Origin of the sequence: Nocardioides sp. LHG3406-4 (genome assembly GCF_049897745.1) — a bacterium.
Classification (GTDB): domain Bacteria; phylum Actinomycetota; class Actinomycetes; order Propionibacteriales; family Nocardioidaceae; genus Nocardioides.
Map to the genome: position 1 here is coordinate 223,981 of NZ_JAFCWV010000005.1, position 56,142 is coordinate 280,122.

52 protein-coding genes (2 of these 52 cut by a window edge) are annotated in these 56,142 nt (G+C 70.0%); 20 read left to right on the forward strand and 32 right to left on the reverse strand.

Features of this window, described 5'->3' with window-relative positions; genetic code table 11:
- The 4 genes from ACP7BP_RS17915 to ACP7BP_RS17930 all read left to right on the forward strand — a co-directional run.
- Window positions 1–3,452 carry the 3' portion of a protein NO VEIN domain-containing protein gene (locus tag ACP7BP_RS17915; protein ID WP_426246550.1) on the forward strand. 988 nt of this gene lie to the left of the window's left edge, so the window shows 3,452 of its 4,440 coding nt (coding positions 989–4,440); its start codon lies off the left edge, out of view; the stop codon is at window positions 3,450–3,452.
- A gap of 344 nt (window positions 3,453–3,796) precedes the next feature.
- Complete coding sequence (gene mobF / locus ACP7BP_RS17920; protein ID WP_426246551.1) at window positions 3,797–6,484, forward strand: MobF family relaxase; 2,688 nt, start codon at window positions 3,797–3,799, stop codon at window positions 6,482–6,484.
- Between the two features lie 431 nt (window positions 6,485–6,915).
- Window positions 6,916–7,113 carry a helix-turn-helix domain-containing protein gene (locus tag ACP7BP_RS17925; RefSeq protein ID WP_426246553.1) on the forward strand — a complete coding sequence of 66 codons (198 nt, stop codon included), beginning with the start codon at window positions 6,916–6,918 and terminating at the stop codon, window positions 7,111–7,113.
- Window positions 7,114–7,370: 257 nt separating this feature from the next.
- On the forward strand, window positions 7,371–8,366 hold the full coding sequence (locus ACP7BP_RS17930; RefSeq protein ID WP_426246555.1) for a nucleotide kinase domain-containing protein: 996 nt from the start codon (window positions 7,371–7,373) through the stop codon (window positions 8,364–8,366).
- Here ACP7BP_RS17930 and ACP7BP_RS17935 read toward each other — a convergent pair.
- The 8 genes from ACP7BP_RS17935 to ACP7BP_RS17970 all read right to left on the reverse strand — a co-directional run bounded on the left by ACP7BP_RS17935 (window position 8,363) and on the right by ACP7BP_RS17970 (window position 15,443).
- Window positions 8,363–8,992, reverse strand: a complete 630-nt coding sequence (locus ACP7BP_RS17935) for a dTMP kinase (RefSeq protein WP_426246557.1) — start codon at window positions 8,990–8,992, stop codon at window positions 8,363–8,365. The two genes, ACP7BP_RS17930 and ACP7BP_RS17935, sit on opposite strands and share 4 nt — an antisense overlap.
- A gap of 19 nt (window positions 8,993–9,011) precedes the next feature.
- Window positions 9,012–9,899 (reverse strand): MazG nucleotide pyrophosphohydrolase domain-containing protein, encoded by an 888-nt coding sequence (locus ACP7BP_RS17940; protein WP_426246559.1) that lies wholly within the window; start codon window positions 9,897–9,899, stop codon window positions 9,012–9,014.
- A 26-nt stretch (window positions 9,900–9,925) separates the two neighbouring features.
- Window positions 9,926–10,471: a C1 family peptidase gene (locus tag ACP7BP_RS17945; RefSeq protein ID WP_426246560.1), complete on the reverse strand. Its 546-nt coding sequence runs from the start codon at window positions 10,469–10,471 to the stop codon at window positions 9,926–9,928.
- Window positions 10,472–10,636: 165 nt separating this feature from the next.
- Complete coding sequence (locus ACP7BP_RS17950; protein ID WP_426246562.1) at window positions 10,637–12,043, reverse strand: ImmA/IrrE family metallo-endopeptidase; 1,407 nt, start codon at window positions 12,041–12,043, stop codon at window positions 10,637–10,639.
- 2 nt (window positions 12,044–12,045) lie between these two features.
- Complete coding sequence (locus ACP7BP_RS17955; protein ID WP_426246564.1) at window positions 12,046–12,438, reverse strand: helix-turn-helix domain-containing protein; 393 nt, start codon at window positions 12,436–12,438, stop codon at window positions 12,046–12,048.
- 7 nt (window positions 12,439–12,445) lie between these two features.
- Window positions 12,446–12,877: a holo-ACP synthase gene (locus ACP7BP_RS17960; protein ID WP_426246565.1), complete on the reverse strand. Its 432-nt coding sequence runs from the start codon at window positions 12,875–12,877 to the stop codon at window positions 12,446–12,448.
- A gap of 2 nt (window positions 12,878–12,879) precedes the next feature.
- Entirely contained in the window at window positions 12,880–13,728 is an 849-nt protein-coding gene (locus tag ACP7BP_RS17965) for a hypothetical protein (protein ID WP_426246567.1), read from the reverse strand.
- A 563-nt stretch (window positions 13,729–14,291) separates the two neighbouring features.
- Complete coding sequence (locus ACP7BP_RS17970; RefSeq protein ID WP_426246568.1) at window positions 14,292–15,443, reverse strand: tyrosine-type recombinase/integrase; 1,152 nt, start codon at window positions 15,441–15,443, stop codon at window positions 14,292–14,294.
- A 356-nt stretch (window positions 15,444–15,799) separates the two neighbouring features.
- Here ACP7BP_RS17970 and ACP7BP_RS17975 point away from each other — a divergent pair, with 356 nt between their 5' ends.
- Window positions 15,800–17,410: a PucR family transcriptional regulator gene (locus tag ACP7BP_RS17975; RefSeq protein ID WP_426246569.1), complete on the forward strand. Its 1,611-nt coding sequence runs from the start codon at window positions 15,800–15,802 to the stop codon at window positions 17,408–17,410.
- A 3-nt stretch (window positions 17,411–17,413) separates the two neighbouring features.
- Here the strand turns inward: ACP7BP_RS17975 and menC are convergent, their stop codons facing one another.
- From menC to ACP7BP_RS17990, 3 genes are read right to left on the reverse strand one after another with little or no spacing between them, the layout of a single operon-like run.
- A complete protein-coding gene (gene menC / locus ACP7BP_RS17980; protein ID WP_426246571.1) occupies window positions 17,414–18,523 on the reverse strand; it encodes an o-succinylbenzoate synthase in 1,110 nt (369 codons plus the stop codon).
- Entirely contained in the window at window positions 18,523–19,677 is a 1,155-nt protein-coding gene (locus ACP7BP_RS17985; protein ID WP_426246573.1) for a M20/M25/M40 family metallo-hydrolase, read from the reverse strand. The genes menC and ACP7BP_RS17985 overlap by 1 nt, the downstream gene beginning before the upstream one ends.
- Window positions 19,677–20,576 carry a GNAT family N-acetyltransferase gene (locus tag ACP7BP_RS17990; protein ID WP_426246575.1) on the reverse strand — a complete coding sequence of 300 codons (900 nt, stop codon included), beginning with the start codon at window positions 20,574–20,576 and terminating at the stop codon, window positions 19,677–19,679. The genes ACP7BP_RS17985 and ACP7BP_RS17990 overlap by 1 nt, the downstream gene beginning before the upstream one ends.
- Window positions 20,577–20,770: 194 nt before the next feature.
- On the opposite strand from ACP7BP_RS17990, the gene ACP7BP_RS17995 reads away from it, so the two are divergent.
- The 4 genes from ACP7BP_RS17995 (at window position 20,771) to ACP7BP_RS18010 (ending at window position 25,609) form a co-directional block, all read left to right on the forward strand.
- Entirely contained in the window at window positions 20,771–22,210 is a 1,440-nt protein-coding gene (locus ACP7BP_RS17995; RefSeq protein WP_426246576.1) for an APC family permease, read from the forward strand.
- Window positions 22,211–22,222: 12 nt separating this feature from the next.
- Window positions 22,223–22,405 carry a hypothetical protein gene (locus ACP7BP_RS18000; RefSeq protein WP_426246578.1) on the forward strand — a complete coding sequence of 61 codons (183 nt, stop codon included), beginning with the start codon at window positions 22,223–22,225 and terminating at the stop codon, window positions 22,403–22,405.
- Entirely contained in the window at window positions 22,402–23,820 is a 1,419-nt protein-coding gene (locus tag ACP7BP_RS18005) for an amidase (RefSeq protein WP_426246579.1), read from the forward strand. Before ACP7BP_RS18000 ends, ACP7BP_RS18005 begins: the two co-directional genes overlap by 4 nt.
- 217 nt (window positions 23,821–24,037) lie before the next feature.
- Complete coding sequence (locus ACP7BP_RS18010) at window positions 24,038–25,609, forward strand: hypothetical protein (RefSeq protein ID WP_426246581.1); 1,572 nt, start codon at window positions 24,038–24,040, stop codon at window positions 25,607–25,609.
- An 18-nt stretch (window positions 25,610–25,627) separates the two neighbouring features.
- Here ACP7BP_RS18010 and ACP7BP_RS18015 read toward each other — a convergent pair whose 3' ends face one another.
- Together ACP7BP_RS18015 and ACP7BP_RS18020 are read right to left on the reverse strand one after the other, a co-directional pair.
- The gene (locus ACP7BP_RS18015) at window positions 25,628–26,734 is read right to left on the reverse strand and encodes a potassium channel family protein (RefSeq protein WP_426246582.1); all 1,107 of its coding nucleotides are present in this window, start codon (window positions 26,732–26,734) and stop codon (window positions 25,628–25,630) included.
- Window positions 26,735–26,738: 4 nt separating this feature from the next.
- On the reverse strand, window positions 26,739–27,674 hold the full coding sequence (locus tag ACP7BP_RS18020) for a YihY/virulence factor BrkB family protein (RefSeq protein WP_426246583.1): 936 nt from the start codon (window positions 27,672–27,674) through the stop codon (window positions 26,739–26,741).
- Window positions 27,675–27,718: 44 nt separating this feature from the next.
- Between ACP7BP_RS18020 and ACP7BP_RS18025 the strand changes: the two genes are divergently transcribed.
- From ACP7BP_RS18025 to ACP7BP_RS18035, 3 genes are all read left to right on the forward strand, one after another.
- On the forward strand, window positions 27,719–29,371 hold the full coding sequence (locus ACP7BP_RS18025; protein ID WP_426246584.1) for an acyl-CoA dehydrogenase family protein: 1,653 nt from the start codon (window positions 27,719–27,721) through the stop codon (window positions 29,369–29,371).
- 89 nt (window positions 29,372–29,460) lie between these two features.
- Window positions 29,461–30,174, forward strand: coding sequence for a hypothetical protein (locus ACP7BP_RS18030; RefSeq protein WP_426246586.1), 714 nt, complete (start codon window positions 29,461–29,463; stop codon window positions 30,172–30,174).
- A gap of 50 nt (window positions 30,175–30,224) precedes the next feature.
- On the forward strand, window positions 30,225–30,371 hold the full coding sequence (locus ACP7BP_RS18035) for a hypothetical protein (protein WP_426246587.1): 147 nt from the start codon (window positions 30,225–30,227) through the stop codon (window positions 30,369–30,371).
- Between the two features lie 109 nt (window positions 30,372–30,480).
- Here ACP7BP_RS18035 and ACP7BP_RS18040 read toward each other — a convergent pair whose 3' ends face one another.
- Both ACP7BP_RS18040 and ACP7BP_RS18045 read right to left on the reverse strand, forming a co-directional pair.
- A complete protein-coding gene (locus ACP7BP_RS18040; protein WP_426246588.1) occupies window positions 30,481–30,810 on the reverse strand; it encodes a TfoX/Sxy family protein in 330 nt (109 codons plus the stop codon).
- 13 nt (window positions 30,811–30,823) lie between these two features.
- Window positions 30,824–32,260: a glycine hydroxymethyltransferase gene (locus ACP7BP_RS18045; protein ID WP_426246590.1), complete on the reverse strand. Its 1,437-nt coding sequence runs from the start codon at window positions 32,258–32,260 to the stop codon at window positions 30,824–30,826.
- A gap of 330 nt (window positions 32,261–32,590) precedes the next feature.
- On the opposite strand from ACP7BP_RS18045, the gene ACP7BP_RS18050 reads away from it, so the two are divergent.
- From ACP7BP_RS18050 to ACP7BP_RS18065, 4 genes are all read left to right on the forward strand, one after another.
- On the forward strand, window positions 32,591–34,315 hold the full coding sequence (locus ACP7BP_RS18050) for a nitrite/sulfite reductase (protein ID WP_426246592.1): 1,725 nt from the start codon (window positions 32,591–32,593) through the stop codon (window positions 34,313–34,315).
- Window positions 34,312–34,461, forward strand: a complete 150-nt coding sequence (locus tag ACP7BP_RS18055) for a hypothetical protein (protein WP_426246594.1) — start codon at window positions 34,312–34,314, stop codon at window positions 34,459–34,461. Before ACP7BP_RS18050 ends, ACP7BP_RS18055 begins: the two co-directional genes overlap by 4 nt.
- A complete protein-coding gene (locus ACP7BP_RS18060) occupies window positions 34,458–35,204 on the forward strand; it encodes a phosphoadenylyl-sulfate reductase (protein WP_426246596.1) in 747 nt (248 codons plus the stop codon). Before ACP7BP_RS18055 ends, ACP7BP_RS18060 begins: the two co-directional genes overlap by 4 nt.
- A 70-nt stretch (window positions 35,205–35,274) precedes the next feature.
- Window positions 35,275–36,018 carry a sirohydrochlorin chelatase gene (locus tag ACP7BP_RS18065; protein ID WP_426246597.1) on the forward strand — a complete coding sequence of 248 codons (744 nt, stop codon included), beginning with the start codon at window positions 35,275–35,277 and terminating at the stop codon, window positions 36,016–36,018.
- Window positions 36,019–36,022: 4 nt separating this feature from the next.
- Here the strand turns inward: ACP7BP_RS18065 and ACP7BP_RS18070 are convergent, their stop codons facing one another.
- From ACP7BP_RS18070 to ACP7BP_RS18115, 10 genes are all read right to left on the reverse strand, one after another.
- Window positions 36,023–36,763, reverse strand: a complete 741-nt coding sequence (locus ACP7BP_RS18070; RefSeq protein WP_426246598.1) for a DNA alkylation repair protein — start codon at window positions 36,761–36,763, stop codon at window positions 36,023–36,025.
- Window positions 36,760–37,140: a DUF3037 domain-containing protein gene (locus ACP7BP_RS18075; protein WP_426246599.1), complete on the reverse strand. Its 381-nt coding sequence runs from the start codon at window positions 37,138–37,140 to the stop codon at window positions 36,760–36,762. Before ACP7BP_RS18075 ends, ACP7BP_RS18070 begins: the two co-directional genes overlap by 4 nt.
- Window positions 37,137–37,931 carry a HipA family kinase gene (locus ACP7BP_RS18080; protein ID WP_426246601.1) on the reverse strand — a complete coding sequence of 265 codons (795 nt, stop codon included), beginning with the start codon at window positions 37,929–37,931 and terminating at the stop codon, window positions 37,137–37,139. Before ACP7BP_RS18080 ends, ACP7BP_RS18075 begins: the two co-directional genes overlap by 4 nt.
- Window positions 37,928–38,779, reverse strand: a complete 852-nt coding sequence (locus ACP7BP_RS18085; RefSeq protein ID WP_426246602.1) for a polyphosphate kinase 2 family protein — start codon at window positions 38,777–38,779, stop codon at window positions 37,928–37,930. The genes ACP7BP_RS18080 and ACP7BP_RS18085 overlap by 4 nt, the downstream gene beginning before the upstream one ends.
- A gap of 32 nt (window positions 38,780–38,811) precedes the next feature.
- A complete protein-coding gene (locus ACP7BP_RS18090; RefSeq protein WP_426246604.1) occupies window positions 38,812–39,510 on the reverse strand; it encodes a GNAT family N-acetyltransferase in 699 nt (232 codons plus the stop codon).
- Window positions 39,511–39,520: 10 nt separating this feature from the next.
- Complete coding sequence (locus tag ACP7BP_RS18095) at window positions 39,521–40,114, reverse strand: regulatory protein RecX (protein ID WP_426246606.1); 594 nt, start codon at window positions 40,112–40,114, stop codon at window positions 39,521–39,523.
- Complete coding sequence (gene recA, locus ACP7BP_RS18100) at window positions 40,086–41,138, reverse strand: recombinase RecA (RefSeq protein WP_426246607.1); 1,053 nt, start codon at window positions 41,136–41,138, stop codon at window positions 40,086–40,088. Before recA ends, ACP7BP_RS18095 begins: the two co-directional genes overlap by 29 nt.
- Before the next feature lie 193 nt (window positions 41,139–41,331).
- Complete coding sequence (locus tag ACP7BP_RS18105) at window positions 41,332–42,582, reverse strand: MFS transporter (RefSeq protein WP_426246609.1); 1,251 nt, start codon at window positions 42,580–42,582, stop codon at window positions 41,332–41,334.
- Window positions 42,579–42,773, reverse strand: coding sequence for a DUF3046 domain-containing protein (locus ACP7BP_RS18110; RefSeq protein ID WP_426246611.1), 195 nt, complete (start codon window positions 42,771–42,773; stop codon window positions 42,579–42,581). Before ACP7BP_RS18110 ends, ACP7BP_RS18105 begins: the two co-directional genes overlap by 4 nt.
- Window positions 42,770–43,894, reverse strand: a complete 1,125-nt coding sequence (locus ACP7BP_RS18115; RefSeq protein WP_426246612.1) for a methyltransferase domain-containing protein — start codon at window positions 43,892–43,894, stop codon at window positions 42,770–42,772. The genes ACP7BP_RS18110 and ACP7BP_RS18115 overlap by 4 nt, the downstream gene beginning before the upstream one ends.
- A 44-nt stretch (window positions 43,895–43,938) precedes the next feature.
- Between ACP7BP_RS18115 and ACP7BP_RS18120 the strand changes: the two genes are divergently transcribed.
- Entirely contained in the window at window positions 43,939–44,436 is a 498-nt protein-coding gene (locus ACP7BP_RS18120) for a GNAT family N-acetyltransferase (protein WP_426246614.1), read from the forward strand.
- Here the strand turns inward: ACP7BP_RS18120 and ACP7BP_RS18125 are convergent.
- From ACP7BP_RS18125 to ACP7BP_RS18140, 4 genes are read right to left on the reverse strand one after another with little or no spacing between them, the layout of a single operon-like run.
- Window positions 44,433–45,209 (reverse strand): ABC transporter permease, encoded by a 777-nt coding sequence (locus ACP7BP_RS18125; protein ID WP_426246615.1) that lies wholly within the window; start codon window positions 45,207–45,209, stop codon window positions 44,433–44,435. The two genes, ACP7BP_RS18120 and ACP7BP_RS18125, sit on opposite strands and share 4 nt — an antisense overlap.
- The gene (locus ACP7BP_RS18130; protein ID WP_426246616.1) at window positions 45,209–46,018 is read right to left on the reverse strand and encodes an ABC transporter permease; all 810 of its coding nucleotides are present in this window, start codon (window positions 46,016–46,018) and stop codon (window positions 45,209–45,211) included. Before ACP7BP_RS18130 ends, ACP7BP_RS18125 begins: the two co-directional genes overlap by 1 nt.
- Window positions 46,018–46,941 carry an ABC transporter ATP-binding protein gene (locus ACP7BP_RS18135; RefSeq protein ID WP_426246618.1) on the reverse strand — a complete coding sequence of 308 codons (924 nt, stop codon included), beginning with the start codon at window positions 46,939–46,941 and terminating at the stop codon, window positions 46,018–46,020. The genes ACP7BP_RS18130 and ACP7BP_RS18135 overlap by 1 nt, the downstream gene beginning before the upstream one ends.
- 45 nt (window positions 46,942–46,986) lie before the next feature.
- On the reverse strand, window positions 46,987–47,739 hold the full coding sequence (locus ACP7BP_RS18140; protein WP_426246619.1) for a ZIP family metal transporter: 753 nt from the start codon (window positions 47,737–47,739) through the stop codon (window positions 46,987–46,989).
- Window positions 47,740–47,780: 41 nt separating this feature from the next.
- Here ACP7BP_RS18140 and ACP7BP_RS18145 point away from each other — a divergent pair, with 41 nt between their 5' ends.
- A complete protein-coding gene (locus ACP7BP_RS18145) occupies window positions 47,781–52,307 on the forward strand; it encodes an ATP-dependent helicase (protein ID WP_426246620.1) in 4,527 nt (1,508 codons plus the stop codon).
- A gap of 45 nt (window positions 52,308–52,352) precedes the next feature.
- The gene (locus tag ACP7BP_RS18150) at window positions 52,353–53,156 is read left to right on the forward strand and encodes an Fpg/Nei family DNA glycosylase (RefSeq protein ID WP_426246621.1); all 804 of its coding nucleotides are present in this window, start codon (window positions 52,353–52,355) and stop codon (window positions 53,154–53,156) included.
- Between the two features lie 2 nt (window positions 53,157–53,158).
- Here ACP7BP_RS18150 and ACP7BP_RS18155 read toward each other — a convergent pair whose 3' ends face one another.
- Together ACP7BP_RS18155 and ACP7BP_RS18160 are read right to left on the reverse strand one after the other, a co-directional pair.
- Complete coding sequence (locus tag ACP7BP_RS18155; RefSeq protein ID WP_426246623.1) at window positions 53,159–53,464, reverse strand: helix-turn-helix domain-containing protein; 306 nt, start codon at window positions 53,462–53,464, stop codon at window positions 53,159–53,161.
- Window positions 53,465–53,533: 69 nt separating this feature from the next.
- A complete protein-coding gene (locus ACP7BP_RS18160) occupies window positions 53,534–54,010 on the reverse strand; it encodes a CinA family protein (RefSeq protein WP_426246625.1) in 477 nt (158 codons plus the stop codon).
- Window positions 54,011–54,051: 41 nt separating this feature from the next.
- On the opposite strand from ACP7BP_RS18160, the gene ACP7BP_RS18165 reads away from it, so the two are divergent.
- Complete coding sequence (locus ACP7BP_RS18165; RefSeq protein ID WP_426246626.1) at window positions 54,052–55,839, forward strand: glycoside hydrolase family 15 protein; 1,788 nt, start codon at window positions 54,052–54,054, stop codon at window positions 55,837–55,839.
- An 80-nt stretch (window positions 55,840–55,919) separates the two neighbouring features.
- On the opposite strand, the gene ACP7BP_RS18170 is transcribed toward ACP7BP_RS18165, so the two are convergent.
- Window positions 55,920–56,142 carry the final stretch of a bifunctional metallophosphatase/5'-nucleotidase gene (locus tag ACP7BP_RS18170; RefSeq protein ID WP_426246627.1) on the reverse strand. Its footprint extends 1,931 nt past the window's final position, so 223 of the gene's 2,154 nt are visible here — the last part of the coding sequence; the start codon falls outside the window, past its right edge; its stop codon occupies window positions 55,920–55,922.

Here is a 56,142-nt window from a genome sequence, read left to right on the forward strand (position 1 = left end):
TGATCGCTACCGCTGCCCGCATCACGGCCGAGCAGTTGGAGACGATCGCAAGTGCGCTCGGGCACCGAGTGGCGTGGGCGTACGTCGTCGACGCGGAGCTTGTCAATCGAGCGATCCAGAAGACTGGCCAGTTCCCCGAGGCGTTCAACGCCTTCTTCGAGCAGGCGAAGGCGTCGGTCCCGCGGGCAAAGATCGCCCTACTCGCCGACGGTACGTCGGTTGTTCCCGGGGGCACCGTCGTGCCGCTCAAGGAGGTTGAGTACGACGCCGCAGACGCACTAACGAAGCTCGGCCTTTGGGTCATCGATCGCGGACTCCGACCGCTGATTCAGCGGATCACGTACACGGAGTACGGGATCCGTCTGCTCAGCGCCGCCCACGTCGTTGATGCCCTCCAGGATGCGGATCTTGTCGAAGCCTGGACACCCACCGACACAACCGACTTCACCGCGAACGACGTCGAGGTCGTCCTCCGCTTGCTGGACAACCTCCAAGATCGAGGAAAGTCGATCCTGGTTGACGCAGGAGCTGGCGAGGTGGCCATCGTGCCCTGTATCGATGGCTCGTTCGCGGTCGCAGACTCGGTCTCAAGGCTCCATGGCGACGACCGTGCACTGTTCGAGCTGCTAGATCCCGAACTCAAGATCCTCGACGAGCCCCGGCTCGCGGCACTCTGCCCCGCCCTGGTCGAACTATGCGACGACATCACCCCGAGCCGCGCGATCGAAATCTTTGAGGCCGACTCAGAGGCACTCTCGGTTGGTCCCGACCTCGTTTTGGAGTGGCTGGCAAACCACCGTGCTGCCCTCGTCAGCGAGGACTTGCGAGCACGTGTTTGTGCCCTGTCGATCTTCCCGAGTGCGTCAGGCGAGCTTCGACCGCTCAACGACCTGTCGCTCCCGTCCGACTTTGATGATGTTCTCGGGGTCGCCGATCTGGTGGATCAAGACAGGATCGCCGGACACACCGACTTGCTACGTCTTCTCGGTGCCAAGGAACTCGACGCGTCGGAGTACATGACCAGGCACGTCGCGCCGTTCGCAGCCGATGGCGATCTGACCACGGCGTTGGCTGCGGGCGTCCTAGAGATCGTCCACAGGCACCGCCCGGAACTTGAGGCGCAAGGCGCACGGGATCTTCTCCGTCGAACCCCGCTCGTGCCCTGCACTGACGGCGTCATGCGGGTCGGACCGGACGTGCACCTTCCCAACCGAGCGCTGAGCCTGATCGCCCCGGACACACCCATCGCCGACACAGCGCTCCTAGGGGACCACCTGCGGAGCGCTCTTACCTGGCTTGGCGTCGCTGACCAACCCAGTCACGCCGTACTGAACGAGGCTGCTCGACGCCTCGGCGAGGAGGCCGCACAGCCCAACGTCGATGTTGCGCTCGCTGTCCTCAATGCCTTGCCAAATCCACCAGAGTCCGAAAACCCGCCAACCACCCTGAACCAACTTCGCGCTTCAGCCTGGCTTCCGTGCGAAGGCGGCGTTCGCGGTCGCCCTGATGAGGTCTTCGCCATCTTCCAGCGGTACCTGTTCGAGTCCCAGGGCAAGAAGCTGGCTGTTGCCAGAGAGGACCAGCAGCGCCTCACGAAGGTCCTCGACTGGCTGGGCGTCCAAAGCACACCGACAACGGCCATGGTCGTCGCTCACCTTCGTCATTGCGCCGAGCTTGGGCTCACCATGAACCCCGAGGTATACAGAGCGCTTGGGCAGGCGAAGGAGGAGTACCTCGTCGCTGCCCTGCGTAACGTCCCGTGCATTCAGGTTGCCCAAGGCGAGTTCGTCGAACCGACCAAAGTGTTCTGGTCAGATCCGGGGTTCGGCTCATGGGCGCAGGTGCTGTCTCCGACGAGCCGTGAGTATCAAGCGTTTTATGACCGCGTACGGGTGAACGAAGCGCCATCGCCAGATCAGATCGAGCAGACGCTGCGAGGCATCAGCCGAGGTGCCAGCAACGACCGCCTGGGTGACGAGGTCAAGCGCGTCGTCCACCGTTGCTGGGAACTTCTAGATGAGGTCGTCGGTTCCGCGGGCGCAGAATTGGCGCGTCTCGGTGCCATCAAGTGCGCAGTCGGCCCGCGGGACATTCTCGAGATGCCCACGATGCTCCTGTTCGCTGACGGCCGGCGCCTCGCAGAGGGAATCCGGCTCATCAGAGACAACCTTGTCCGTCGAGACAAGACGACCCACCGCGCGCTCGCGGCTGCGGGTGTCCGTGCAGCCGAGGAGGTCATCACATCTCATGTGGACTCCGCACTCAGCTACGGCGAAGCAGTGGACCTGCCGTCGAGGATCCGAGATCGGGTGTCCGCGTTGGAGCGCCTCGTCGAAGCTCAACGGACCGACGGAAGCGACATAGACCTCGACCGGCTTGCGGGCCTACGCATCGACCTCATGCCTGAGCTTGCGGTTGAGTACGTCACCAGGTTTGCCCATCAGCATCACGTTGATCCCCCGCGACCCACCGAAGCCATCTACTTCGCCGAGGATCACCGCCTGATCGTGCGTGAAGACAAGCCGAGTCGACACGTGGCCCGGGAAATCGCTCTCTGTATTGCTCCAGATCTCGACGCCAGCTCCTTGGCTCCGTCAATCACTGAGGTCTTGGCCGCGCCGAGTCTCGCGGATGCCATGAGTGCGCTGGACGACTATGGTGTGCGCGACCTCGATGCGACGACGTGGCAGCCCGTCGAGAGCCAGTCTGCTGTCGAGATGGACGTTGATGACTCGGAGCGCTGGACCGACGAATCAGAAGCGAATCCGGCTGACACGCAAACCCGCGAAAGTGATGCTGAGTTCGACGAGATCCCGGACCCGGCGGACGAAAGTGACCGAACGCTAGAGCACGACACCGCATCAGGGAAACCGGACGGCACCAAGTCCAAAGCGCGAACACGATCCGGCACCGGGCAACGGCGAGCGCACATGGCGTCGTTCGTCTCATTCGACGAGGACGAACGTGAGCTCAACCAAGCCGGCGACGAGGCACCCGAACGGTCCGCCGTCGATGAGGCTGGGGTCGCCCGGGTCCTTATCTACGAACTGTCCTGTGGTCGCGTTCCGGAAGAGCAGGCTCACAACAACCCAGGCTTCGACGTGCTCTCAAGGGATGACGAGGGCGAGGTGGTTCGGCGCATCGAAGTCAAGTCGATCGGCGGCGCATGGACTGGATTCGGCGTGTGGATGTCCGCGACCCAGCTTGAAGACAACAGAGTATCTGGAGACGACTACTGGCTGTACGTCGTGGAGCACGCCGAGGACGATGACGCCGCGGTCATCCACCGGATTCAGAATCCCGCGGCCAACGCCACAAAGTTCGGTTTCGACCCGGGGTGGCAAGCGCTGCGCGAACCCGACCTTGAACGCGACGCCTCGGGGAAGCCTCTGACCAGCAACACCAGGCGCCTGCTCGGATGGAGCGGGCCAGGCAACACTCCGGCGGATTGAGAAGCACCGGCGTCGCACTTAGCCGGGCTCTGCGCAGACAAGGTCGTGACGGACGGCGCGGTGCAATGCGAGACATCCACGGGGTCCTCCGCGCGATTCGACAGCCCGGCTATTGAATACCCCGGCGCTGTTCAACCTCCATTAGTGCCCCACTCCTCGTGCGCTTGCCGGTTCAGGCTGACGACGAGTGACGGCTCCGGATATCGCGCGTCCCCCGCGCCTTAGAAGCCTTCCAAACTGAGCGGCACGCATGCTACGAAGGTCTGTAGATCGGCTCGCCCACCTGGGCGGGCCGAGCGTCATTTCAAGGCTAGTTGACGACGGCTGACGGGCGGTGACGAGGCGTGCACGGAGGGGTCAAGTTCTACCGCGGCTCCGCCTCCGCGGCGCGCTCATACGTTGAGGCCGACGGCTCCCGCGTCGACGACTACTACCTCGCCGAAGGCACCGGCGTTGCGACCAGGTACGTCGCCACCACTCCCACAGTGGAAGGGGGACGCGGCGTCTCCGCAGTTCAGGACGGGGGGACGCTGGACGGAGACGCCTACGAACGTTGGGTCGCCGGCTACCACATCGAAACCGGCGCTGCGAAGGGGCGGCTCCGAACCGACGACCGCGGGGTGCGGTTCGTCGAGGTCGTGGTGAACGGTCCGAAGACTTGGTCGCTCGCCGCGACCTTGCACCCGGAGATAGCCGTGGCGTACGACGCCGCGCAGGACCGAGCGGCGGTCGAGACTATCGATTGGCTCGCCCAGCACGGCACCACCCGGATCGGGCCGCGCGGGCGGCAGGTGCAGGTGCCCGTCGAGCAGCTCGAGGCAGCGGTCGTGCGGCACTACACCTCCCGCGCCGGGGACCCGCACCGGCACCTCCATCTGCAGATCAACGCCAGGGTCTTAGCCGCCGGCTCGTGGCGAGGCCTGCACTCGGCGGGCGTCGTCGACAGCATCGGGGCCATCAATGGGATCGGGCACGCTGCCGTGGCTTGCGACCCCGAATTCCGAGAGGCGCTCGCGGCACACGGGTACACCCTCGACCCCGACACCGGCGAGGTCACCCAGCTCGCGCCCTACGCCGCCAGCTTCAGCGCACGCGCGGCCCAGATCACCCGCAACATCGACCGGTACGACGCCGAGTGGCGCACCGAGCACCCCGGGCAGGAGCCTGGGCCAGCACTACGGCGTGCGTGGGACCGCCGGGCCTGGTCTGCAGCCCGTCCCGACAAGGTCGTGCCTGAAGACGGCACCGAGCTTCGGCGACGGTGGGTCGAGGAGCTTCAGGAGCTGGGCTTCACTCCCCCGGCCCGGCCGCCAAGTCTCGAGCAACTCGGGACCGCCACCGGCAGAGTGAACCGAGACGCGGTAGCTGCCTTGGCGCTGTCCCGCTTGGGTGCACGGAGGTCGAGTTGGAACGCCGCCGACATCCGCGGCGAGGTCGAACGGATCGTCGTCTCCCTCGACATCGTCGACCCGACCGTGGTGCGGTGCCAGCTCGCCGAAGACCTGACGGCTCGGACCGTCGCCGAGTGCCAGCACTTGCTCGACCGCAACGACGTTCCCGAACACGTCCGAGCGCTCACCTCCAGGCGCGTGCTGGACGTGGAAGCCGACCTCACCACCCGCCTCGTCGCGCGGTCAGACCACCGCGGCGCTTCCGACCAACTTGGCCACGTGGTCGCCGGACGCGACCTCGACCCAGCCCAACGCGAGGTGGTCGCGGCGTTAGCCGGAACCCACCGCCTGTTGGTCATCGAAGGCGCCGCCGGCGCGGGAAAGACGACCACACTCGCAACGGCACGTGACGTGTTGGAAATGCAGAGCCGGAGGCTGGTCGTCGTCACCCCTACCTTGAAGGCGGCCCGGGTCGCCGGACAACAGATCGGCACCGATGCCTACTCGGCAGCCTGGCTGATCCACCAGCACGGCTTCCGATGGAACGACGACGGCGACTGGTCCCGCGTCCAGACACAGCCGGGCGCTCGGGCCAGGCTCTTGCCCGGCGACGTCCTGCTCGTGGACGAGGCCGGCATGCTCGACCAAGACGTCGCTCGCGCCCTGCTCACCATCGCCGACCATGCCGGAGCACGCGTCGCGTTCGTAGGTGACCGACACCAGCTGCCCCCGGTCGGCCGCGGCGGCGTACTCGATCACGCCGCCCGATGGGCACACCCCGAAGCCCGTCTCACGCTGGAAACCGTCCACCGCTTCACCGATCGTGAGTACGCCGACCTGAGCCTGCTCATGCGCACCGGTGAGCGCAGCGGTGAAGTGTTCGACGTACTCCTCCGACGAGGGGAGATCGCCATCCACCACTCGGAGGTCGAGCGCGTCGCGGCGCTCACCACCGCGCTTACCACCACCGACGGACTGATCGTCGCCGACACCCGCGACCAGGTCCGAGGCATCAACGCCGCACACCGGGATCACCGGCTCACCATGGCCCAAACAACAGAGGTCAACTTGCTCACCACCACTGCCGGCGAGCAGCTCGGGATCGGCGATCGAATCGCCACCCGCCGCAACGACCGGGACCTCGGCGTAGCCAACCGCGACTGCTGGACCGTCACCGGGATCGATGACGACGGAACTCTGCACGTGCGCGGCCGCCCAGGAAGCCGCGTCCTGCCTGCGCCGTACGCGCGCAAGCACGTGGAACTCGCCTATGCCACCACCGTCCACGGCGCCCAAGGAGAGACCGTCTCCACCTGTCACCTGCTCGTCGGCGAGACCACCGGCGCCGCCGCGGCCTACGTCGGCATGACCCGTGGCCGGAGCAGCAACACCGCCCACTTGGTCGCCGAAACCGTCGAGGCCGCCCGCACGCAGTGGATCGACGTATTCAGTCGCGACGGCGCCGACCTCGGCCCCAAACAGGCCGCGGTGATCGCCGAGGAAGCCATCGACCGCTACGGACCTCAAAGCCCCAGGCACTCCCCTGCACTACAAGCCGCCGCGCTCCACCGGGCCCAGCAGCGCACGCGCGACCACCCAGTCCCAATCACGAGGTCGCCGTCGCAGGGCATCGGCCGCTGACCAACGACCACTTCGTCAGCCACCTCTGACCGCTCCCATGCCGTCAGAGGACATAGGTGTTCAACGGGCCACTGGCGACGTCACCGACGAACAAGAGAACCCAACGGTGTCCGATCCGCAGCCTGGGCTGCTGCTTCTCCGACCAGACCGTCGACCCGACACGACAGGAAGCGATCGCATGGAACCGATCGAGATCCCCACCGATTGGCAGGACCACGGACTCCTCACCTTCGAAGAGTTCTGCACCCTCATCCGTATCCCACAACGCACCGTTCGAGACTGGCGCCGACGCGGCGTTGGGCCGCGCTGGACCCGACTCGACGGATGCGGCCGGCTCTACATCAGCGTCGCAGAAGCACGACGCTTCCTCCGGTCAGCCCCGGGTGCTCCTGTCAGCCAGACGCCGAAGGTCCAAGCACCGGAGCGCACCCATGGCTAGGAAGCAACAACTCCCCGTCTACGTCAGCCTCGAAGAGGCGGCCGACATGATGTCGTTATCCACCCGCACAATCCGGCGACGGATCAGCGACGGCACCATCCCGGCCTACCAGTGCGGACGCCGCGCCATTCGCATCCGCGTTGACGAACTCGAGGCCGCACTGCGCCGCATCCCGTCGGCACGGTGGTGAAGAGCGCGGCGAGGCTGCTGCAAACTGATCTTTCAGCGCACGCAGATGTGTCCAACGAGTGCGCGCTCCTCGGTGCGTCCGGCGCGATCCTGGTCGAACGTAGCGCCCCTGAACTGTCGATAAGAGACTGAAGCCTGCTCAGAGGAGTTCGATCGGAGGCGGCAGGTGTTGGTCCACCTCTAGGTTGCCCAGCGATGCCGCGACGAGTCCGGCCTGTCGAAGCGTTCGCAGGAGTAGGTCTGAGAGAAGATGACATCGTGTGGACAGGAATCCTTGGTGGACGGCGAGTCGCGGGCAGCGAGGTTCTGCACAGTTACTGGACCCTCGCGGCCGAACGCCAGCGGGTCTATCACGCGCGACTAGACGGTGAACCCGCCCCGTGGACTGAGGATCCGGTCGTCTCTAAGTACCGGTTCACGAATGCCTACCGTGCGGCCGATCGGGTTTCACAGGACCTGATTCGGGTAATCTATAGCGGACCACAGGAGCCACGCGATGTGTTGTTCCGCATGCTGTTGTTCAGGTTCTTCAACAAACCCGAGACGTGGGCTGCGCTGGAGAATGCACGCGGGGAAATCTCGGCTGACGACTTCGACGTCGAGGGGTACTCGCGCATCCTCGACGATCGGCTCGCTCGCTGCGAACGGGTGTACTCAGCTGCCTACATCGTGCCACCCCCGCCGTTCGGCGAAGTACGCAAGCACCGCAATCATCTCCGGCTGATCGAGCACATGATGAGCAGCAGTTTGGAGAATGACCTCGCAACGGCTCCTTCTCTGCGGGCGGTGTTCTCCCGACTGATCTCTTTCCCGTCTCTGGGGCCGTTCCTTGGCTTCCAGTTGACGATTGACTTGAACTACTCCCCCCTGATCGACTTCGACGAGAACGACTTCGTCGTAGCGGGGCCGGGCGCGCTCAGCGGGCTAGCCAAGTGCTTCCCAAACGCGCGAGACATGGATCCAGCTGGTCTGATTCGCATGATGGTCGAGACTCAAGAGGATCAGCTGGACTTCTACGGGGTCAATTTCAAAGATCTGTTCGGTCGTCCGTTGAAACTCATCGATTGCCAAAACCTGTTTTGCGAGACTGACAAGTACGCCCGTGTGATGCATCCGGATCGTCGTGGGATCGGCAACCGGACGCGGATCAAGCAGCAGTTCGCGCCTTTCGGGCGGCCGGCCGTTCCTTTCTTTCCACCGAAATGGGGACTCGATCCGTCAGAAACAGAAGCATCCGTTGCAGCGGTTGGTTAGCCGTGGGCGAGGCCGAGCCGCTTGAGTTCGGCCGTCAGGAACTCGTGGGTGTCGTCTTCCGCCATCGCAGGGACGCGAACCACGGTCGTGAGGCTTTCGTCGGCAATCGCCTGGTACCCCCGGGCGACACCGTCGACGTTATTTGGGTCGGACTCGTAGGCGTGAAGAAAGAGAAAGATGGCGTCCGCCCGAAGCGGTGCCCAAATCTCCTCGATGAGGGCGCGAAAGGTGAGCTCTTGTATGCCGAAGGCGCTTTCATCTCTGCCATACCAGCCGTAGGACAGCGTTGACCACCACCAGCGGTCGAGTACCAGCGCCCCACTCCTGGCCTTCTCAACGAGGGTAGGAATGGATTCAACGTGACAGGCGAGGTGGGCCAGCTGTCGTGCCAGCGAATGCGACGGTGTCGTGTCCTTGTTCTCCAGTACCGCGTATACCGCGGCGGTGAACCCGCTGAAGCCGGATGGCATGTGTGCGAACGTTGCGCCGGCGGGGTCGATGGCCTGCCTCATCCGCTCCAGTTGGGTGGACTTACCGGCCTTGTCGAGGCCCTCGAACACAATCACGCTGCCGGCAGTGAGGGTCAGGGCGCTCGTCGACGGGCTCGAGGGCGTGTTTGGGGACATGGCCGTGGGCTCCTCACGGTTAGCTGCTTGGGGGCGTGAAGGTGAGGGTGCGAGCTTCGAGGTCGGCATGAAGGATGCCGCCGCGGTGGTCGCGCAGCGCGCGGAATGCTCGGTAGCCGGCGAGGATTGCGTACTCCCAGTCCGCCCCGCTTCGTTCGGACACTTCCAGGTGACTGGTCATGCGTTGGCAGGCTTTGATGAGGTCGGCGGGGACGCGGTCGCTGGTGGCGAACAGACTGTGGTCGGTGGCGACGGAGAAGACGTAGGCGGTTAGGCCCTCCTCCAGGGCGGCTGAACGGCCTCCGTCCTGGATGCGGTCGGTGTCGCGGTCGCCCTTGCGCTTCACACCGAGCAGGCCACGAAGGGTTGGGGACCAGCCGAGGACGGCCATATGTCCCAAGTGGAGTGCATCGTGGTAGCGGTAGTCGTCGTTGTCGTCACGGTTGTCATCTAGTGGGTCGCCGACCGAGTCGGTGCCCCTGTATATGCGCACCACGGGGACCGGGCGCGGACCGCGGTCGGTATCGGCCGTCTCGGTGAAGGTGATGTCGAGTTGGCGGGCGAACTGCTCGTCGATAGGGCGCTGTTCGTCGAAGAGGCGATGCGGCGGCGCGTGGGCGGGGCGGTTGAATCGCAGCTCAGTCTTGTGAAGATTGTCCGAGAGGACCTCACTTAAGTCGAGGTTGCAACGTCGTGCGAGGGCTGCGGCGTACCAGAAAAGGTCGCCGAGTTCTTCGCGGACTTCGTCACGGAAGGCGCGGTAGCCAACGGCGTCTCGTTGCTGCTTCTTGTACTCGGCTGAGAGGTGGCCGACCTCGCCGGCGAGCCCGAGCAGGGTCAGGGTGAGGTCATCGTTGGGCAATACGTCGCTGGCAGCAGACCGGCGCTGGTATTCACCGATGTCCATAAATGTTCCTGTCTCTTGTGTCGGAGTCAGCGGTTAATGACTACGGCGGCCTGGACGGCGTTGGCGACGAGATAGCCCAAGGGGAGCCAGCCGTAGCCTGCCGCGCCCCAGGCTTCGGACCAGCTGTTGCGGATCAGCAAACGTCTCCCCTTGATGGGGTCGGTGGTGGCGCCGATGACCAGAACGGCGTGATAGTCGCCGGGGGGGCTCCGGATGTCGGGCACGTCGATAGAGCCGTCAGGAGCCGGGTTCTGGAGCTCCTGGGTGATCTCGACTACCAAGACGAGTGGGTATCCCGCGGCGAGGGTGTCCTCTATCCGATCTTCGACTCCGTCGTGGGCCGGTTCGAAAATGAGTCCTCGCGCCCGCTGCCAGGGAGGCGCCCCGGCCGCGGTGGGCGGGTCTTCGGTCCCATACCCCAGATTCGGGTTCCACGGCCACTGGCCCAGCGGCGGCTGGCCCGACTCAGCGAGTGCCTGGCAGGCGTCGTGGAGGTCCATGCCATCGGGGTGGGTTTGGCCGCGCTGGGCGCAGTGCCACCAGATCGCCTCCGGCGCCTTCGCCGTGTCCACGGTCGGGTCTGAGCCGACAAGTGCATCGTGTGCCAGGCTGAGCGAAAGCGGCACACAAAGCGGTCTCGGCCCTTGGCTCATCAGTGGGCTGGAGATGCGGGCGCGGAGATCGACGTCCGGGCGAGGTACGCCGGCGGGCGTAGGCGAAGTGGAGTTACTCACCGACTACTCCCTCGGGCCGTCGTGGTCGATGTGCTCGGCGTCGCCTGGTTCGTCACCGTCGGAGCCCGCCTGATTCGCGACGCTGAGGTGGTGTTTGCGTTGGGCAGCGGAAGGCGACGGTGCGATGGTGACGTCGATTTGGTAGGTCTCCGCCGCCGTTGCGGCGGGGTCGTATGCGGAGCTGTACACGAGGCGGTAGGTGTCGAGTCCTTCTCCGGCCGAGCGCAGTGCGATGACGCGGGTTCCTGTTCCGCCGACCAGCAGATCGACTGCTGACGGTGCTGCGGGCTGCACGACACCGCGTGCCCGCTCAACAGGGGTGTCCATCGCCACCGAGAGCGACTCGCCGCGCGCGATGGATCTGCGCAGCGCCCGGCGTTCCGACGGTCGCACCGAGGTCCACGAAGCGCGGTAGGTGTCCTCCACAGTGCGCAGCTCGGGAACATGCAGAAGGGCTTCGACTTCCTCCTGCCCCATGGTGATGTTGTCAGCGGCTTCGCGTCTGGGCTCGCGGATTCCCAGGATGCGGGTCGCGCCGGTGTTGCCGGGGAGGGCGAGCAGTGCCCGGTCGACATCCCGGCGAGACTTGGCGCTGTGGCCGGTTGCAGGTACCCAGTCGGTTTCCCGGTCCCCGATCTGGGCGGTCGGATCGATCGGCGGCTCGGGTTGGATGCGTCGAGCGGCTCGTGCCTGAAGATCATCCTCGGTGAGCCACTGGTAGCCGGTGGTGCGGTTCTCGGGAAGCATGATGACGACCTCGTCGCCTTCGGTGACGGTGATTGCGCCCCCGGAGGAGCGCACGTCAACTGGCCAGACGTCGACGTTGCCGGCGGGTCTGTGTCCCAGGGCGAGCTGGCTCTTGATTGCGGCTGGCTGGATTGAGAGCAGCTCGTCGCGCTTGTTGCGGTTGATCATGTCGAGGTTGTCCAGTTGGCGCACGACGGCCTCGTAGCTGGCACCCATGTCGCGGGCCATTAAATAGACCAGTGGGCCGGTGGCGGTGGCCGAGGCCGTGACGCCGTATCGGCCGGCTGTGGCATAGACCAGGGGCGGGGGCATCAGCAGCTGGCCGGCAAAGACCTGGGCGAGCTGCTCGCGATCGTGCGTGGGGTAATAGAGATCCGCTTCGGTGTCGAACGCTGCTTCGTGATCCAGGATCCAGTGTCCAATCTCGTGGGCGGCGGTGTAGCGCTGGACGGCGGCACCGCGCTGCGTGCTTAGCATGATGCCGCCATCGCCGTGGGGAACCAGAGCGCCGAGAATCGTCTTCAGGTTGTTGAAGACGAGTTCGAGGCCGAGTTGCTCGATGAGGGCGAGCACATCGATGGGCGCGTCCTGGGGGACGTCGTACTCGCGCAGTAACGCATCTGCTTCTTGGAGCGCGTGACGGCGCGCTTGGATAGAGACCATCGTCAGCCTCCGTCAGTCGCAGGTAGGTTTCGGGCCGCGCGGATTCGAGGCTTTGAGGTTCCTTGAGTCTTCGCGGCGGCCAGGAACTCGGCGAACCGAAGCACTTGCTCCTTGTCCTCCGGTGAAAGTTCTGCGGTCGCCCGGTAGAGGGCACCGTTGTCGCCGATGAGCTCCGCGTCGGGCTCCTCGCCAAGCACCCACGCCACACTGCGTCGATACAGCCGCGCGAGACGGCGAAGTTCCACGGCGCTGACGTTTCGTTTCCCTGCCTCCAGTGCAATGACGCTGGTGCGCTGGATGCCGAGAGCGCCCGCTACATCTTCTTGTGTCAGACCGAGGGTTTCCCGCGCACTCCTAAGTCGCTGCCCCACCGCCTGCTGTTCGGTCAGGTCCATGTCCATCTCATTTCGCTTGGCTCGTCGAAGTTGTTGCCGTGGCGCACCGATCAGGCGGGGCGTAGGTCGCACAGCACCTTGTCGCGACAACCAACGCGGTGGCGAGGTCGGCCTCGTGGCTCATCGACAATGTCAATGAGACACCCGCCTGCTCCGCGAACGCGCTCGCAGTGCCTGACAACCTCAGCTCAGGCCGCCGGCCTTCTAAGGAGACGACTTCGATATCGAGTGGATCCACCTCGCCGATGCCGTGGCCCAGCGCCTTCATCACTGCCTCCTTGGCTGCCCACCGAGCGGCATATCGAGCGACTGACGCACCGCAGTAGGCCTGCTCTGCGCGGCTCCAGCACATGTCACGGTAGGGCTGCCCTGACGCCTCGAGCATGGCGTCCATCTGGTTGATGCTCACCATGTCGATGCCCGCCGCGGTGGCACACATCGCTACGCCGCCCCTCTGGCGGCCGTGATCAGTTCAGCCACGCCGGCCTTGGTGTAGTTGCTGTGCTCTGCGTCCGCGAAGGTGGCGTTAACCATCAGCTCTCCGACCTCGTAGCCGGTCTGTTGGGCTAGAAAACTGAGAAGGCGGCTGAGGCCAAGCAGGTTGCCGTATGCCTTGGTCACCAGATACTGATGCCGGTAGGTGGCGGCCATGCTGATGTGGTTCTGATACAGGGTGAGGTCCACATGGACCAGGCAAGGGAATCCGTACTCACGCAGATCGCTCGCTGCATAAATTTGGAGTCCGTCGAGAGGGTCTCCGGTCTCAGCTTCACCCGCTATCGCAATGTCCTCCAAATTTCTCTGGCTGACATTCCGTGTCCGCGCACTACGGAAGTGCCTGATTCGATCAGCCAGTTGATTGGCGCCGCCCCCGGTCTTGCCCGGCCAACTCACCATGCGCCCGAAGTAGGTCCCGCGCCGGTTCGCCGAATCGGTCGTCAGGATTGGCAGCATCTCCCCGTAGCACTCGTAGAGGTCCGCGGCGCTTGCATCCAGCTTGGCCAGCGACTCCTCGTCCATGCCAGGAACGAACATAATTCCGGTGTCAGCGTAGATGTCGCGGGGGAAGATCGTGCCGGCGACGGTCTCGACGGGCTGAACGCGAACTTTCTTTCGCGGAACCGCCAGGACCGCGTCGAGCGCTGCGCGAATCCCTTCGGTCTCGGGCGCCAGTGGGTCATTGATCGTCGTGATCACGTTGACTGCGTGCCCGCCTTCATTGGCCACGTGTTCCACGGTGCGCAGCCATGCCTCACTGAGGTTGGCTGCAGGCTCGATGTAGCTGCTCATACGAGGGTGCCTTCCGAATCTGCGCTGATGACTGATCCCAGGAGCCCAGTGAGGCCGCCCAGGCTGCGAAGCGACTCCAGGTCTTTCACGCGCGCCAGGTTGACAAGCTTCCGACGTCCGTATGCTTCGGAAACCCGACCGATCAACCAGACCGCGACCTGACTGCTGATGCGCGTGGTTCCGTCTGAGTGAATCTCACCCGCCGCAAGCTCCTGGGCTGGCCTGTTGGCCATCGCGGCCCAGAGCTCCAGCAGGGTGGCTGACATAGCCGCCGCGTCAGCGGCCCGCAGCTCGGACCGCCCGAGTCCTGGCACGGCGGCAACACGCTGCGCCAACGTCAAGACGGGGTGCGCGGAGGTGGCTGGCGGCGGGATCGTGTGTACGGCTGAGATGGACGAAGGGAAGAAGCTCCCGCCGCCGCTCTCTGCGCCAGCACTCACGTTCGATGTCATGACCCCAATGTCACATTTTCTGACATTGAAAGTCAAGGGCAAACAGACGCCGAGGATCCCTTGCCCGTGACCCGGTGCTCGTACAAGCGTTCAGAGTCTGCCCGGAACCTCTTACTCCCCCGCCAGCTCGGACAACCGTCGGGCGATCTCGGCGTCGCGATCGGCAGCAGCGTGCTGGTAGCGCATCGCAGCACTCGGCGTCGTGTGGCCGAGTCGACCCATCAGCTCCGCAAGTGTGGCGCCTGTCTGGGCGGCGAGGACGGCGCCGGTGTGGCGCAGGTCGTGCCAACGTAGGTCCTTGCGGCCGGCAGCCTCGCGGGCTGGATAGTAGACGCGGTACAGCGTCGACGGCGCCATGTGGGTGTTCTCATCGGCAGACGCGGGAAATAACAGCGAGTCTTTGCCGGGAGCGGTGTGATTCGCCAGGTGGTCCTTCACCAGCGGCACCAAGTGAGGCGGGATGGCCACGTCGCGAATCCCGGCGTCCGACTTGGGCTGACCGACGATGAACTTCCCATCGACGCGGACCACGCCGCGCCGGATCTTGACGCGGTTGGTCCGCAGGTCGATGTCACCGCGACGGAGCTCGGCGAGCTCCCCGAAGCGCATGGCGCACCAAGCAGCAAGGAGCCCCATCAGCTTGTAGCGCTCTGGGAGCTCCTCGACGATCACCCGCAATTCCTCCAGGGTCGCCGGCTCGACCTGATGGACACGCTTCGTGTTGCCGGCGCCCCGGATGTGTGCCGGGTTGTAGGGAATGAATGGCTGAGGACGCTCCGTGGCAGCGCTGTTGAAGATCGTGCGCAGGAGGCTGTAGGACTGCGCCCGAATCGTCTCGCGACCGGGCGCCAACGCGTCGTACCAGTCGTTGACGTCCTCGTTCGAGATCTTGTCGATGCGCTCGTCGCCGAACGTCGGGTAGATGAACTTGTCGAGCAACATGCGGTACTGCCCGCGCGTGGTGGGTCGCAGCTCACGGCCCTTGGTCCTCCGGGTCTCCAGCCAGTGATCGGCATAAGCGCTGAACGTTGGAGTCGTGCGCCGGAAGCTTGCTTGCGTGGTCGCGGCGGGGGCCCATACCTGCATCTCGATCTCGGCCCGTCGCGCAGACAGCCAGGCGGTCGCGTCGTCCCGGGCGCTGAACGTGACGGGCGCGCGGTAGAGATTGCCATCAGGACCGGTGTACGCCGCCCGGTAGCGACCCGACGAGAGCCGCTCGATGCGCCCGAAACTGCGCCTCGGTCTAGGCTGCTTGCGAGACATCTTTTGCCACCCCAGTATCGCCTTTTGAGGAACATACGAGGAATAGCGAGGTCATTTCGTGTCCGAAGCTGTCCTGACCTGTCACTGACTCATACGCCGTCTAACCTGCGAGTTTACCTCGAAAGTGGACGTCCGACGAGGTCTCGTGGTAGGCCTGTTCTCAAAGGTTCAATCCCAGTATCGCCCCGAGCAATTTCACATCCATCGGTGTTCTCCCGAGCTTTAGTCGCGCCGCAATAGGCATGAGGGTTTGCCGCCTTCGCTCGAGGCGCAATCACAGCGCCCACAACCCCGCCCGCCCATGGGAGGCTGCACACGCACATCGAGACCCGTACGAGCCGAGTGGAGCCCAGCAGATGGTGAGTGTCGACGCGGACGGCGTGCCACTCAGCCGGCTCGTGGAGACGCTGGGGTCGGCCGTCGTACGCGTCATCTCGACGCCCGGGCTCGAGACGGCGCTCGCCCGCGAGGTGATCGTGCACGACCCCGTCAATCCCCCGGTCATCCGGCAGGGCGACCTCGTGCTGGCGGTGGGTGTGCGGGCGCCGTCGCAGCAGGCCGTCGCGCTCGTCGAGGCGGCGGGCATAGCGCAGGCGGCCGCGGTGGTGGTCAAGGCGCCCGATGAAGGGCTGGCCAAGCTGCGGAGCGCCGCCGACGGGGCGGGCGTCACGCTGATGGTGCTGCCCACGGCGATGCGGTGGGAGCAGATCAGCGTCCTGATGCGGCACGCGATCACCGCCGCGCACTCGTCGTCGGGGAGCCTGCAGGCGGTCGGGGACCTGTTCGGGTTCGCCAACGTGCTCGCCAAGGCGGTCGGGGGCGCCGTCACGGTCGAGGATGCGACCAGCCACGTGCTGGCCTACTCGACGCTGCACGACGACGTGCTCGACGCTCCGCGGCGCGAGGCGATCCTCGGGCGGCGGGTGCCCGAGATCTATCTCCACTACCTCCGCGAGCGGGGCGTCTTCAACGCGTTGCGGCGCTCCGACACCGTCGTCGAGCTCGAGGCCGACGCCGAGCTGGGGCTGAGCCGCCGGCTAGCCATCTCAGTGCGCGCCGACACCGAGATGCTCGGCACCCTGTGGGCGCTCGAGGGGAAGGTGCCCCTCGGGCGCGAGGCGGAGAAGGTGATGCTCGACGCCTCGCGGGCGGCGTCGGGGCACCTGCTCCGCGCGCAGAGCGTGGGCTTCACGCTGCAGCAGCACCGCGAGGACATGCTCCGCCAGCTCCTCGAGGATCGCGTCGACGTCGGCACCGCAGCCGCCGCCCTGGGCTTCGACGCCGACCTCCCGGCCGCGGTCATGGGCATCGCGCTGGACTCCCGCGGCACGCTACCGGCCGACCACCACGCCTACCGCCGGCTCGACGAGCTCATCAACGCCCGCGCGATGGCCTTCCGGTGGCACGTGTCCAGCGCCCTGGCCGGCGTGCGCATGCTGGCGCTTCTCCCGGAGGTCACCGGCGACCCGGCGCAGGTCGAGACCGGCATCCGCCGGCTGGCCGTCGGGCTCGCGGGCGACGCCGAGCAGGCGGGCTTCCGTGTGCGCGTGGCCTGCGGGCCGGTCGTGCCGACCCTGCATGACGCCGCGGCCAGCACGGCGTCGGTCGACGAGATCCTGCAGTGCCTGGCGCGCGAGCCGGCTCGCGGGCCGGTCGCGTCGCACGCCGACGTACGCGCGTCGGTGTCGCTCTACGGCGCCCTCGCGGCCCTGACGCCGATGTCGGCGCTGTGGGAGGGGCCGGTGGCCCGGATCGTGGAGTACGACGCGGAGCACGGCACCGACTACGGCGTGACCCTGCGGGCGTGGCTCGACGGGTTCGGCGACACCGGCGCGGTCGCGAGGGCGCTGAACGTGCACCGCAACACGCTGCGCTACCGGCTGCAACGCATCGAGGCGCTGTCGGGCATGCGGCTCGACGACCCGGAGGAGCGGCTGATCGCCGCCCTGCACCTGCGCCGGCTCTGACCCCTACGCCGACACGGTCTCGCGCGAGGTGAGGACCTCGCGCAGCACGTCCTCGCGCACGGTGACCCCGAGCCCCGGCCCCTGCGGCACGGCGACCTGGCCGTCGACCAGCAGGAACGGCTCGGTGATGTCCTCGGCGTAGTAGCGCTCGGAGGCGGAGATGTCGCCGGGGAGCGTGAAGCCCGGGAGCGAGGCCAGGGCCAGGTTCGCGGCCCGGCCGAGACCCGTCTCCAGCATGCCGCCGCACCACACCGGGGTGTCCAGGGCGGTGGCGACGTCGTGAGTACGCCGCGCCTCGAGGTAGCCGCCCATCCGGCCGGCCTTGATGTTCACGATGCTGCAGGCGCCGGCGCGGATGGCGGCCGCGGTGTTCGCGGCCGTCGTCAGCGACTCGTCCAGGCAGATCGGCGTGATGCACCGGGCCGCCAGCTCGGCGTGCAGCCCGTGGGCGTCGTGCTCGAAGGGCTGCTCGATCAGCAGGAGGCCGAAGGCGTCCAGCTCGGTCAGGAGGGCCAGGTCCTTGGCGCGGTAGGCGGTGTTGCCGTCCACCTGGAGCGCGAGGTCGCTCCCGAACGCCTCCCTGACCGCGGCCACCGGCGCGATGTCGAAGCCGGGCTGGATCTTCAGCTTGACCCGGCGGTAGCCCTGCGCCCGGTACTCGCCGACGACGTCGACGAGCTGCTCGACGGTCTCGGTGATGCCCACCGAGACGCCGACGTCGACCCGCTCCCGCACTCCCCCGAAGTAGTCGGTCAGGCTCATGCCCACCGTGCGCAGCTGCGCGTCGAGCACCGCCAGCTCCAGCGCGGCCTTGGCCATCCGGTGCCCGACGATGCCCTCGGTGAGGTCGGCGACCTTCGCGGCGGTGAGGTCGGGCTCGGCGAGGACGGCCGGCACGAGGTAGCGCGCCAGGACCTGCGCCGCCCCGTCGACGTACTCCTCGTTGTAGACCGGGTCCGCCAGCGCGACGCACTCGCCGTAGCCGGTCACCCCGTCGGTCGTGTGCGCGACCACCACGAGGACGTCGCGCCCGGTCTGCACGCCGAACGACGTGCGGAACGGCGAGACCAGCGGCATCTTCAGGCGCAGCAGCTCCACGGACCCGAGCTTCATCAGGTTCTCCTCGAGAGTTCGACGATCAGGGCAGCGAGCAGAGCAGCGCGCTGTGGCATGGCGGTCGTGACGACATACTCGCCCTCGGCGTGCGCGCCGGCACCGACGGCGCCGAGCCCGTCCAGCGTGGGTACGCCGAGCGCGGCGGTGAAGTTGCCGTCGGACCCGCCGCCCACGCGCGCGGAGGTCAGCGCTGGCAGGCCGCAGCGGCTGGCCGCCTGCTGGGCCAGCGCGAAGAGGTCGGCCGCGGCCCGCTCCTCGAGCGGCGGCCGGTTGATCCCGCCCGCGACCTCCACCGTGGCGCCGTTCGACGGAAGCAGGGCGCGCAGTGCGTCGTCGACCCGCTCCTGCTCGGCAACCGTGGCGGCGCGTACGTCGACGGCGATCGACGCGCTGGCCGGCACGGTGTTCTGGGCGGACCCGGCGGTGCTCAGGGTCGGCGTGACGGTCGTGCCCACCGCGGCGTCGGCGATGCCGTCGAGCGCGAGCACCAGCTCGGCGGCGGCGACCAGCGCGTTGACGCCCTTCTCCGGCTCGAGCCCGGCGTGCGCGGCCCGGCCGGTGAGGTGCAGCCAGTAGTTGCCGACGCCCTTGCGCTCCACCTTCAGGGCCCCGTCGGCCGAGGCCTCCAGCACCAGCACCGCGCCGGCTCCCTCCGCTGCGGCCTCCACGAGGGCGCGTCCGGCGGGCGAGCCGATCTCCTCGTCCGCCGTCACGAGTACGACGACCGGCGGCCGCGGCAGGTCGGCCGCCGCGAGCGCGGCCAGCGCGAAGAGGGCCTGGACGATGCCGGCCTTCATGTCGAACGCACCCGGGCCCGTCGCGCGGTCGTCGGTCACCGAGAACGGCCAGCGGGCCAGGGTGCCGGCCGGCCAGACCGTGTCCAGGTGGTTCAGCAGGACGACCGGTGCGGCGTCGCTGCGCACCCCGGGCAGGTCCCAGCGCAGAGCCGGCGGGTCGCTCGCCACCCGCTCAGCCGGCCGACCCAGCAGGCGCTCCCCTAGGTCGGCGACCAGGTCGGCGGTGCGGTCCAGCAGAGCAGGGTCGTCGGAGGGAGACTCGCTGGAGACCAGCGCGTCCAGCATCGCCACCATGTCGTGCTGCTGGGCGGCCAGTCGGGCGGTCAGGTCCACGAGCGGATCCGGCGCGGGCATCAGGCGTCCTCCCCGTCGACGAGCTGGTAGCGCGCGTCGGTGACCCGGCCGACGCGCAGCCCGTCGTCGTACGCCGCCCGCAGCACCTCGCGGCAGGCAGCGCGCCAGGCCTTGCTGCGCGCGGGGTCGCGGCGCCGCAGGGTCTCGTAGTCGGCCGGGACGGCGAGTACGGCGCCCGCCGACGGCTCGGTGCCGGTCAGCTGCGGCCAGCCGTCACGCTCGACGAGCAGGGCCAGCAGCTCGTCATCGGTCGCGGGTGCCGGCGCAGGCGCGGGAGGCAGCGGCTTCGCCAACGCCCAGATCGCCTCCAGCCGGTCGGAGGCGTCGCCGTCGTTGATCGCGTCGTCCATCACGCCGTAGAAGTCGACGTAGAACGCGGCGGCCCGGGCTCCGAGCGCCTCCAGGTTGAAGGCCGCGTTGCGGCGTACGAGCGGGTCGAAGGTCCAGCGCATGTCGGTGATGCCCTGGGCCAGGCAGGTGTGGCGCTGGGCCAGCTTGAGGGCGTAGCCGACCCCGCGGCGCCGGTAGCCGTCCACGACCCCCACCTGGTGCGAGTGCACGTGCAGCACGGGCGCCCAGCCGAGGAACCCGACCGCGAACCCCACGGCGGGAAGTCCGGGCAGGGTGCGGTCCAGGGCCAGGTGCACCGGGTCGCCGGCGTGCATGATCGCCCGCAGCTCGTTGCGGGCGAACGTGCCGCCCGGGCCCCAGACCCGGTCGCCGACCTCCTCGATCTGGCGCGCGGCGGACTCGTGCTGGGGCTCGACGATCTCGATCTGCGCCCAGTCCGCTGCCTCGCGGGCGTCGCGCTCGGCGGCGGCGACCGTCTTGCCGAGCTCGTCCCGGGAGGTCGCACCGTCCCGCCCCCGTCCCTCGACGGGTGGCGCGGTCTGCGGCATGGCGGATCCTTTCGGCGGGCGTCGGTCGGCCGCCATGCTTCCTTGCGCCGCCCGCTCCCGGCATCGTGCAGATGCACCACCTTGAGGGCGAAAGCCTGTGCGAACGGCACAGGTTCTGCGGTCGGGGCCTCCCCTAGGCTCGCCGCACCCGGTGGACCCCGGCGTCCATCCGCCCGACCCCTGAAGGATCACTGATGGCCCACGCACCCAGCGGCTCTCCCACCACCGACTCCGGTCGCGTCGAGATCGACGGCGACACCCGGCTGCGCCAGCTCGGCTACAAGCCACGGCTCAAGCGAGGCCTGTCCACGCTCGAGTCGGTGATCCTGACGCTCTCGGACATCACGCCCGCCGGCTCCCTGCTGATCGTCGGCCTCGCCGTCGTCGCGGTCGCCGGCACCGGGTCGGTGCTCGCCTACGTGGCCGGTGCGGCACTGGCGGTGATGGTGGCGCTGTGCATGGCCGAGCTGGGCTCGCTCTACCCGATCGCCGGCGGCATCTACTCGATCGTGGCGCGCGTCCTCGGCACCTGGGCCGCGTTCCTCACCCTCCTGAGCTACGTCGTGCAGGCGATCTTCCTGCCCGCCAGCATCGCGCTCGGCGTCGGCATCTACCTCAACTCCCTCAACGACGCCTTCCCGGTCAACCTCTCCGCCGCCATCGCCATGGTCATCGTCACCGGCCTGGCGATGCTGAAGATCCACGTGAACGCGCTGATGACCGCGCTCTTCCTGGCCCTGGAGATGGTCGTCATCGTGGTGATCGCGGTGGCCGGTTTCTCCAACCCGACGCAGAGCATCTCGACCTTCTTCGACCCGGTCGGGGTCGTCGACGGGACGCTGCAGTCCTTCGGCACCGGAGCCGTCGTCGCCGCGGTGGCCATCGCGCTGCAGTCCGTCAACGGGTACGACGCGGCCATCTCGTTCGCCGAGGAGACCAAGGGCTCGACGCGCAACGTCGGCAAGGCCGTCCTGCTGTCCTGCCTCGTCGGCGTTGGGCTCGAGCTGGCGGCCTTCCTCGGTGCGGCCTTCGGTGCCCCCGACCTCAAGGACTTCCTCTCCTCCAGCACCCCGCTCACCTACGTCGTCGAGCAGCACTGGGGCCACACCGCCACCACGATCCTCGTCGTGGGTGCGGTCATCGCGTTCTTCAACGCCTGCCTGGCGATCACGCTCCAGTTCGCCCGGGTGCTGTGGGCGAGCGGTCGGGACGGCATCTGGCCGTCGCCGGTCAGCAAGGCGCTGCAGCAGCTGCTGCCCTCGACCGACGCCCCGTGGGTCGCCACCCTCTTCGTCGGCACCTGCGCCACGATCCTCTGCTTCGCCTCCGACATCGTCGCCGTGGTGACCTTTGTGTCCGTGCTGACCATCTCGATCTACGTCTTCGTCGGGGTGACCACGATCGTGAGCCGCACCCGGGACAAGTCCTCGGTGCGGACCTTCCGCCTGCCGCTCTACCCGCTGCCTCCGCTGCTCGCCATCGTGGGCGCCCTGCTGGCGCTGAGCCAGCAGGCTTCCAAGGACCTGATCGCGGTTGCGATCATCTACGCGTTGGGCCTCGCCTACTACTTCTTCTACCTGCGGTCGCGCCGCGAGGCGATGGCCGCCCTGCGCGAGCCGCAGCTCGTCGACTGACAAGGGAAACCGATGACGAAACCGACCGTGATGCAGCTGCTGCGCAACCGGGACCTCACCGTCCCGGCGGAGCACGAGACCGCACTCGAGGACTACTGGACCAAGCTCCGGGGGCTGAGGGCCCAGGTCGACGAGTCGCTGCTGGCCGACCACGAGATCGCCGTGACCTGGAGCGCAGCGGAGGAGCAGGCATGAGCGAGGACCTCGCGGCCCTGCCGGTGCACGAGCTGGCCCCGATGATCGAGTCCGGCCAGGTGTCGCCGGTCGAGGTGACCGAGGCCGTGCTGGAGAACGTCGGGAGGTACGACGACGCGCTCAAGGCCTACATCGACGTCTACCGGGACGACGCGCTGGCGGCAGCCCGGGCGGCCGAGTCGGAGATCTCCGGCGGCCGCTACCGCGGCCCGCTGCACGGCGTACCGCTGGCGATCAAGGACAACATCTACTTCGCCGACCGGGTCACCACGATGGGTTCGAAGATCCACGGCGACTTCGTCTCCAGCACCAACGCCACCGTGGTCGACCGGCTCGCCGACGCGGGCGCGGTCTTCCTCGGCAAGCTCAACATGCACGAGTACGCGCTGGGCGGCACGACGGACAACCGCTACTACGGCACCTGCCGCAACCCGTGGGACCTCGACAAGAGCCCGGGCGGCTCGAGCGGCGGCTCGGCCGCCGCCCTCGCGAGCAACATGGCGACCGCAGCCCTCGGGTCGGACACCTCCGGCTCGATCCGCATCCCAGCGGCGTTCTGCGGCATCGTCGGCCTGAAGCCGACGTACGGCCGGATCAGCCGGTACGGCGTCTTCCCGGAGGCCTGGACGCTCGACCACGTCGGTCCGATGACCCGCAGCGTCAGGGACGCCGCCATCATGCTCGACGCGACCAGCGGCTACGACCCGCGCGACCCCGGGTCCCTGAACCAGCCCGGCACCGAGACCGCCGGCTCGCTGCGCACCAGCCTCGAGGGCGTCACCATCGGTGTCGTCGAGGACTTCTACTTCCACGACGTCGACGACGAGATCGCCCGCGCCGTCCGCGCCGGCATCGAGTCGCTGCGCGGCCTGGGCGCGGACATCCGGGAGATCAGCATCCCGGGCCTCAAGGACGCGGAGTACGCCCTCACCATCATCGACACCAGCGAGACCAGCACGGTGCACCGGGCCAACCTGCGCGACCGGCCACAGGACTACAGCGACGACGTCAGGCTGCTGCTCGAGTGCGGCGAGCTGCCGTTGGCGGTGGACTACCTGGAGGCGCAGCAGATACGACGGCACCTCCGCGCTGAGGTGCAGGCCGCCTTCGCCGACGTGGATGTCATCGCCGGCCCCACGCTGCCGATCCGGACGCCGACGATCGGCGAGGAGACGGCGAAGCTCAACGGCGGGGACGTCGACGCGCTGGAGAACCTCATCCGCCTCGTCGGCCCGGCCAGCCTGCTCGGCCTGCCCACCCTGTCGGTGCCCTGCGGCCTCGCCGAGGGCCTCCCGGTCGGGATGCAGATCATCGGCCCGGCGCGCGGCGAGCAGAGCGTGCTCGACGTCGGGCACGTGCTCGAGTCGACGGCGCCGCTCGGGTCGCACCGGCCGACGGCGTACCTCGACCGCTAGCGCCCAGCGCAGCGCGCCGGCCGCGCGGGAGACTCTGTTCCACCGTCCAGCAGAGGGCGGATTTTCTTTACCCGGGCGATTGATCATTCGCCTGTGGGCATACCCCAATTTGGGTACGGTCGATCTCACTTGGTCCTCCGAACCCGCACTGGGTTCGAGACGTCTCGGGATATCCCTCGTCCCCCGTCGCTGCCCTCACCCAAAGGTCACACCCGCCGTGAAGAACCCACGAACCGTGTTCGAGCGCGCCCTGATCTCGGTACTGCTGCTCGCTCCCCCGACCGGTCTGCTGATGTCCACGCCCGCCGTCGCCAGCCCTGCAGGGATGCACAGCGTGCACCCCGACCCCGCCGGCGGGACGCTGTACGAGGAGACCTTCGAGCTCGGCACCCGCGGCTGGTCGGCGAGCGCCCCCGCCAGGCTCACCGCCGTGGCGCACGGCCGGAACTCCGGACGGGCCGCTCGGCTGCGCACCCACGCCTCCGGCCGGGTGACGGCCAGCACCGACGTCGTCGGCAGCGACCAGAGCGGCCCGCACGTCGTGAGCGCCTGGCTCCGCTCCAAGCGCGGCTCCGTGCCCGCGAGCCTGGTCGTCCGCGAGATCGACGCCGCCCACGGCACGGTGCTCACCACGGCGCGCGACAGCTTCGTGGTGCGCGACCGGTGGCGTCGTACGGAGGTCGAGCTGCTCCGCTCCTCGGCCACCTCGCGCATCTCCGTGCAGGTGCAAACCAGGCAAGGTCGGCGCGACCGGGTGCTGCTCGACGATGTGAGGGTCGTGCGCAAGGAGCCGAGCACCACGACCCCCACACCGACGCCCGTCCCCGACCCGACGCCGACCCCGATCCCCACGCCGACTCCTGTCCCGCCCACCGGTACGCCGACGCCGACGCCCACACCCCCTCCCACACCGGTCCCGCCGCCGCCGGCGCCGCCCACCAAGGACCTCCGCGGCTGGCAGCTCGACGCGACCAACGTCGGGCTGGCGCCGTACGGGCTCAGCTGCGCGTCGCTGCCGGCGTACACCGGTCCGGCCAAGCCGGCACGGGGCGCGGTCCTCGCGGGCGTCCGGATCACCGTGCCGCTCGACCTCTCCAACGGCGACATCACCGTCGAGCGGTCCTGCATGCGCCCGACGAGCACCGGCTACCACAACAACTTCCTGGTGACCACGACCATCTGTGCGGCCGACTGCAACGCCACGCCGGTCGGCAACGTCGTCATCCGCGACTCCGAGATCGACGGCAGCGCCCTCTCCGCGGCCACCGTCGCCAAGTCGTGCGCCTTCCTCGGCGTCGGCACCCTGCAGCGCAACTACATGCACGGCATGGGCTCCGGCATCTGCTTCTTCGAGACGGGCACCGTCCACAACGCGCTCGCCGCGCAGAACTACGTGACCGGTCTGCGCTCCTCCGGCGACTCCCACAACGAGGCGGCGACCGTGCGCGACTTCCGCAAGAACGCCGCCGACACTCGCACGGTGCAGTTCGTCGACAACCGGCTGGACGCCTCGGGGGGCAACACCACGGGCGGGCTGTTCATCCAGCCGACCTGGGTGCCGATCTACAACCTGACACTGCGCGGCAACTACTTCGAGGGCGAGGGCTACAACCTCTACGCCGAGACCAAGGGCGGCACCTACGGCAACATCCGCGCCGTCGACAACCGCTTCCGGCCGACCGGCTGGGGTGCGGTCTCCACCGCGGGCCCCGGCTGGGCGGAGTGGCGCGACAACTACCGCTTCGACGCCGCGCGGACCGGCGGCAAAGGCGCCGTCCTCAGTCCCTGACGGACGCCACGCTTAGGGTCAGTCCTCGTCCGAGGCGTCCTCGCCATGGGTGCCCGGCCGGGGCGCCCACGGCAGCTCCTTGGCCGGGCGTACGACGATCAGCCGGTCGCCGCGGGCGAGCTGGGTGACCACCGGGTCGAAGTAGCGGTAGACCTTCTCGTCGCGCGCGACCGCGATCACCTGGTCGGGGAGCTGCTGCGGCTGCTTGCCGACCTCGTTGACGAGCAGGTCGCGCTCGGCGACCTCGAGCCCCTCGCCGTACGTCAGCAGATCCTCCATCACCGAGCCGAGCACCGGCGACATCGAGGACAGGCCGAGCAGGCGGCCGACGGCGTCGGAGGAGGTGATGACGGAGTTGGCACCGGACTGGCGCATCAGCGGGACGTTCTCGTGCTCGCGCACGGAGGCGACGATCCAGGCGTCGGGGTTGAGCTGCCGGACCGTGAGGGTGGCGAGCACGTTGGAGTCGTCGCGGTCGGTGGTGATGATGACCTGGTCGGCGTCGGCCACGCCCGCCTGGCGGAGCACCTGCCGGCGGGTCGCATCGCCGGTGATGATCGTAAGGCCATCCTCGTGCGCGTCGTTCTTCGCACCGGGGTTGGGGTCGACGATGACGATCGACCCCTTGTCCTGGCCGTTGTTGATGAGGGTCTCGACAGCCGAGCGGCCCTTGGTGCCGTAGCCGACGACGACGACGCGCTTACCCATGTTTCTCCTCCACCGGGCGACCCGGAACATCTCGCGACCCTGCGAGGCGAGCACCTCGAGGGTGGTGCCGATCAGCAGGACCAGGAAGGCGATGCGGAACGGCGTGATGACGAACGCGTTGACCATCCGCGCCCCCGGAGCGACCGGCGCGATGTCGCCGTACCCGGTCGTGCTCAGCGTGACGGTCGTGTAGTAGATCGCGTCCTTGAAGTCGACGGCGTAGTTGTTCACCGGGTCGTTGCCGTCGCGGTAGCCGCTGCGGTCGAAGTAGACCAGGAGCACGGTGGCGACCAGGATCGCCAGCGCTGCCAGCAGCCGGCGGCCGAGCTCCCACCACGGGGAGCGCACCCGGTCGGGGAGGGCGACCATGCTCGTGGCGCGCATCGCCGCCGTCTCGTAGCGCGACGTCTTGATCACGCGGTCACTCTTTCATGCCGACCGTGCGCCGCAGCCGCGCCATCAGCTCGCGCCGCGCGTTGGCCGTGCGGGTCTGCGGGAAGACCGCGTCGAAGGCGGCGTTGACCGCTGCGCCGATGAGCACCGCGATGGCCAGGATGTAGAGCCACAGCAGTACGGCGATCGGCGCGGCCAGCGGCCCGTAGATCGAGCGCGACTCCGCCGCGGTGACAGTCAGCGTCCACCGCAGCAGGTAGGAGCCGAGGATCCACACGACCAGCGAGAAGATCGCGCCCGGCAGGTTGAAGCTCCAGTTGGTCCGCACCGGCACCGACACGTGGTAGAGCGTGGCGAGGAAGCAGATGCAGACCACGATCACGGTCGGCCAGTAGAACGACATCAGGAAGTCGAAGTCCTGCGGCAGCCACGAGCCGATCAGGTTGGGGCCCGCCACCACCAGCGGGATCGTGATGCCGCCGGTCACCATCGCCATCAGGTAGAGCACGAACGACAGGGCCCGCGTCTTCACGATCCCGCGGTGCCCGCCGAGCCCGTGCATGATCGTGATGGTGTCGACGAAGACGTTCAGCGCCCGGCTGCCCGACCACAGGGCGAGCACGAAGCCGAGCGAGATGACGTCGTACCGCCCGCCGTTGAGGACCTGGTCGATCGTCGGCTCGATGATCCGGTTCACCGCGCCGTCGGTCAGCGCCCGGGACGCGAGGTCGAGGACCGCTCGGCGTACGTCGTCGACCTGCGCCTCGGTGAAGCTGTCGGACACGAAGCCGACGGCGCCCGCCAGCGCGAAGACCAGCGGCGGCACCGACAGCACCGCGAAGAACGCCGCCTCGGCGGCCAGGCCGGTCACCCGGTAGCGCAGGCAGGAGCCGACGGTGGTGACGACCAGCCGCCAGATCGTCTCCCGGAGGCGCTCCAGGGCCGACTGTGCGGGGCGAGCCACAGGATGTTGCTGGCTCGCAGGCGGCATGGACCTACGGTATCCATATGGATCACCGAAACCGGGGAGCCGATCTGCGGGCCTCGAGCAACCAGGTGCCGCTGCTCGCCGGCCACGACGTGATCGCCTCCGACCGGGCGCTGAGCGAGGCCGTCGAGCGGCACGGGTCGGCCGAGGTGCTCGCCGGTCTCCGCCCCCTCGGCATCGAGGCCGGCAGCGCCGAGGCCCGCGAGCACGGACGGCTCGCCAACGAGTTCCACCCCCGCCTGACGTCGTACGACCGCTACGGCAACCGCATCGACGAGGTCGAGTTCCATCCCTCGTGGCACTGGCTGATGGAGCGCGGCGTGGGCCACGGCCTGCAGGCCGCCCCGTGGGCGTCCGACGACCCGCACGCGCACGTACGCCGCGCGGCCGGCTTCTTCGCGTGGTCGCAGACCGAGCCGGGCCACGGCTGCCCGCTCTCCATGACGTACGCCGCGGTGCCGGCGCTGCGGGCCGACGACGCGCTCGCCAAGGAGTGGACTCCCCTGCTGGCCTCGACCAGCTACGACCCGGGCGTGCGGAACCCTGCCGACAAGGGCGGCGCCCTCGCCGGCATGGGGATGACCGAGAAGCAGGGCGGCTCCGACGTCCGCGCCAACGTCACCCAGGCGCGTCGTACCGACGAGGACGGGCTCTACACGCTGCACGGGCACAAGTGGTTCACGTCCGCCCCGATGAACGACGTCTTCCTGGTGCTCGCGCAGGCCGAGGGCGGCGTCACCTGCTTCGTGGTGCCGCGGGTGCTGCCCGACGGGACGCGCAACCAGTTCGACGTCGTCCGCCTCAAGGACAAGCTGGGCAACCGCTCCAACGCCTCCGGCGAGCTGGAGTTCGACGGCACCCTCGCCCGTCGGCTCGGCGACGAGGGCCGTGGCGTGCGCACCATCATCGAGATGGTCGCCGCCACCCGGCTCGACTGTGTGCTCGGCTCGGCCTCGCTGATGCGCAAGGCACTTGCCGAGGCCTCCTGGCACGTCGCCCACCGGTCGGCCTTCAGCGGGCTGCTCGCCGACAAGCCGCTCATGCAGAACGTCATCGCCGACCTCGCCGTCGAGTCCGAGGCGGCCACCGCGCTCGCCATGCGGCTCGCCGCCGCGGTCGACGGGCGGGACGACCCGCACGAGGCGGCGCTGCGACGCATCGCCCTGCCTCTCGCGAAGTTCTGGGTCTGCAAGCGCACCCCGCCGATGGTGGCCGAGGCGCTGGAGTGCCTCGGCGGCAACGGCTACGTCGAGGAGTCGGGCATGCCGCTGCTCTTCCGCGAGTCGCCGCTCAACTCCGTATGGGAGGGCTCGGGCAACGTCAACGCCCTCGACGTGCTCCGCGCGATCTCGCGCGAGCCCGAGGCCCTCGCCGCGTGGATCACCGAGGTGGGCCTGGCGCGCGGCGCCGACCCGCGGCTCGACCGGGCCATCGACGACACGCTCGCGCTCCTGGGCGACGTGTCCTCCCTCGAGGCCGGCGCCCGGCGGCTCGCCGGCCAGATGGCCGCCTGCCTCCAGGGCTCGCTGCTCGTGCGCTTCGCTCCCCCGCAGGTCGCCGACGCCTTCTGCGAGACCCGCCTCGGCACGTCGTACGGCGGCACGTTCGGCACGCTCTCCGGCGGCGACCTGCGCTCGATCGTGGAGCGGGCCACGCCTGTGGTTGAGGGCTGAGCGCCGGCATGGACGAGGAGGGCTATCTCGCGAGGTTGCTCGCCGCGTTGTCGCGGCCCGGAGCAGTGCCGCCCGCTGACGATCGGCCGGTGACCGTGACCGGCCTGCGCACAGACGGCGGGCCCGGCCAGGAGGAGCTCGTCATCGAGTTCTCGCTGCCCGACACTCCTCCGGGGGTCTGCCGCCAGCCGTACAACGACGCCTACAGAGCTCGCCCTCGCCGCCCTGACTCCGAGGCCTACGCCACGGAGCTGGGCCGAGAGATCCAGGGCTGGGCGACCGAGCACCTGCGGAGGTACCACCCTCCCGAGCCCATCGATCGCGAGCAGGTGCGCCATGAGCTGCCGACGGGCGACGGGCTGTGGCGCATGCTGATCGACCACTTCGACGAGACGACACCCGTGCCCCAAGGGTTTCGAGGCACGGCGTACGGCAGCACCATCACCGTCGTCCTGACTCCCGAGGAGTGGCAAGAGCACGTCATCTCCTGCGAGATCGGCTGCCGGATGGACTACGGGGTGGACGCCGACCGCGAGGGTTCCGGGCCGTACGTCGCGTTCGATGCCCTCGACGAGATCATCGGCACGCTTGACCCCGAGGAGCTCTACGTCGTCTTCGACGGCAGAGAGTTCAGAGGCTCCACCCGCGCCGAGCTGCCTGCGGTCCCCGGCACCGCCGGAGAGCGCGAGCACGCCCAGTCGATGCGCCGGCTCGCCGAGGCCAGGGCGGCGAACCCCGACGTCGAGTTCGGTTGGTTCGCCTATCGCCCCGATGGCAGCCAGACCCGCCTCGGTGACGACTGACCGTGCGCTCGACGTACATGTAACGCGCAGTTCATGACACTGGCGCGGGCGTGCACGGGCGCCCCAGTGCATTTAACTGCGCGTTACAAGGGGATCGGCGCCGCCTCGGCAGGTCGTACGGCGGCACGTTCGGCATGCTCTCCGGCGGCGACCTGCGGGCGATCGTGGAGCGGGCCACGCCGGTGGTCGAGGGCTGAGCTTGCGGCTCGGCGTACATGTAACGCGTAGTACATGACACTGGCGCCGGCGTGCACGGGCGCACCAGTGTCATTAACTGCGCGTTACAAGCGGGATCGGCGGCGAGACTCAGCCCCGGGCCGCCCGGTGGTCGAGCGCCTGCGCGACCCACCACTCGAGGTCGCCGGCCGACGACGTGCCGGCGGAGTCGACCACCAGCCAGCCGCGGCTCATCGGCTTGCCGCGCATCTCGGGCCAGCTCGCGCCCGGCCGCTCCAGCAGCTCGTCGACCCGCTCGGGGTCGCAGCGCACCATCAGCCGCCCCTGCGAGTCGGCCGCCACCGTCAGTTGCTCGTCGACCATGAACGACAGGCCGCCGAACATCCTGACCTCGCGCACCGACGGCCGGCCGGCCAGCGCGGCGCGGATCCGGGCTGCCAGCTGCTCGTCGTACGCCATCGGGCCGGTCGGCTCAGGTGAGCTCGAGGCCCGGGTAGAGCGGGTGCTTGTCGAGCATCTCGGCCGACGCGTCCTTGACCTTGTCGGCGACCCCGTCAGCCAGGGCGTACGACGCCTTCGACGGGCCGCCCGCCTTGGTCGTGCCCGCCGTGGTGTTCGACAGCACCTCGACGATCAGCTCCGCGACGGTGTCGAACTCGTCGTGCCCGAAGCCGCGCGTGGTCAGCGCGGGGGTGCCGAGCCGGATGCCGGAGGTGTACCAGGCGCCGTTGGGGTCCGCCGGCACGGAGTTGCGGTTGGTGACGACGCCCGCGTCGAGCAGCGCCGACTCGGCCTGCCGACCGGTGAGGCCGAAGCCCGACACGTCGAGCAGCACGATGTGGTTGTCGGTGCCGCCCGTGACCAGCCGGGCGTCGCGCTTGAGGAAGCCCTCGGCCAGCGACTTCGCGTTGTCGGCAACCGCCTGGGCGTAGGTCTGGAACGACGGCTGCCGCGCCTCGGCCAGGGCGACGGCCTTGGCCGCCATCACGTGCGAGAGCGGCCCGCCGAGCACCATCGGGCAGCCACGGTCGACGTCGGCCGCGAACTCCTCCTGCGCCAGGATCAGGCCGCCGCGCGGGCCGCGCAGCGACTTGTGGGTGGTCGTGGTGGTGATGTGGGCGTGCGGCACCGGGTCCTCGTCGCCGGTGAACACCTTGCCGGCCACCAGCCCTGCGAAGTGGGCCATGTCGACCATCAGCACGGCCCCGACCTCGTCGGCGATCTCGCGCATCTTGGCGAAGTTCACCCGGCGCGGGTAGGCGGAGTAGCCGGCGACGAGCACGAGCGGCTTGAACTCTCGGGCCTTCGCGGCCACGACGTCGTAGTCGAGCAGACCGGTCTCCGGGTCGGTGCCGTACTGCTGCTGGTGGAACATCTTGCCGCTGATGTTGGGCCGGAAGCCGTGGGTGAGGTGGCCGCCTGCGTCAAGACTCATCCCGAGCAGCCGCTGGTCGCCGAACTCGTGCCGCAGCGTCTCCCACTCGGTCTCGCTGATCTCGTTGACGTTCTTGGCACCGAGCCTGGCCAGCGCCGGGGTCTCGACGCGGTTGGCCAGGATCGACCAGTACGCCACCAGGTTGGCGTCGATGCCGGAGTGCGGCTGCACATAGGCGTACGGCGAGCCGAAGAGCTCGCGGGCATGCTCAGCCGCCAGCGCCTCGACGGTGTCGACGTTCTGGCAGCCGGCGTAGAAGCGGTGGCCGACGGTGCCCTCGGCGTACTTGTCGGAGAACCACGTGCCCATCGTCAGCAGCACCGCGGGCGAGGCGTAGTTCTCGGAGGCGATGAGCTTCAGCGAGGAGCGCTGGTCCGCCAGCTCCTGCCGGGTGGCCTCCGCGATGCGGGGCTCGACCTTGCCGATGACCTCGAGGGCCTGGCTGTACGCAGAGGAGAGCAGGGCGTCCGTCATGACCCACAGCCTAGTGAGTGTCCCGGAGCGGCCGACGGCGGCCGAGCTGTGACCTGGACCGCACGGGGCCCGAATCCACGCCTCGCTCAGACGGCGGTGTCTCAGTATGTGGAGACCCGTCTCACAGGTTGGGATTCCAACTTGTGGAACGCTCGTCCGCCCCCTGAGACTCCATCCCATGGTCACTGTTCTGACGCACGCGCACCTCGTGGTACGACGCCACGTGGACCTGATGCGCACGCGCAGCATGATCTGTTGGCCTCGCTGATCTACGCCGCCCCTCCTCCCGCGCCCAACGATGCGCGCGGCCCCTCAGCGACAGGACACCCCGTGACTATCACCCAGCCCGCACCCGCCAGTGCCGCCAGCGCCCGCACCGCCCGCCCCCGCCCCAAGCGCGGCGAGGGCCAGTGGGCCCTGGGCTACCGGGAGCCGCTCAACAAGAACGAGCAGTCCAAGAAGGACGACAACCCCCTCAACGTCCGGGACCGCATCGAGAACATCTACTCCAAGCGCGGCTTCGACTCGATCGACCCGGCCGACCTGCGCGGCCGCTTCCGGTGGATGGGCCTCTACACCCAGCGCGCCCCGGGCTTCGACGGCGGCAAGACCGCGCTGCTCGAGGAGGAGGAGCTCGACGACCGCTACTTCATGATGCGGGTCCGCACCGACGGCAAGATCCTCGACGCCGACGCGCTGCGCATCCTGGGCGGGATCTCCACCGACTTCGCGCGCAACACCGCCGACATCACCGACCGCAACAACATCCAGTACCACTGGATCGACATCGCCAACGTCCCCGAGATCTGGGACCGGGTGGATGCCGCCGGGCTGACCACGCTCGAGGCATGCGGAGACGCGCCGCGCGGGTTCCTCGGCTCGCCCGTCGCCGGCATCGCCAAGGACGAGATCATCGACGGCAGTGAGGCGCTGGCCGAGATCACGCGGCGCTACATCGGCAACCCGGAGTACTCCAACCTGCCGCGCAAGTTCAAGACCGCCCTCACCGGGCACCCCAGCCACGACGTGGCGCCGGAGATCAACGACGTGTCCTTCGTCGGTACCGTGCACCCCGAGCACGGCCCGGGGTTCGACCTGTGGGTCGGCGGCGGCCTCTCCACTAACCCGATGCTCGCCCAGAAGCTCGGCGTCTGGATCCCCCTCGACGAGGTGCCCGACGCGTGGGAAGGCGTCATCGCGATCTTCCGCGACTTCGGCTACCGGCGGCTGCGCTCCAAGGCCCGGCTGAAGTTCCTGGTCGCCGACTGGGGCGTGGATAGGTTCCGAGACGTCCTCGAGACGCGCTACCTCCGCCGCGAGCTCGTCTCCAACCCGTCCCCCGAGGCACCGCAGTACCAGGGCGACCACATCGGCATCCACGAGCAGAAGGACGGCCTCTTCTACGTCGGCGCCGCACCGGTCGTCGGCCGCATCGACGGCGTCACGCTGACCTCGCTGGGCGACCTGGTCGCCAAGTACGGCGCCGACGGCGTCCGGCTGACGGCGTACCAGAAGCTCGTCGTCATCGGCGTGCCCGGCGAGAGCACCGAGGCCTTCGCCGACGACCTCGAGAAGATCGGCCTGACGGCGCGCCCGAGCAACTGGCGCCGCAACACGATGGCCTGCACCGGCATCGAGTTCTGCAAGCTGGCCATCGTCGACACCAAGGACCGCGCGGCGGCGCTGGTGACCGAGCTGGAGAAGCGCTTCCCCGACCTCGACACCCCGATCACGGTCAACGTGAACGGCTGCCCCAACGCCTGCGCCCGCACCCAGGTCGCCGACTTCGGCCTCAAGGGGCAGCTGGTCATGGACGAGCACGGCAACCAGGTCGAGGGGTTCCAGGTGCACCTCGGTGGGGCTCTCGGGCTCGGCTCGACCTTCGGCCGCAAGCTGCGCGCACACAAGGTCACCAGCGAGGGGCTCGACGACTACATCACCAACGTCGTCACCGGCTACCTCGCCGACCGCGCCGAGGGCGAGAGCTTCGCCGCCTGGGCCGAGCGGGCCGACGACGAGCTGTTGCGCGGCGAGCAGCCGGTGGCAGTCCTATGAGCACCCGTGCCGCGCCGTTCCACTGCCCCTACTGCGGCGGGGAGAACCTGTACCCCCGCGAGGACGGCTGGGAGTGCCGGTCCTGCCTGCGCGCCTTCGCGGTGAGCTTCCTCGGACTGATCGAGCCGACAGGGGGCGCGCGATGACCGTCGCCACCACCCGGGCGGCCCGGACGTTCCGCGGCACCCACACCGAGGGGCGCACCCCCGAGGAGCTGCGTGAGCTGGTCTCCCACGTGGGGGCCGAACTCGAGCTCGCGCCGGCCACCGTTATCATCGAGTGGGCCGTGGCCACCTTCGGCAAGCGCTTCTGCGTCACCTCCTCGATGGGCGACGCCGTGCTCGCGCACCTCGCCTCGACCGTGGCGCCCGACATCGACGTGGTCTTCCTCGACACCGGCTACCACTTCGCCGAGACCATCGGCACCCGTGACGCGGTCGAGGCCACGCTGCCGGTCAACCTGATCACCATCACGCCCACGCAGTCGGTGGCCGAGCAGGACGCGGCGTACGGCAAGGACCTCTACAAGTCCGACCCCGACAAGTGCTGCGCGCTGCGCAAGGTGCAGCCGCTGGCCGACGCGTTGAGCGGGTACGACGCCTGGGCCACCGGCCTGCGCCGCGCCGAGACGCACAACCGGATCATCGCGCCGGTCGTCGGCTGGGACGCCCGCAAGGCGAAGGTGAAGGTCTCGCCCCTCGCCCGCTGGTCGGACGAGGAGGTCGAGCAGTACGTCGCCGACCACGGCGTGCTGGTCAACCCGCTGGTGCAGGACGGCTACCCGTCGATCGGCTGCTGGCCCTGCACCCGACGCGTGGCTCCCGGCGAGGACGCGCGCAGCGGCCGCTGGGCCGGCACCAGCAAGACCGAATGCGGGATCCACTCATGAGGACCCCGACCAAGACCCTGGCCGACAACGCTGTCGACCACCCCACCACGCACGATGGGAGGCACCCCTGATGGCTGCTCCTGCTCTGATCGCCCTGGCCCACGGAAGCCGAGACCCGCGGTCCGCCAAGACCATCACGGCGCTGGTCGCCGAGGTCCGGGCCATGCGCCCCGACCTGCGCATCGAGGCCGCGTTCCTCGAGCTCTCCAAGCCGTCCTTCCAGACGGTGGTCGACAAGCTCGTGCGGGCCGGCTTCGACGAGATCGTCGTCGTGCCGCTGCTTCTGAGCGACGCCTACCACGCGAAGGTCGACGTGCCGACGGCGATCGCCGCCGCCACCGAGCGTCACGAGGGCCTGCAGGTGCGCGCCACCGACATCCTCGGTCTCGAGCAGGAGTTCCTCGAGGTCCTCGACCTCCGGATGCGCGAGACCCTCAAGGAGGCCCGGGTGCGTGAGCTGGACGCGCTGGTGCTCGCCGCCGCCGGCTCCTCCGACCCGATCGCCAACCAGGCCGTTGCCCGGCTCGCCCGGGTCTGGGGCACCCGGCACCGGCTTCCCGTCACCGCGGCGTTCGCGTCGTCGGCTCCCCCGGCGACCGGGGAGGCCGTGCGCGCCTTCCGCGCCGAGGGCCGGCGACACATCGCCGTCGCGTCGCTCTTCCTCGCGCCCGGGTTCCTGCCGGACCGCGCGGCCGAGCTGGCGATGGAGGCAGGCGCCATCGCGGTGTCGGCACCCCTCGGTGCGCACCCGGTGCTGGCTCGCACGATCCTGGCCCGCTACGCCGTGGGCGCGGTCGAGCTGGTCCCTGTCTGAGCCCTTAGCGCAGGTGCTTGAGCGCCTCACGGCGCGAGAGCCCGCTCATCCGGTCGGGGGGGGGGGGGGGGGGGGGGGGGGGCCCCCCCCCCCCCCCCCCCCACGCCGGATCGGTGCGCGCGTAGTCCCGCAGCGCCCAGCCCACGGCCTTGCGGACGAAGAACTCCGAGCCGTGCGGTGACCCTTCGAGGTTGGCGGCCATCACGTCCGCCAGCAGCCGTTTGTCGGTGGCGGCCCGGTGGCCGAGCTGCGCGAGGATGCCGGTGCGGCGTACCCACAGGTCGTCGTCGGTGGACCACGCCCGGATGACCGGCGCCACCTGCGCCCGGTCAGCGGCGAGGACGTCACCCACCAGGTGGGCGGCGATCTCGTCGACGACGTCCCACCAGGCGCCAGTGCGCACCAGGTGCAGGTAGAGCTCCAGCAGCTCGGGGCCCTGCCACCCGCGGTAGTGGCGATGCCGCAGCACGGCCAGCGCGGCGTACCACTCCTCGCGATGGGTCGCTCCGTCCCACAGCTCGAGGGCGGTCTCCTGCCAGGTACGCCGGTCGGAGAGGCGGTGACTCGCCAGGATCGGGCGCAGCAGCCTCCGCAGCTCGGGCGCGGTCAGCCCGCGATACGGCATCGAGGACTTCATGTAGGCCTGCTGCTGCACCGCTCGCTCGGCATTCCCGGCCGCGGCCCCGCCAAGAAGGAGGGCCTCCCGGATCGCCGAGACGAGTAGTTCGTCGCCGTGCGGGCTCATCCGACGTAGGTCGCCAGCAGGTGCTCGAGCTGGAGGGCGGGGTCCGTGGCCAGCCCGCCGTGCACCGGGCCGGGCTGCACGACCGTCGAACGCGGCGCCTTGAGGAACCCGAAGCGCTGTCCGAGCGGCTTCTGGCCTGCCTCGCCGGCGCGCTCATCGCCGCTGCACACGTGCGAGGCGAAGGTCAGCGCCGCCGACACCTGGTCGACGTCAAGGAACGGATCGAGGGCGCTGAGGCGGTCGTGGTCGACGTGCCAGGCGACGTCGAGGAACTCTGCGGCCTGGCAGTAGACGACCACGCCGACGTTGAGGAACTCCTCCCGGTCGGGCCGCGGCACGCAGCGCAGCACGACGTACTGATAGGCGACGCGGCTCATGCGCCACCTCCCGGCAGCCACTGGCGGGTCCCGAGCCGGGCGGTCAGGAAGGCGACGTACGCCGCCCGCAGCGCCTCCGGGGTCTCGGCGCCGGGCACCGGCTCCAGCCACACGTCGGGTACGGCGGCCAGCACCTCGGCCAGCACCGCCGGCGTGACCAGCGCGCTGATCTCCGCGTCCGCCGCGGCGACACCGGCCCGATGCGCGCCGAACACGTGGTCGCTGACGTCCCACGGCTGACGGGCGAAGCGCTCGGGGTCGGTGACGCCCCCGCCCCAGCCGTGGTGGAAGTAGAGCGCTGCGCCGTGGTCGATCACCCACAGGTCGCCGTGCCAGAGCAGGAGGTTGGGGTTGCGCCAGCTGCGGTCGACGTTGGCGCAGAACGAGTCGAGCCACAGCACCTTCGCGGCCACCGGGTCGGGTGCGGGCAGGTCCTCGTCGAAGCCGAACGCGCCGGGCAGGAAGTCCACCCCGAGGTTGAGCCCCGGGCTCCGGTTGAGCAGGTCCTGCACCTCCTCGTCGGCCTCGTAGCGCGCGATCTCGGGGTCCAGGTCGAGCACGACGAGCCGCGGGGTCCGCAGTCCGATCCGGCGGGCCAGCTCGCCGACCACCACCTCGGCGACGAGCACCCGGATCCCCTGGCCCGCGCCGCGGAACTTGCACACGTAGGTCCCGAGGTCGTCGGCCTCCACGATGCCCGGCAGGCTGCCGCCCTCGCGCAGCGGGGTGACGTAGCGGGTGACCCGCACGGTCGGCAGGGTCGTGCCCACCTCGAGCTGGTGCGACGTCATGCGGGGTCCGACTCAGCGAGGCGCCGCAGCTCATGCTCGACGTCGAAGTCGGCTGATGGCCACTCGAGGTCGAGGCTGCGCAGCGCCTCCAGGAGGAGGTGGCCGATGGCGAGGTTGCGGAACCACTTCTTGTCGGCGGGGATGACGTGCCACGGTGCGACGTCGGTGTTCGTGCGCTCGAGGGCGATCTCGTAGGCCCGCTGGTAGGCCGGCCAGAGCGCCCGCTCGTCGAGGTCGCCGGGGTTGTACTTCCAGTGCTTCTCGGGGTTGTCGAGGCGCTCCTGCAGGCGGGCCTTCTGCTCGTCGACGCCGAGGTGGAGCATGCACTTGACGATGGTCGTGCCACCGTCGGCGAGCTCCCGCTCGAAGGCGTTGATCGCGTCGTACCTGCGCTCGATCTCCTCGGCGTCGGCCCACCCGTGAACCTTGACCACCAGCACGTCCTCGTAGTGCGACCGGTCGAAGACCCCGATGGTGCCTGCGTCGGGTACGGCGTGGCGGATCCGCCAGAGGAAGTCGTGCTGCTTCTCCTCGTCGGTCGGCGCCTTGAACGACGTGATCCGCACCCCCTGGGGGTCGACGAGGCCGACGGTGTGGCGCAGGGTGCCGCCCTTGCCGGAGGTGTCCATCCCCTGCAGCACGAGCAGGATCCGCCGCTCCGAGCCGACCGAGCGCTCCGCGAACAGCCGCTCCTGGAGATCGGCGAGCTCGTCGCCCAGACCGGCCAGCGCAGCCTTGCCGTCCTTCTTCTTGCCGGCGAACCCCGGCGCGGCATCGGTCTCGATGATGGAGAGGTCGACCGGGCCCGGCGGCAGAAGCAGGGCAGAGGTGTCCAGCGCGTCGCTCATGGGCTCATCATGGCGGACGGGCCGGGCGCGGCTCAGCCCACCACGCGCGCGGCGTCGAGGGTGCACCCGACCATGGTGGCGCTGGAGCCGTCGGACTGAGGCTCGTCGAACCACAGCCCGCGGTCGAACCCGACCTTGTCGAGAAGACGCAACGACGCCTCGTTGCGGTGGTCGGGGGCGGCGAAGTAGTGGGCGACCTCGGGATGTCGCTGGCGGGCCTTCAGCGCCCATGCCCACACGACGCGAGTGCCGATGCCGCGCCCGATCCACTCGGGCTCGCCGATCGCGTAGTCCACGCCCAGCGCCCCCGGGTCGGGCGTCAGCAGCGCGAACTCGGGATAGTCGGCGATCCGGTAGTCCTGCACGAAGCCCACCGAGCGCCCGTTGACCTCGGCCACCCACAGGCGGGTCGGGGTCATCCCGTCGATGTCGGGGCCGTACTGCGCCTCGACCCGCTCGGCCGACGGCTCGCCGCTGGAGCGCCACCATCGACGGACGTGCTCGGCCTGGCGCCACTTCGTCACCAGGGGCAGGTCACCTCGCGACATCGGCCGGATCGCGACGACCAGGTCGTGGTCGACGGCGAACCGCTTCACCTCGCCCGACAGGTCGACGGGCACCGGGTCGCTGACCAGGGTCGCGGCGGTACGACGAGCGGCGGCCACCCAGGACTCGCCCTCGCGGATCGTGCCGTCGAGCTCACGCTCGCCGTGGACCACCGTCAGCCGCATGTGCGGCAACCTACCCAAGGTCGGTGTCGCCGAGCTCCTCCTTGACCACTGCGTAGGCCACCCCGGGCGAGTGGCCCTTGCGGGCCAGCATGCCGACCAGCCGGCGGGTCGCCTTGTCACGGTCGAGACCCTGGACCGACCTGAGCTTGCGCCGGACCAGCCCGCGCGCGAGCTCCCGCTCGTCGTCGGCATCCACCTGGGCGAGCGCCTCACCGGCGATCTCGTCGTCGATGCCCTTGCGGCGCAGCTCGTGGGCCAGCGCCCGCCTGGCCAGCCCGCGGCCGGTGCTGCGCTGCTCGACCCAGTCACGGGCGAACGCCGCGTCGTCGACGAGGCCGACCTCCTCGAACCTATCGAGGAGGCGCTCGGCGATCTCGGTCGGGACGTTCTTCTGGGCCAGCTTGTCGGCCAGCTGGTGTCGGCTGCGTGCCCGGCCGGTCAGCTGGTCGAGCAGGATCTTGCGTGCGACCGCCTCCTGGTCGGCGTCGGGTCCCTCGGCCACCGGGTCCGGCGGCGGTGGCGTGCGGCCGCCGGTCCACGCGGCGACGCCGGCTGCGACGTCGCCGCGCCACCCGTCAGAAGCTGTCGACGCCGATCGGCTCATCGGAGAGGGCCTCCTCCGGCTTGTCGACCTGCGGGCCGACGCCGAGCTTCTCGAGGATCTTCTTCTCAAGCTCGTTGGCGAGGTCGGGGTTGTCCTTGAGGAAGCCCCGGGCGTTCTCCTTGCCCTGGCCGAGCTGATCGCCCTCGTAGGTGTACCAGGCGCCGGCCTTCCGGACGAGGCCCGCCTCCACGCCGACGTCGATCAGCCCACCCTCGCGGGAGATGCCCTTGCCGTACATGATGTCGAACTCCGCCTGCTTGAACGGCGGGGCCACCTTGTTCTTGACGACCTTGACGCGGGTGCGGTTGCCGACCATGTCGGTGCCGTCCTTGAGCGTCTCGATGCGGCGCACGTCGAGGCGCACCGAGGAGTAGAACTTCAGCGCCTTGCCGCCGGTGGTGGTCTCGGGCGAGCCGAACATCACCCCGATCTTCTCGCGCAGCTGGTTGATGAAGATCATCGTGGTGCCGGAGTTGTTGAGGGCACCGGTCATCTTGCGCAGCGCCTGGCTCATCAGCCGGGCCTGGAGGCCGACGTGGCTGTCGCCCATCTCGCCCTCGATCTCGGCGCGGGGCACGAGCGCGGCCACCGAGTCGATCACGATCAGCGAGAGCGCACCCGAGCGGATCAGCATGTCGGCGATCTCGAGCGCCTGCTCCCCGGAGTCGGGCTGGGAGACGAGCAGGGCGTCGGTGTCGACGCCCAGCGCCTTGGCGTAGTCGGGGTCCAACGCGTGCTCGGCGTCGATGAAGGCGACGATCCCGCCGGCCGCCTGGGCGTTGGCCACGGCGTGCAGGGCGACCGTCGTCTTGCCGGAGGACTCCGGGCCGTAGATCTCGACGACCCGGCCGCGCGGCAGGCCGCCCAGGCCGAGCGCGACGTCGAGGGCGATCGACCCCGTGGGGATCACCTCGAGCGGTGCGCGCGTCTCGTCGCCCAGTCGCATGACCGAGCCCTTGCCGAACTGCTTCTCGATGTTCGCGAGTGCGGCATCCAGGGCCTTGTCGCGGTCTCCACCAGCCATGTGCGTGTCCTTTGGGTGTCGTCGGTGTCGGGTACGTCGGCGACGCTAGAACGAGCCACCGACAGTCCCTGATCAGCACCGTCGAAGCCTGTGGACAACCTCGTCCCACGTCATACCCGCGGAACCACGATAGCCCGAACAGGTGTTCGACCACGACTGATCCGACCGCGTGTCGCGGCCCCTGAACAGCGGCTCAGACGGGGACGCGCTCGCCCGCCCGGCGCCCGCTCACCACGCCGGCGGCGAGCACCCCGCACGCCAGCGCGGCCGCGAAGGCGGTGAGCGCCGGATAGCCCCACTCCCCCACCACGACACCCGCGACCGCACCGGCCGCCGCGGCGGTCAGGCCCATCGTCATGTCGGAGGCGCCCTGCACGTCGGTGCGTACGTCGAGGGGCGCCAGGTCGGCCACCAGCGTCGACCCCGCGACGGTGGCGCACGACCAGCCCAGGCCCAGCAGGAAGAGGCCGGCGAAGATCTCCCACGACGAGCCCTCCGGCGAGCGGGCGCACAGCAGCAGGGAGGCCAGCAGCACCCCGGCACCTACCAGCAGCATCGCCGGCCGGCCGATGCGGTCGGTGGCCAGGCCGACGAGCGGCGAGAACGCGAACATCCCCAGCACGTGCACCGAGATGACGAACCCGATCACGCGCAGCTCCGCCCCGCCGTGCTCCATGTGCAGCGGGGTCATGATCATCACCGCGATCATCACCGCGTGCGCCGAGGCGATGCCGCCGATGGCCGCACCCAGCGCCGGCTGGCGGCGTACGGCGACGACGGCCCGGCCCCAGGACGTGCCGGTCGGCTGATGCACGACCGCGCCGGCGACGGCGCGCGCCGTCAGCAGCGGGTCGGGGCGTAGGAAGACCGCGATGACGCCGGCGGCCACCACCATGGCGATGCTGCCCAGCAGGAACGGTCCCGTCAGCGGCGGGATGCCCAGCGCGTCGGCCAGGGTCCCGGCCGGGCCGGTCAGGTTGGGTCCGAGCACGGCACCGATCGTGGTGGCCCACACCACGGTCGCCAGTGACCGCGCGCGCGTGGCCTCCGGGGCCAGGTCGGTGGCGGCGTACCGGGCTCCGGCGTTCGCGGCGGTCGTCGACCCCAGCATCGCTGCGCCGACCAGCAGCAGGGCCATCGACTCCACGACGCCGGCCACCACCGCGAGCAGCGCGCCCGCAGCCCCGACGAGGAGGCCGGTCACCTGCCCGAAGCGCCGTCCGCGGTGCGACATGGCCCTGGCCAGGAGGTACGACGCCACGGCCGCGCCGAGCACCTGGGTGGTCTGCGCCAGCCCGGCCTGGGTGTCGGAGCCGGAGATGTCCCGGGCGAGCAGCGACGCGGTGGCCACGCCGATGGTGATGCCGACCGCGCCGATGGCCTGGCCGACGACGAGCACCCGGACGGTACGGCGCTGGACCGCCTCGAGGTCGGGCGCGCTCATCGCTGGTTGTCCGGGAGCCCGAGGGTGCGCCACACCGCGGCCCACACCGCCTTGGGCGGCTCGCCCGCAGCGAGCGCCTCGTCGACGGTGCGGCCGCCGAGCTCGCCGATCACCGTCATCTTGGCCCAGGAGCGGGCGTACGCCGGCCCCAGCGCGGCTTCCATGCGCGCCCAGAACTCGGTGTGCCTCATGACGTGCGGCTCGCGAGGACGTCGAGCCAGGGCTCGCCGGTGTGGCTGGTCAGGCGCGTCAGGGACTCGATGCTCCAGCCCGCTCCCGCCAGCGCGGCACGCAACGGCTGCTCACGCCAGTAGACGAACCGACGGGGCACCCGGATGCTGCCGTGCGTCGACCAGGCCTCCCCGTCACCCTCCTTGAGGGAGACGCGCAGCAGGCCGCCGGCGCGAGTCACCTCGGCCAGCCGTCGCAGCACCGTCGACAGGTCGTCGCGGTCGACGTGCAGCAGGCAGGCGTTCGCCCAGACCGCGTCGTACGCCCCGGGAGCGCCGAGGTCGTCGTGCAGCGGGTCGAGGACGTCGGCCTGGTGGCCCGCCTGTCGCAGCAGCTCGACGAAGCCGGGAGTGATGTCGGTACGACGGACGTGCAGGCCCGCCGCCTCGAGGGCGAGGGCGTCGCGGCCACCGCCGCTGCCGATCTCGAGCACGCGAGCGCCGGGGATGAGCCGGTCGGCGAACGCCTGCACGGCGACCCTGATCTCCTCGCGCAGCAGCATGGAGTGGTCGCGGTAGACGGCTGCATCGGCGTCGTACGCCCGGATCGTGGCGCGCAGCGGGTCGTGGCCGACGTCGTGCAGGTGGTGGACGATGTCGTGGAGGTGGTAGCGCCCCAGCGTGGTGACCGTGAACTCGCTGCCGTCGCTGCGGACTCCGGTGCGACCGGCGGTCTCGTCGGTGACCGTGGCGTAGAGCCCGGCGACCGTCCCGGCGGCCTCGATCAGCGCGACGTCCACGTCGGCCGGGTCCTGGGCGGCGTAGTCGGAGGCGACGGCGGTGGCGTCCTGGTCCCAGTTCGCGAAGGCGGGCGCGTCCTCGGTGAGCATGAGGGTGAGGCGCTCGGCGAAGAGCTCGTGCACGTCGCGCACGTGACACGCGTACTCCAGCGGCGACCAGGTCGACTCGTCCGGCCGGTCGCGCACGTCGGGCAGGCCGAGCACCTGCGACCACGTCACTGTCGTGTCGCGGAGCAGCCCGGGCAGGTCGCCGAGGGCGAGGGCCGACGCGTCGAGCCCGCAGTCGGGGCACGGGCGCTCGAGCACCCAGGTCCAGTCCTTGGTGTCAGGGGCGATCGGCATCACGCCATTCAACCAGCGGATTCCGGCAGTGGCAGCATGCGCCCATGGCTGCCGACTTCGTCGTCCGCGAGGCGACGCACGACGACATTCCCGCGATGTCCGCGATCTACGGGCGGGAGGCCCGCGAGGGCCATGCCACCTTCGACGTCGAGCCGAGGTCGCACCAGGCCTGGTCGGCGTACGTCGAGAGCAGGGCTCCGGGTGACGTCGCCCTCGTGGCCGCCGACGCGACCGGGGTGCTCGGCTACGCCTACTCCACGGCGTACCGGCCGAAGCCTGCCTACGGCCACACCCGCGAGTCGACCGTCTACGTAGATCCGTCGGCGCAGGGACGCGGCATCGGTCGGGCGCTGTACGCCGAGCTGATCGAGCGGATGCGGCGGGCCGGCGTGCACGTCGTGGTCGCCGGCATCGCACTGCCGAACGACGCGAGCACCAGGCTGCACACCTCGTGCGGGTTCACCCCGGTCGGCACGTTCCGAGAGGTCGGCCGCAAGCTCGACCGCTGGATCGACGTGGAGTTCTACCAGCTGACGCTCTAGGTGAGCAGGAGCTTGTCGAGGCGCCGGCGCACGACGGCCAGCCCGACCAGCCCCATCACCACGAGGTAGGCGACGGAGACCGCGCTGGCCCACGTCACGGCGCCGGTGGTGAGCTCGCGGCACAGCACCACGCCGCGGTAGAGAGGCGTGCACTCGACGACCCACCGCAGCCCCGCCGGGAAGGCCGTGAGCGGGAAGAACGTCGCCGAGAAGAGGAACAGCGGCAGCTGCAGCAAGGTGACCTTGTCGAAGTCCTGCCAGCTCTTCATCCACGTCGTCAGCGCCATGCACACCGACGAGAACGCGAAGCCGATGAGCAGCACGGCGGGCAGCGCGAGCAGCGCCCACCACGAGCTGATCAGCCCCATCGCCAGCATCACCACCAGGAACGCCGCGGAGTAGGCGGCCCCTCTGAGCTGGCCCCAGGCGATCTCGCCGCGGGCGATGTCGGAGGTGCTGAGCGGCGTGGCCAGCATCTGGTCGTAGAGCTTCTCGTACTTGAGCTTGAAGAAGACGTTGTAGGTGCTGTCCATCAGCGCGCCGTTGAAGGCCGAGGCCGCCAGCATTCCGGGCGCGACGAACTCGGCGTAGGGGATGGTCCGGCCGTTGAACTCGAAGGCCTCGATGAGCTGCCCGACGCCGATGCCGATCGACAGCAGGTAGAAGACGGGCTCCAGGAAGCCGGTCAGGAAGAGCTTCCAGGCCGCCTTGTAGACGATGTAGTTGCGCTGCACGAGCAGCGACGTCGCCTGCACGGGAGTGAGGGTCGACATCACGTCACCAGCCGCTTCGTCAGGCCGGTGACGGTCAGGACGTAGCCGCCGACCACCAGGGCGACCAGGACGGCGACGTTGACCGCGGCGAGCGACCAGTCGACGTTGTCGACGAGGAACATCCTCGACAGGTTGACGCCGTGCCACAGCGGCGTGAACCGGGCCGCCCAGGCGCCGAGGTCTCCGAGGTTCGCGATCGGGAAGAAGGCGCCGGAGAAGAGGAACAGCGGGAAGACGACCAGCCGGAAGAAGACGCCGTACCCCGCCTCGGACCTGAGCCTGACCGAGAGGGCGAACGTCAGCGCCGCGAACGCCATGCCCACCAGCACCTGGCCGGCGTAGGCGAGCAGCGCGCCCCACCACGTCGCGAACAGCCCGAACGGCGCCACCACGAGCATGAAGACGGCGCAGGTGACCAGCAGCCGGAAGAGGACGAAGAGCAGGTGGGCGCCGACCAGGTCGCGCACGCGAAGCGGGGTCGCGAGCATGGAGTCGTAGACCCGCTGCCACTTGATCATGCCCATCACCGGGTAGGTCATCTCGCCCACGGCGGTCTGCATCGCGTGGGAGGCGATCAGGCCGGGCACGATGAAGGCGAGGTACGACGTGGCGCCCTCGAGCTGGCCGGGGTCGCCCTCGATGAACCCGCCGAGGAGCACGCCCATCGCGAGGACGTAGAAGATCGGCGACAGGAAGGAGCTGATGAAGCTGCCCTTCCAGGTGCGCTTGTAGACGGTCCACCAGTAGTCGAGCTGGCGCCGGATGCCCTCGCCGGGCGCGAGCGTCGGGGCCGGGACGGTGGTGGCCATCAGTCGACCAGCGTCCGCCCGGTGAGGGCGAGGAAGACGTCCTCGAGCGTGGATCGGCGCACCAGGACCGCGGCCGGCTGGAGGCCGCGCTCGTGCACCTTGGCGGTGACCTCCTCGCCGTCGTCGCTGTAGACGAGGATGCGGTCGGGCAGCACCTCGAGACGGCCCAGGTCGGCGACCTTCTCGGCGTGCGCGTCGTTCTCCCCCACGGGGAAGCGCAGCTCGGCCACCTCGCGCGTGGAGTGCTCGCGGATCAGCTCGAGCGGTGAGCCCTCCGCCACGATCAAGCCCTTGTCCATCACGACCAGCCGGTCACACAGCTGCTCCGCCTCGTCCATGTAGTGGGTGGTCAGCACCAGCGTCACGCCGGACTGCTTGAGCCGGAAGAGCCGGTCCCACAGCACGTGCCGCGCCTGCGGGTCGAGGCCGGTGGTGGGCTCGTCGAGCAGGAGCAGGTCGGGCGAGTTGATCAGGCTGCGGGCGATCGTGAGCCGACGCTTCATGCCGCCGGAGAGGTCCTCGACCTTGGCCTTCCGCTTGTCGGTCAGCTGCACGAACTCCAGCAGCTCCTCGGCGCGCGCCCGGACCTCGGCCTTCCCGAGACCGAAGTAGCGACCGTAGATGTAGAGGTTGTCGAAGACGTTGAGCTCGTTGTCGAGCGTGTCCTCCTGGGGGCACACCCCGAGCCGGCCCCGGATCGCCGGGCCGTCGGTCGCGGGATCCATGCCCAGGATGCGGAGCTCTCCCCCGCTGATCGGCGACACCGCCGCCACCATCCGCATGGTGCTGGACTTGCCGGCGCCGTTGGGGCCGAGGAAGCCGAAGGACTCGCCGCGGCGGACCTCCACGTCGATGCCCTTGACGGCCTCGAAGTCACCGAAGGCCTTGCGCAGGCCCCGGGCCGAGATCATCGCTTCAGTCACACCTCGAGACCCTAGGACAACTCGCCGACATTCCTCACCGCGATATCAGGCACTCCGGCTGATCGCGAACGCCATGATGAATCCCAGCGTGGCGATCAGCCCGGTCCAGAGGCGGGTCTCCTCGAAGGCCTCCGGGATCATCGTGTCGGCGATCATGGCGAGGATCGCGCCGGCGGCGACCGCGGTGATGGCTGCGACCGTGTTGTCGGACGCTCCCTCGAGCAGGAGAACCCCGATCGCGCCGGCCAGGCCGCTCACGACCGCGATCCCGGTCCAGACACCGAACACGAACACCGGGGTGCGGCCGGCACGCTTCATCCCGGCCGTGCTGGAGAGCCCTTCGGGCAGGTTGGAGACGAAGATGGCGGCGAGCACCGGCACCCCCACACCGTGGCCGCCGAGCAGCGAGAGGCCTAGGACGACCGACTCCGGTACGCCGTCCAGCAGGGCACCCAGGGCGATGGCGGAGCCGCTTCCCTGCTGGTCCTCCTCGCGCGGCTGGAGCCCGCCAGACCGCTTGCGGTGCTGAGCGCCGCGACGGGCGAGCACCACGTTGCCGGCGACGTACGCCAGGGCACCGCCCAGGAAGCCGAGGACGGTGGGCAGCACGCCGCCGGTGTCAGCGGCCTCGTCGACCAGGTCGAAGGCCAGCGCGGAGACGAGCACGCCGGCACCGAAGGCCATGACGGCGTACGCGATGAGGGCGGGGACCCGCACCAGCCAGGCCACCAGCGCGCCGAGCACGAGTGCGCCGCCTGCGAGAAGTCCCCAGAGGCCGGCTTCGATCCAGGTGGGCACGGACCCACCGTAGAGCCCGGGTGTCGGTGCCGTCGGCAACAATGACGATCGTGGACGCCCTCGACCGCTTCAGCGCCCCCACGCGGGCGTGGTTCGAGTCCGCGTTCGCGCGTCCGACGCCCGCCCAGGAGGGCGCCTGGGAGGCGATCAGCCACGGGCGGCACGCGCTGGTGGTCGCGCCCACCGGGTCGGGCAAGACGCTGAGCGCGTTCCTGTGGTCGATCGACCGGCTGCTGACCGAGGACCGGCCGGCCGACAAGTCCCGGCGCACGCGCGTCCTCTACGTCTCACCGCTCAAGGCCCTGGCCGTGGACGTCGAGCGCAACCTCCGCGCGCCGCTCACCGGCATCGGCCATGCCGCCGCCCGGCTCGGCACCAGCGTGCCCGACGTGACCGTCGGCCTCCGCTCGGGCGACACCTCGGCCGCCGACCGCCGCCGGCTGGTGACCGCACCCTCCGACATCTTGATCACGACGCCGGAGTCGCTGTTCCTCATGCTCACCAGCCAGGCGCGCGAGACGCTGCGCGGCATCGAGACGGTGATCGTCGACGAGGTGCACGCCGTCGCCGGCTCCAAGCGCGGCGCCCACCTCGCGCTGAGCCTCGAGCGTCTCGACGCGCTGCTCGACCGACCGGCCCAGCGCATCGGCCTCTCGGCCACCGTGCGCCCCCTCGAGGAGGTCGCGCGCTTCCTCGGCGGCTCCGCGCCCGTCGAGATCGTCGCCCCGCCGAGCGAGAAGACCTGGGACCTCCGCGTCGTCGTACCCGTGGAGGACATGACCGCCCCCGGCGAGTACGACGAGGAGTCCGGCGACCCCGGCCGCGCCGCGAGCATCTGGCCGCACGTCGAGGAGCACGTGGTCGACCTGATCGAGCAGCACCGCTCCACCATCGTCTTCGCCAACAGCCGCCGCCTGGCCGAGCGGCTGACCGCACGCCTCAACGAGATCGCCACCGAGCGAGCGGGCACCCAGGAAGCAGGCACCGAGGAGGCGGCAGCGTCCGGGCCGCCGGCTCAGGTGATGGCGCAGTCCGGGCAGTCGAGCGGCGCCGAGACGGTCATCGCGAAGGCGCACCACGGGTCCGTCAGCAAGGAGCAGCGGGCCCTCATCGAGGACGACCTCAAGCGGGGCCGACTGCCGGCCGTGGTCGCGACCAGCAGCCTCGAGCTCGGCATCGACATGGGCGCGGTCGACCTGGTCATCCAGATCGAGAGCCCGCCGAGCGTCGCGAGCGCCCTGCAGCGCGTCGGCCGTGCCGGGCACCAGGTCGGCGAGACAAGCCGCGGGGTGCTGTTCCCCAAGCACCGCGCCGACCTCGCGCCCACAGCTGTGACGGTCGAGCGCATGCGCGACGGCGCGATCGAGAGCCTCCGGGTGCCGACCAACCCGCTCGACGTGCTGGCCCAGCAGGTCGTGGCGATGACGGCGATGGACGCCTGGGACGTCGACGAGCTCTTCACCCTCGCCGTGCGCAGCGCCGCGTTCACCCAGCTGCCGCGCTCCGCCTACGACGCCGTCCTCGACCTGCTCAGCGGCCGCTACCCCTCCGACGAGTTCGCCGAGCTGCGCCCGCGCATCGTGTGGGACCGCGTGACCGGGCAGCTCACCGCCCGGCCGGGCGCCCAGCGGCTCGCCGTCACCAGTGGCGGCACGATCCCCGACCGCGGTCTCTTCGGCGTCTTCCTCGTCGGCGAGGGCACCGGTCGCCGGGTGGGCGAGCTCGACGAGGAGATGGTCTACGAGTCGCGGGTCGGTGACGTCTTCGCGCTGGGCGCGACCAGCTGGCGCATCGAGGACATCACCCACGACCGGGTCCTGGTGACCCCGGCGCCGGGCATTCCCGGCCGGCTCCCGTTCTGGAAGGGCGACACCCTGGGCCGGCCGGCCGAGCTCGGCGCCGCGATCGGCGCCTTCACCCGCGAGCTGGCCGCGCTGCCGCGCGCGAAGGCCACCGCCGCCGTCCGCGCCCACGGCCTCGACGCCTACGCCGCCGACAACCTGGTCGGCTACCTCGCCGACCAGGCCGAGGCCACGTCGGTCGTGCCCAGCGACACCACCCTGCTCGTCGAGCGCTTCCGCGACGAGCTCGGCGACTGGCGGCTGGTGGTCCACTCCCCCTACGGCACGCCCCTGCACGCGCCCTGGGCGCTGGCCATCAACGCCCGGCTCCGCGAGCGGTACGGCGTCGACGGCCAGGCGGTCGCCTCCGACGACGGCATCGTCGTCCGCATCCCCGACACCGACGACGACGCGCCGCCGGGCGACGTCATCGTGTTCGCGCCGGACGAGATCGACGACCTGGTGACCCAGGAGGTGGGTGGCAGCGCGCTCTTCGCGAGCCGCTTCCGCGAGTGCGCCGCGCGGGCCCTCCTGCTCCCGCGCCGCGACCCGGGCCGCCGGAGCCCGCTGTGGCAGCAGCGCCAGCGCAGCGCGCAGCTGCTCGAGGTCGCGGCGCAGTACCCGTCGTTCCCGATCGTGCTCGAGGCCGTGCGCGAGTGCCTCCAGGACGTCTACGACCTGCCCAGCCTGGTGGCGTTGATGCGCCGCATCGAGCGGCGCGAGGTCACGGTCACCGACGTGGCCACCAACCAGCCGTCGCCGTACGCCCGCAGCCTCCTCTTCGGGTACGTCGCCCAGTTCGTCTACGAAGGCGACTCCCCCATCGCCGAACGCCGGGCCGCGGCCCTCAGCCTCGACCAGGGCCTGCTCGCCGAGCTGCTCGGTCGGGCCGAGCTGCGCGAGCTGCTCGACCCCCAGGTGCTCGCCGAGGTCGAGGCCGAGCTGCAGTGGCTGGCCGACGACCGGCGCGCCCGCAACGCCGAGGGGCTCGCCGACCTGCTCCGGCTGCTCGGTCCTCTCACCACCGCCGAGATCACCGCACGCGCGGTCGACGGCGCGGACGTCAGCGACTGGCTCACGACGCTGACCGGAGCACGCCGCCTCGTCGAGATCCGGATGGCGGGCGAGCAGCGCTGGGCGGTCGTCGAGGACGTCGGCCGGCTCCGTGACGCCCTCGGCGTGCCTGTGCCGCCCGGCACGCCCGACGCCTTCGCCGACGCCGTCGACGACCCGGTCGGCGACCTGGTCGCCCGGCACGCCCGCACCCACGGGCCCTTCACGACCGACGAGGTCGCCGCGCGCCTCGGCCTCGGCACCGCCGTCGCCCGCCACACGCTCCAGCGGCTGGCGGCTCGCGGCCGGGTGCTGGAGGGCGAGTTCCGCCCCGCCGGGGCCGGCTCGGAGTGGTGCGACGCCGAGGTGCTGCGCAAGCTCCGGCGCCGCTCGCTCGCCCTGCTGCGCAAGGAGGTCGAGCCGGTCGAGCCCGATGCACTCGGGCGGTTCCTGCCGGCCTGGCAGCACGTCACCGGCCGAGGCCTGCGCGGCGTCGACGGCGTACTCACCGCGATCGACCAGCTGGCCGGCGCGCCCGTGCCCGCGAGCGCCCTCGAGTCGCTGGTGCTGCCGGCACGGGTACGCGACTACCAGCCGGCTCACCTCGACGAGCTCACTGCGGCCGGAGAGGTCGTCTGGGCGGGGCACGGCCCGCTGCCCGGCTCCGACGGCTGGATCAGCCTCCACCTCGCCGACCAGGCCGACCTGACGCTGCCCGAGCCGGCCCCCTTCGAGCACGCCGACCTGCACCAGTCGGTGCTCGATGCGCTCGCCCCGGGAGGCGCGTGGTTCTTCCGTCAGCTCGCCGACGCCGTGGGCAGCACCGACGACCGGGCGCTGAGTGCTGCGCTCTGGGACCTGGTCTGGGCCGGGCGGCTGAGCAACGACACCCTCACGCCGCTGCGGGCGCTCACCCGCGCCGGCAGCACGACCCACCGCAGCCGCAGGCCACCACCACGCACCGGCCGCGGCGCGCTTCCCCGCCGCACCGGCCCGCCCGAGAGCGCCGGGCGCTGGGCCGCGCTCCCCGCCCGCGACACCGATCCGACCCGTCGCGCGCACGCGGTGGCCGAGCGGCTCCTGGACCGGCACGGCGTGGTCATCCGGGGTGCCGTCGTCAGCGAGCGGCTGCCCGGCGGCTTCGCCGCCGTCTACAAGGTGCTCAGTGCGTTCGAGGACTCCGGTCGTTGTCGGCGCGGCTACTTCGTGGGCGGGCTCGGTGCCGCCCAGTTCGGCACCACCGGTGCCATCGACCGGCTGCGCACCTTCGCCGAGGTCGCGCCCGACGCGACCCCGGTGGCGGTCGCGCTGGCGGCCACCGACCCCGCCAACCCGTTCGGCGCCGCGCTGCCCTGGCCGCCCGGCGACGCAGAGGCCGGGGGTCACCGGCCCGGACGCAAGGCCGGCGCGCTCGTCGTGCTGGTCGACGGCCACCTGACGCTCTACGTCGAGCGCGGCGGCCGCACGCTCCTCACCTGGGGCGACGACGGCACCCGGCTCGCGCCGGCGACCGCGGCGCTCGCCGACGCCGTACGCCGTGGCGCGCTCGGACGGCTCACGGTCGAGAAGGCCGACGGCGCCCAGCTCCTCGGCGCCGGCCTGACCCCGCTGCGCGCCGCGCTCCAGGATGCCGGCTTCGTGTCGACGCCCAAGGGCCTGCGGCTGCGCGGCTGATGCACCCCGTCACTCGGGCGTAGTGTGTGGTGATGGAGACGCGCCGTGCCAGAGGGTGACACGGTCTGGCGCGCGGCCCGGACTCTCGACCGGGCCCTCGCGGGCCACGTGCTCACCGCCTCCGACTTCCGCGTGCCCCAGCTCGCCACCGCTGACCTGACCGGCTCGCGCGTCGTCTGCACGCTCTCGCGGGGCAAGCACCTGCTGACCCGGTTCCAGGGTGCGGAGCCGGGCACCGACTGGACGCTTCACACCCATCTGAAGATGGAGGGGCGCTGGGAGATCTACACGCCGGGCCAGCGCTGGCGGCGGCCGGCCAAGGAAGCTCGTGTCGTTCTCTCGACCGACGAGCGGGTCGTCGTCGGCTTCAGCCTCGGCATCGTCGAGCTGGTGCCGCGGCACGAGGAGCAGCGCATTGTGGGCCACCTCGGCCCCGACCTGCTCGGCCCCGACTGGGACGAGGAGGAGGCGCTGCGCCGGCTGCGCCAGGACGCGTCCATGCCGCTGGGCGAGGCCCTGCTCGACCAGACGAGCCTGGCCGGCATCGGCAACATGTATGCCTCCGAGCTGTGCTTCACCAGCGGGGTGCACCCGCTGACGCCGGTCGGCGAGGTCTCCGAGCTACGCCGGCTGGTGCGGCGCGCACGCCAGATGCTGGAGCTGAACAAGGAGCGCGCCGAGCAGACCACCACCGGCGACCTGCGGCGGGGGCGGCGGATGTGGGTCTACCGACGTGATGCGCAGCCGTGCCTGAGGTGCCAGACCCCGATCCAGGTGCACATGCAGGGAGAGCCTGGCCGGGAGCGCGCGAAGTACTGGTGCCCGAGCTGCCAGCCCGCACCCGGCTGAGGTCAGGCGGCGCTGGCGACCACGTCGCCGTGGCTCACGCGGGCGACGTCGATCGGCGTGGCGGCCACCGCGGACTCTTCGAGGGCGACGGCGCGACTCACGTCGCGGAGCACCGACGACAACGGCACCTCGAGCGCCGAGCACAGCGAGGCGAGCAGCTCGGAGGATGCTTCCTTCTGGCCGCGCTCGATCTCGGAGATGTAGCCCAGGCTCACGCGAGCCTCCGCCGAGACCTCACGCAGGGTCATGCCTCGGGTCAGACGACGGTCACGCAGGACGTCACCGAGGACTCGGCGGTAGAGCACCATGCGTCTAGCCTTCCTGACAGTGGACCGAACGTATGTGCGCAACGCTACCCGACGGCCCTTTCTTCCCGGTCACCTTTCCACAGCCTCGAGGGAGTCGGCGAGGATCGTCAACGCCCTCCGCACGGTCGCCTCGGCGATCCCCAGCCGGTCCCCCGTCAGCGACAACGCGTGCGCGACCACACCCTCGGGCCCGGCGATCCCGACGAAGACGGTGCCCACCGGGCGGCCGTCCTGCGGGTCGGGCCCGGCGACTCCCGTCGTGCTCAGGGCGTACGACGACCCGGTGAGGTCACGCACGCCGACCGCCATCGCCCGGGCGCACTCGGCCGAGACGACGCCGTACTCCTCGACGAGCGCGACCGGCACTCCCACGACGTCGATCTTCAGGGCCGTCGCGTAGGCGACCACTGCCCCCAGGAACACCGCGGACGCCCCCGGCACGGCGGTAAGGGCGGCCGCGAGCCGGCCTCCCGTGAGGGACTCGGCCACGGCCAGCGTCTGCCCCCGGCCGCGCAGCAGGTCGAGCACGTTCGCGGCCTCGGGCATGCCGACGATCATAAGTAGGCAGGGGTGGTTACGGTGACCACATGGCGCTGGCGATCGAGGACTACGCAATGGTCGGCGACCGTGGCACCGCCGCCCTCGTGGGCCGCGACGGCTCGGTCGACTGGCTGTGCCTGCCGCGCTTCGACTCCCCCGCGTGCTTCGCGGCGCTGCTGGGCGACGTCGACAACGGGCGCTGGCTGCTCGGCCCAGCCGACCTGGACGACGTGACCGTCACCCGCCGCTACGTCGGAAACTCCGCTCTGCTCGAGACGACCTTCGCCACCCCGACCGGCACCGTCGTGCTCCTCGACGTGATGCCCACCTGCGACGGCCGGGCCGACCTGGTGCGCCGCATCACCTGCCTCGAGGGCACCGTGCGGATGCGCCACGACTGGGTGGTGCGCTACGACTACGGCCGGGTCCGTCCGTGGGTCAGCCGCCACCACGCTCATGGCGAGGAGACGATCGTCGCCGTCGCCGGACCCGACAAGGTCGTGCTGCGCGGGCCGCGCCTGCCGGTCGCGGTCGACGGTCACCACAGCGACGAGTTCGACGTGACGGCCGGCGAGGAGCTGATCTTCTCGACGACGTGGGTGCGCTCGTGGCGCGACGTCCCGCCGCGGATCGGGTACGACCACCGCATCGAGGCCACCCGCCTCGACGGCGAGAAGTGGAGCAGCACGCTGGTCGCCGGCGTACCTCACCGCGACCTGGTCGTGCGCAGCCTGCTGACGCTGCGGCTGCTGACCCACGACGAGACCGGCGGCATCGTCGCCGCACCCACGACCTCGCTGCCCGAGGACTTCGGCGGCGAGCGCAACTGGGACTACCGCTACTGCTGGCTGCGCGACGCCTCGCTCACCCTGGAGTCGCTGCTCGCCGCCGGCTACACCACCGAGGCCGAGCAGTGGCGCACCTGGCTGCTGCGCGCGATCGCCGGCGACCCGGCCGACATGCAGATCATGTACACCGTCGACGGCGGCCGGCGACTGCCGGAGCACGAGCTCGACCACCTCCAGGGCTACGCCGGCTCCACGCCGGTGCGCATCGGCAACGGCGCGGCTGACCAGCGGCAGACCGACGTCCTGGGCGAGGTGATGATCGCCCTCCACGACGCCCGCCTCGCCGGCGTCCACGAGACCCGCGACTCGTGGTCGCTGCAACGGCGGCTGGTCGACGAGCTGGCCGAGCACTGGGACCGGCCCGACAGCGGGCTGTGGGAGATCCGGGGCCCGCGCCAGCACTTCACCCACTCCCGGGTGATGGCCTGGGCGGCCTTCGACCGGGCGGTCCGCGGGATCGAGGAGTTCGGGCTCGAGGGCCCCTTGGAGCGCTGGCGCGCCATCCGCGACGAGATCTGTGCCGAGGTGCTCGCCAAGGGCTTCGACACCGAGCGCAACACGTTCACCCAGCACTACGACACGACCCACGTCGACGCCTCGCTGCTCAACCTCCCGCTGGTGGGCTTCCTGCCGCCCGACGACCCACGGGTGCTCGGCACCATCGCGGCCATCGAGCACGACCTGATGCGGGACGGATTCCTGCTCCGCTACCGCACCGAGACGGGCGTCGACGGGCTGGCCGGCGACGAGCACCCGTTCCTCGCGTGCTCCTTCTGGCTGGTCTCGGCGTACGCCGCGGCCGGACGGCTCGACGACGCGAACGCCCTGATGGACCGCCTCTGCGCGCTCGCCAACGACGTCGGCCTGCTCTCGGAGGAGTACGACGTGGCGGAGGGCCGGATGGCCGGGAACTTCCCCCAGGCGTTCAGCCACCTCACCCTGGTGCAGGCGGCACTTCGTCTCGGGAACGCCACCCCCCGCGGCTGACCGCGGCCCCCGCACGCCACGAGGGGCCCGGGAAGACCCGGACCCCTCGCGTCATGCGTCGTGCTGTGCTCCCGGTGCGGTCAGTTGCGGTAGACCTTGATGGTCTTGCTGCCCTTGGCCGGCTTGTAGAGCTGGTTGCCGAGGTACTTGACCTTGATGTGGAAGGTGCCGGGGGCGGTGAAGCGGGGCAGCTTGAGCTTCCCCTTGCCCTGGGTGACCTTGCCGAAGTACTTCTTGGACCCGATCACGACCTTGAGCTTGCCGCCCACCTTGGCGCCGTCAGCGTTCGAGACGTACACGTTG

What these genes read in the sequence shown, in the direction of transcription:
- ACP7BP_RS17925 (WP_426246553.1), top strand. Translation starts at nt 6,916, where the DNA reads ATGGCTAGGAAGCAACAACTCCCCGTCTACGTCAGCCTCGAAGAGGCG.
- ACP7BP_RS17935 (WP_426246557.1), bottom strand. Translation starts at nt 8,992, where the DNA reads ATGTCCCCAAACACGCCCTCGAGCCCGTCGACGAGCGCCCTGACCCTC.
- ACP7BP_RS17940 (WP_426246559.1), bottom strand. Translation starts at nt 9,899, where the DNA reads ATGGACATCGGTGAATACCAGCGCCGGTCTGCTGCCAGCGACGTATTG.
- ACP7BP_RS17950 (WP_426246562.1), bottom strand. Translation starts at nt 12,043, where the DNA reads ATGGTCTCTATCCAAGCGCGCCGTCACGCGCTCCAAGAAGCAGATGCG.
- ACP7BP_RS17955 (WP_426246564.1), bottom strand. Translation starts at nt 12,438, where the DNA reads ATGGACCTGACCGAACAGCAGGCGGTGGGGCAGCGACTTAGGAGTGCG.
- ACP7BP_RS17960 (WP_426246565.1), bottom strand. Translation starts at nt 12,877, where the DNA reads ATGTGTGCCACCGCGGCGGGCATCGACATGGTGAGCATCAACCAGATG.
- ACP7BP_RS17965 (WP_426246567.1), bottom strand. Translation starts at nt 13,728, where the DNA reads ATGAGCAGCTACATCGAGCCTGCAGCCAACCTCAGTGAGGCATGGCTG.
- ACP7BP_RS17970 (WP_426246568.1), bottom strand. Translation starts at nt 15,443, where the DNA reads ATGTCTCGCAAGCAGCCTAGACCGAGGCGCAGTTTCGGGCGCATCGAG.
- ACP7BP_RS17975 (WP_426246569.1), top strand. Translation starts at nt 15,800, where the DNA reads ATGGTGAGTGTCGACGCGGACGGCGTGCCACTCAGCCGGCTCGTGGAG.
- menC (WP_426246571.1), bottom strand. Translation starts at nt 18,523, where the DNA reads ATGAAGCTCGGGTCCGTGGAGCTGCTGCGCCTGAAGATGCCGCTGGTC.
- ACP7BP_RS17985 (WP_426246573.1), bottom strand. Translation starts at nt 19,677, where the DNA reads ATGCCCGCGCCGGATCCGCTCGTGGACCTGACCGCCCGACTGGCCGCC.
- ACP7BP_RS17990 (WP_426246575.1), bottom strand. Translation starts at nt 20,576, where the DNA reads ATGCCGCAGACCGCGCCACCCGTCGAGGGACGGGGGCGGGACGGTGCG.
- ACP7BP_RS17995 (WP_426246576.1), top strand. Translation starts at nt 20,771, where the DNA reads ATGGCCCACGCACCCAGCGGCTCTCCCACCACCGACTCCGGTCGCGTC.
- ACP7BP_RS18000 (WP_426246578.1), top strand. Translation starts at nt 22,223, where the DNA reads ATGACGAAACCGACCGTGATGCAGCTGCTGCGCAACCGGGACCTCACC.
- ACP7BP_RS18005 (WP_426246579.1), top strand. Translation starts at nt 22,402, where the DNA reads ATGAGCGAGGACCTCGCGGCCCTGCCGGTGCACGAGCTGGCCCCGATG.
- ACP7BP_RS18025 (WP_426246584.1), top strand. Translation starts at nt 27,719, where the DNA reads ATGGATCACCGAAACCGGGGAGCCGATCTGCGGGCCTCGAGCAACCAG.
- ACP7BP_RS18040 (WP_426246588.1), bottom strand. Translation starts at nt 30,810, where the DNA reads ATGGCGTACGACGAGCAGCTGGCAGCCCGGATCCGCGCCGCGCTGGCC.
- ACP7BP_RS18045 (WP_426246590.1), bottom strand. Translation starts at nt 32,260, where the DNA reads ATGACGGACGCCCTGCTCTCCTCTGCGTACAGCCAGGCCCTCGAGGTC.
- ACP7BP_RS18055 (WP_426246594.1), top strand. Translation starts at nt 34,312, where the DNA reads ATGAGCACCCGTGCCGCGCCGTTCCACTGCCCCTACTGCGGCGGGGAG.
- ACP7BP_RS18060 (WP_426246596.1), top strand. Translation starts at nt 34,458, where the DNA reads ATGACCGTCGCCACCACCCGGGCGGCCCGGACGTTCCGCGGCACCCAC.
- ACP7BP_RS18065 (WP_426246597.1), top strand. Translation starts at nt 35,275, where the DNA reads ATGGCTGCTCCTGCTCTGATCGCCCTGGCCCACGGAAGCCGAGACCCG.
- ACP7BP_RS18070 (WP_426246598.1), bottom strand. Translation starts at nt 36,763, where the DNA reads ATGAGCCCGCACGGCGACGAACTACTCGTCTCGGCGATCCGGGAGGCC.
- ACP7BP_RS18075 (WP_426246599.1), bottom strand. Translation starts at nt 37,140, where the DNA reads ATGAGCCGCGTCGCCTATCAGTACGTCGTGCTGCGCTGCGTGCCGCGG.
- ACP7BP_RS18080 (WP_426246601.1), bottom strand. Translation starts at nt 37,931, where the DNA reads ATGACGTCGCACCAGCTCGAGGTGGGCACGACCCTGCCGACCGTGCGG.
- ACP7BP_RS18085 (WP_426246602.1), bottom strand. Translation starts at nt 38,779, where the DNA reads ATGAGCGACGCGCTGGACACCTCTGCCCTGCTTCTGCCGCCGGGCCCG.
- ACP7BP_RS18090 (WP_426246604.1), bottom strand. Translation starts at nt 39,510, where the DNA reads ATGCGGCTGACGGTGGTCCACGGCGAGCGTGAGCTCGACGGCACGATC.
- ACP7BP_RS18095 (WP_426246606.1), bottom strand. Translation starts at nt 40,114, where the DNA reads ATGAGCCGATCGGCGTCGACAGCTTCTGACGGGTGGCGCGGCGACGTC.
- recA (WP_426246607.1), bottom strand. Translation starts at nt 41,138, where the DNA reads ATGGCTGGTGGAGACCGCGACAAGGCCCTGGATGCCGCACTCGCGAAC.
- ACP7BP_RS18105 (WP_426246609.1), bottom strand. Translation starts at nt 42,582, where the DNA reads ATGAGCGCGCCCGACCTCGAGGCGGTCCAGCGCCGTACCGTCCGGGTG.
- ACP7BP_RS18110 (WP_426246611.1), bottom strand. Translation starts at nt 42,773, where the DNA reads ATGAGGCACACCGAGTTCTGGGCGCGCATGGAAGCCGCGCTGGGGCCG.
- ACP7BP_RS18115 (WP_426246612.1), bottom strand. Translation starts at nt 43,894, where the DNA reads ATGCCGATCGCCCCTGACACCAAGGACTGGACCTGGGTGCTCGAGCGC.
- ACP7BP_RS18120 (WP_426246614.1), top strand. Translation starts at nt 43,939, where the DNA reads ATGGCTGCCGACTTCGTCGTCCGCGAGGCGACGCACGACGACATTCCC.
- ACP7BP_RS18125 (WP_426246615.1), bottom strand. Translation starts at nt 45,209, where the DNA reads ATGTCGACCCTCACTCCCGTGCAGGCGACGTCGCTGCTCGTGCAGCGC.
- ACP7BP_RS18130 (WP_426246616.1), bottom strand. Translation starts at nt 46,018, where the DNA reads ATGGCCACCACCGTCCCGGCCCCGACGCTCGCGCCCGGCGAGGGCATC.
- ACP7BP_RS18145 (WP_426246620.1), top strand. Translation starts at nt 47,781, where the DNA reads ATGACGATCGTGGACGCCCTCGACCGCTTCAGCGCCCCCACGCGGGCG.
- ACP7BP_RS18155 (WP_426246623.1), bottom strand. Translation starts at nt 53,464, where the DNA reads ATGGTGCTCTACCGCCGAGTCCTCGGTGACGTCCTGCGTGACCGTCGT.
- ACP7BP_RS18160 (WP_426246625.1), bottom strand. Translation starts at nt 54,010, where the DNA reads ATGCCCGAGGCCGCGAACGTGCTCGACCTGCTGCGCGGCCGGGGGCAG.
- ACP7BP_RS18165 (WP_426246626.1), top strand. Translation starts at nt 54,052, where the DNA reads ATGGCGCTGGCGATCGAGGACTACGCAATGGTCGGCGACCGTGGCACC.